Raw genomic sequence first — 51,888 nt, 5'->3', positions numbered from 1 at the left:
ATGGCACATAAGTTAAGGACCAAGGCAGGACGAGCGATCTATGCCTTACGTAAACAAACGGTTGAGCCGGTCTTCGGTATTATCAAATCGGTCTTGGGCTTCCGTCAGTTCTCGCTACGAGGACTGAAGGGAGTGACAGGAGAATGGAGCTTGGTGTGTATGGCCTGGAATCTAAAACGAATAGCCAAGTTGCGCCTAAAATAAGGTATTGAACAGGGATATTCTCAAAAAATAGGAATATCCCTGCATAAATCGCAATTTTTTCTGATTTTTAAGCCTATTGACAGCTTAAGTCCGACAGGCTGCTAGGATCAAAAAAGTCTCTGATTACGAGCAATGCCGTTGTTAAACGGCTGAGTGCATACCCTTCAGGTTTTGTTCAATCAATTACTTATGATAATGGCCCTGAGAATGCCAGGCATTTAAAAATCAACGAGAAGCTAGGATGCCTCTCTTACTTCTGCCTGCCTTACCATAGCTGGGAGAAAGGGGCTGTAGAGCAAGTGAATGGTCTCATTCGCCGCTATCTACCGAAAGGCACTGACTTTTCGATGGTGACTGAGAAGCAGATCCAGGATATCGAACGAGACTTAAACACTCGTCCGAAAAAATGTCTGGGGTACCGAACACCAATTGAAATCTATAATGAACTTTATGGTGCACTTCCAGATTGAACCTGCCAGGATTCTGAGGCTGTCTAATTTTATGGGTGTCCTATTATTCTTTGTGTGCAGTACTGATGAAAAGAATGGTTTAGCGTTGCTGGAACCTGAGTTAGGACATAGGCCTTAGAGGCCAGGTGGGTGCCAAGGTCAAGCAATGCGTCTTAGGTCTCATCAAGGCTCGGACAGGTATGTTTATGAAAGAAGCCGGATATATGTACAAGTGCCATCTATTCTTCAGGAAGCCAGATCAGATAGACTGAGTGTAATTAATGATGTCAAACGGCTGGACATTGGCGAGGTGTCCATATATGTCCTTTTATTTATCCTATTTATTTTATTTATTACGCAGATCGGGCAGAGGCATTGAGCTGCTTCAGGGCATGTTTAATTAGTTTTATATGCTAAGCTTGGTGCTATCTGGATTTTCGTTAAAAGTAGTTCGGGGAATTATGTCTATATTTATAAGCTATTCTCACCAAGATGAAGGGTTTGTTAGCAAACTAGCCGGTAACTTAGTAAATAGCAATGCTCATGTTTGGGTTGATAAATGGAATCTTAATGTTGGAGACTCCATTCTTGATAAAGTACAGAATGCGATTGAAGAGTCTAGTGCTCTAATTGTTATTTTGTCTGAATCATCTGTCAGCTCTGAGTGGTGTAAGAAAGAGTTAAACTCTGCTCTGATGAGAGAATTAGACGAAAAAAGAGTGATTATTCTCCCTGTAGTGATAGATGATTGCAAAATCCCTGTCTTTCTACGTGAAAAGATGTACGCTGATTTTCGAGGCTCATTTGACCAAGGTTTTAGCTCTGTAATGGATGCGATAGCTAAGGTCACAAACCCTAATCAAAGCAGAATGGTACATGATAATTATCATGTAGATTGGGGGATGGACTGGGGGGAGTACGACGGCAGGTTTACGATGGAGTTTACTCTGGTTGAACAAGCGAAAGAGGCTCCATACACCGTACTTACTCAAGTCACTGTATTCTGTAATGAAGAAGCTTCTCAGCGTTATGAGGAATATTGTGATTTAGGATTAGATTGGTATGGGCGATTCATAATTACAAGCTTTATGTCAGAAAATATTATTACTGAAAACATAAAGCTCTTATTGAAAGACTCTACTAAAGAAATACGGAATATGAGTATGGTAGATAAAAAATCATTAAAGAGGCTTGATGTTGTTGTTACAAGCAGGCGTCTAGGGGAGGACACAGGCAAGGATATCCTTATAAATGTTTCTAGTTATATTGGTGATATTCATCGATATGTGAAAAGCATCACAAGAGATTTAAATAACTATGAAAAAGAGAAGCTTTTAACACTACCTACTGCCACCCAAAAATGACAACTCCGTGACATCCGAACCCGGTAAAATCCATTTTTACCGGGTTTTCTCTTTCTAGCCCCTCTGCAATCCCCCGAACCCCCCTGTGCATAGCCTTTCTAACTCTGTCTTTAGAATTTCTAGGGTATTCGCAAAATTATTCTCCATTTTTTCTATGCCTTAACGCGGTAAAAATAGCGGTCATTGATTAGCTAAACACCGAAAAGGTAGAACCATGACGATGTCAGAACAGCAGAGCAAAAGTGCCCGTCAGCACTGGATCTCTGTGTTGGCTAAGGCAGACAGCAAAGCGCTGCAGGATCAGTGGCAGGCTTTGGCGATTGAGCCGGAATATCAGTTTATCCGTAAGCCGGAGATCGGCTTAACCATGATGCGTGGCCGTGTGGGCGGTAGCGGTCAGCCATTTAATCTGGGGGAGATGACGTTAACCCGCTGTGCGGTGCGTCTGGCCAGTGGCAGCCTGGGTGTGAGTTATGTAGCGGGGCGTAATAAAGCCCATGCGTTAACGGCGGCTTTGGCGGATGCGTTGCTGCAGGATCGTGATTATCAGGTAGCGCTGCAAGAGCAGTTAATTGCGCCGCTGGAAGCTCAGTTGGTTGCGGCGAAGGCCGAGCGCGAAGCTAAGGCGTCGGCCACTAAGGTGGATTTCTTCACGCTGGTTCGGGGAGAAGACTAATGTCTGTGCAGGTAAATAGTATGAACCGTGGTGCAGTACGCAGTGATCTGCTGATGGCGGGTTTTGATGATGCGGTACAGGACGCGCAGAAGGTATTCCGTAAGGTGCTGAAGGCGATGAGTGAGCCGGGCACCATTCTGACTGCGGATCTGACCGATAAGACACCGGGAGCTTTGAATAAAAGCAGCTGGGAGATCGCACTGACGCTGTTTGATGCGGATACCAAAATCTGGTTAAGCCCGACACTGGCTGGCGATGATGTGGTAGTAAGCAATCTCAGATTCCACTGTCAGTGCCCTATGGTATCTGAGCCTGCTGAGGCGGATTTCGCTCTGGCTTTAGCGGATGAACTGCCTGAACTGAAGACGCTGAACTGGGGTAACTCTGAATACCCGGATCAATCCACCACTTTGATTGTGCAGGTGGAAGCGATCACCAACCAGGTACAGGATAGCGACGAAGGTTGGTGTCTGACTGGTCCGGGTATCGAGACCGAGCGAGGCCTGAGTGCGAAGGGTTTGCCATACAGTTTCCGTCTGGATCTGGTGAATAGCCGTAAGCGTTTCCCGCTGGGTGTGGACTGTGTGTTCTGTGCGGATGATCAATTGGTGGCGTTACCGCGTTCAACCGAGATTAAGCCGAGCGATAACGAAGACGGTATTCGTAATACCACTCAGCAGGAGGCCAACTAAATGTATGTTGCAGTAAAAGGCGGCGAGAAGGCGATTGATAACGCACACGCCTTAATGCGCGAGCAGCGTCGTGGTGATACGGCCATTGCTGAACTCAGCGTTGAGCAGATCAAACAGCAGCTGCCGTTGGCAGTGGATCGTGTGATGAATGAGGGTTCGGTGTATGACCCTGAACTGGCGGCGCTGGCACTGAAACAAGCCAGTGGTGACAGTGTTGAGGCGATCTTCCTGCTGCGGGCTTACCGTACCACGCTGCCACGTTTTGGTTATAGCGAGCCGGTGGATACTGAGCAGATGCAGATTGAGCGTCGTATCTCCGGCACTTTTAAGGATCTGCCGGGCGGTCAGGTGTTAGGTAGTACTTACGACTATACCCATCGTCTGCTGGATTTTGCCCTGTTAGCGGAAGGTGATAGCGCTCTGTCTGAGCCTGAACAGGCTTCTAATAATATGGGTGTCCTGCAATCTGATCTATCTGCTAACAATGTGGGTGTCCCACAATTTCCATCTGAAGCTAGGACCGAAACCAAAACCAGTGACAAGCTGGAAGCCTGCCCACGAGTGTTGGAGCTGCTGAATCAGGAAGGCCTGATCGAGCAAAGCCGTGCGGATGGTGAAGAAGACATTACACCTCGCGACCTGACCCGTCAGCCGGTGAACTATCCAGCGGAGCGTGCAGTACGTCTGCAGAATCTGATCAGGGGGGATGAGGGTTTTCTGCTGTCGCTAAGTTACGCCTCCATGCGTGGTTACGGTGATAGCCACCCGTTTGCCGGTGAGATGCGCTCTGGTCTGGTGAGTGTTGAGCTGGTGCCGGAAGAGTTGGGTTTCCCCATTGAGATCGGCGAAGTGATGCTGACCGAGTGTGAAATGGTCAACCAGTTCCACGGCAGTAAAGATCAGCCGCCACAGTTTACCCGTGGTTACGGTATCGCCATGGGCCGTGCGGAGCGTAAAGCGATGTCGGTTGCGCTGGTTGAGCGTGCCCTGCGTGCGGAAGAGCTGGGTGAAGCAGTGAACTATCCAACTCAAGATCAGGAATTTGTGTTGTCCCACACCGATTGTGTCTCGGCCAACGGTTTTGTCTCGCACCTGAAACTGCCGCACTACGTGGATTTCCAGTCTGAGCTGGAGATGATCCGTCGTTTACGTAAAGCCGCCAGTGAAGCATCTGCTCAGCCGTCTGAAGACAAGGCTGATACTGCAGGGGAGAAGATCTAATGTCGTCTCAATTGTCATCTCAATTGAATAAGCCTGCCACTCAAACCGCAGGTGCTGAAGGTTATAACTTTGCTTATCTGGATGAGCAATCCAAACGCATGCTTCGTCGTGCCATGCTAAAAGCGGTGGCGATTCCGGGTTATCAGGTGCCGTTTGGTGGTCGCGAGATGCCACTGCCTCATGGTTGGGGTACCGGTGGTATGCAGCTGACTGCGACCGTCATTGGTGAAGCCGATACGCTGAAAGTGATCGACCAGGGCGCGGATGATACTACGAATGCGGTCAGTATCCGTCGATTCTTTGCTAAAACAGCGGGCGTTGAAACCACCGAACATACGGCGGATGCCAGTCTGATTCAGACCCGTCACCGTATCCCTGAGCGTCAGCTGCGTAATGATCAGATTCTGATCTATCAGGTGCCGATTCCTGAGCCGCTGCGTTTTATCGAACCCCGTGAAACCGAGACTCGGAAGATGCACGCCCTGCGTGAATACGGCGCGATGCAGGTAAAACTGTATGAAGACGTGGCCCGTTTTGGCCATATTGCCACCAGTTACGACTACCCGGTGATGGTGAATGATCGCTATATGATGGACCCGTCGCCGATCCCTAAATTCGATAACCCGAAAATGAACCAGATGCCTGCGCTGCAGCTGTTTGGTGCCGGTTTCGAGAAACGTATCTACGCTGTGCCGCCGTACACCAAAGTGATGAGTCTGGACTTTGATGATTACCCATTTGAGGTACAGAGCTGGGAAGAGAGCTGTTCCATCTGTGGTTCCGATCACAGCTTCCTGGATGAGGTGATTATGGATGATGCAGGCAACAAGATGTTTGTCTGTTCGGATACGGATTACTGTCGCGAACGTGTTGAGCAGGGTTTTACCGCTGAGAACCCTGAAGGTCAGCAAGGGCTAACACCTGAGCCCAATCAATCCCAGCAAGAACGCAAAACCCAGGACGATACAAAAGCAGAGGAGATGGCCCCGTGAATGCTATCCAGAATGTAAATGGTCAGCCTTTGACGGGTGGCAAAGATGCGAGCGCGGAAAGGCAAGCAGGCAAGCGGCAGGATGACGCGCCTCTGTTAAGTGTGCGGGATATCTGCAAGTTCTACGCCCCAGGCAAGGGCTGTGGTGATGTTAGCTTTGATCTGTATCCGGGTGAAGTATTGGGCATTGTGGGTGAGTCCGGTTCCGGTAAATCCACGCTGTTAAGCACGCTGCCAGCTCGCTTGCAGCCCGATTCAGGTCAGGTGATCTATAACAGCGCTCAGTTTGGTGAGTTGGATCTGTATGCCTGTGATGAAGCGGAGCGTCGTGTGCTAATGCGTTCCGAGTGGGGCATTGTGCATCAACATGCTCGTGACGGTCTGCGGATGAATGTCAGTGCCGGTGCCAATATCGGTGAGCGTTTGATGGCGGTAGGTGAGCGTCACTACGGCAGCATCCGTGAGAAGGCTGAGGAGTGGCTGACAGCGGTAGAGATCGATACCGGTCGTATTGATGATCGTCCGAGTCAGTTCTCCGGCGGTATGCAACAGCGTCTGCAGATTGCCCGTAATCTGGTGACTCATCCGAAGCTGATCTTTATGGATGAGCCGACGGGCGGTCTGGATGTATCGGTACAGGCCCGTTTGTTGGATCTGCTGCGTAATCTGGTTTCTCAGTTGGGACTGTCGGTGATTATCGTGACCCACGATCTGGCGGTGGCGCGTTTGCTGGCCCACCGTCTGATGGTGATGCGACGTGGTGAAGTGGTGGAAACCGGCCTGACCGATCAGGTGCTGGATGACCCGCAACACCCTTATACCCAGTTATTGGTTTCATCCATTTTGCAGAACTGATTGAAGCACTATTTGAAGAGCCAGGCGAACGATGAATATGACAAGTGAGATGACTGTGAATGCAGGTGGCGCTGGAGAAACAGTGCTAGACCCTGCGGCGATGATTCAGGTCAGTGGATTTCAAAAATCCTTCACCCTGCACAACCAGGGCGGTGTGAGCTTTGAGGTGCTGAAAGGCATCGATCTGCAAGTAGATTCCGGCGAGTGTGTGGTACTGCACGGTCAGTCCGGTGCCGGTAAGAGTACTTTTCTGAAAGCCCTGTACGCGAACTACTCGGTTAATGAAGGCCAGATTGTACTGCGTGATGGTGATGAGCTGGTGGATATCACCTCTGCCCAACCCCGTCGCATTATCGCCCTGCGTGAGCAGACGCTGGGTTATGTCTCCCAGTTTCTGCGTGTGATCCCACGGGTCAGCACGGTAGATGTGGTGATGCAACCGCTGCTGGATCTGGGCGTCGATAAAGCGATATGCGAAGAGAAAGCTAAGACACTTTTAAGCCGTTTGAATGTACCTGAGCGCCTGTGGCAGCTAGCACCGAGCACCTTCTCTGGTGGTGAGCAGCAGCGTGTGAATATCGCCCGAGGCTTTATCGTCGATTACCCCATTATGCTGCTGGATGAGCCAACCGCATCCCTGGATGCAAAAAACCGCAAGGTAGTGGTTGAGCTGATCCATGAAGCTAAAGCCCGAGGCGCAGCCATTGTCGGCATCTTCCACGACGAAGATGTACGTGAAGCGGTCGCGGATCGTTTGGTTGATATACGGGCTGTGTAAAACGCAGACGGTTTAACAAGACCAGAGATTGAAGGCTCTTACGGATTTATAGCATTTTTTGCAGAACGGGAAACCTGAGTAGGTTGGATAAGTGAAGCGCCATCCGACATTAACCCCAACGGATAGTCATTGCTTTATCGGTCAACAATAGTCGGAAGGCGCCTTGCGGCTTTTCCGACCTACATGAAGCCCCGATCAGCGTTTGATATTTCGGAATATAACGCGATGAACGAACAAATTTTAACCAACGCGCAGCTGATTCTGCGTGATGAAGTGGTACAAGGCACGCTGGTGGTGCGTGATGGCAAGATTGCCGAGATCAGCCAGGGTAAAAGTCAGCTTGCACAAGCCGATGATTTGAGTGGTGATTTTCTGCTGCCGGGTCTGGTAGAGCTGCACACCGACAATCAGGAAAAATATTTCTCACCCCGTCCTAAAGTGGATTGGCCGGGGCACCTGGCGATGTCTACCCATGATGCTCAGCTTGTGGCGGCAGGTATTACCACCTCATTTGATTCCGTAGCGTTAGGTGATGTCGCCGGTGATAGCATCCGGGTGGAAAAACTGGATGCTATGATTAAAGCGATAGTGGACTCCGAAAAAGCCGGGATTAACCGTGCGGATCACCTGCTACACCTGCGTTGCGAGGTGAGCTATCCCGGTCTGATGGCGTTCTTTGAGCGTTATATCGATGAAGATCTGGTCAAACTGGTGTCTTTAATGGATCATGCGCCGGGTCAGCGCCAGTTTCCACCAGAGAATATTCCTAAGTACCGTGAGTATTACCAGGGCAAATACGGCTTCTCTGATACCGAGATTGATGCCTTTATTGTTGAGCAGCAAGCTAATAGCGCCAAATACTCGGACCGTTATCGTCGTACCATCTGTGCCGTGTGTAACGAAAGAGGTATTGCCACGGCTAGCCATGATGATGCGACAATTGAACATGCTAAAGAGTCCGCTGAGTTGGGGATGCAGGTGGCAGAATTCACAACGACTATGGAAGCGGCGAAAGCCTCTCATGATCTGGGCCTTAAGGTTTTGATGGGCGCGCCGAATGTTGTACGGGGTGGTTCGCACTCGGGCAATATCGCGGCTAAAGATCTGGCTAAGGCCGGTGTGCTGGATATTCTGAGTTCCGATTACTATCCATCGGCACTGCTACAAGCGGCCTTTATGGTCGCGGGTCAGGACAATGATTATTCGCCGGCGGATGCGGTGGCACTGGTTACTGCCAACCCTGCCACAGCATCAAACCTGTTTGACCGGGGTGAGCTGAAAGCAGGTCTACGAGCGGATCTTGTGCAAGTAAAACAGCATGAAGTGATGTCTTTAATTCAACGGGTTTGGAATCAGGGTAAGAGGGTTTTCTAACATGAGCGGCACCCTGTTTTATCTGATAGGTGCATCGGGCTCTGGCAAAGACAGTTTGCTGGCGGGTTGCCGTCAGCAGCTGACACCGGAGCAGCGGTGTTGTGTGGCCCACCGTTATATCACCCGGGCACCGGGTGTCGGTGGTGAGAACCATGTGCACCTGTCGGAACAAGAGTTTGCCATGCGTGAGCGTATGGGTATGTTTGCTATGAACTGGTATTCCCACGGTTATCACTACGGCATCGGCTCAGAGATTAACGGCTGGCTGGACGCGGGGGCTAATGTGATTATCAACGGTTCCCGCGAGTATCTGTCTCAGGCGATTGAGCAGTATGAAGAGCTGGTGCCTGTACTGGTTGAAGTAGATGCGGAGCTGCTGCGTGATCGTTTGACCAACCGTGGTCGCGAAACCACAGAAGAGATTGAGCGTCGCCTGCAACGTCACCAGCAGTTGGTCGATAGCCTGCCTGATTCGGTTTGTCGGGTGAATAATAGCGCTGATCTGCAACAGGGCATTGATAGCCTGCTTCAGCTGATACAACAACACGGTTGGCAGAACGGTATCGAATTGGAGCTGCCGGTTATGCCTAAAGCAGATATTGATGGCTCTGAACAGAACCGGTTTAAGAGCCTGACAAAATGATCAAACTGAGCTTGCTGGGCACCGGTGATGTACGCCAGGTGCCGGTTTTTGGTTGTCAGTGTAAGGTGTGCTATCGGGCCCGGGTTGATGTCAGTGCCCGTCGCAGACCTTGCAGTGCTCTGCTGGAGACGGATCAAGCGACATTGTTGTTGGATGGCGGGTTAACGGATTTGGCCGAGCGCTTTGATCAAAAGCCATTAGATGGCATCCTGCTGACTCATTATCATGTAGATCATGTGCAGGGCTTGTTTCATCTGCGTTGGGGCTTAGGGGAACCGGTTCCTGTTTATGGCCCGGATGATCAGGAGGGTTGTGCGGATCTTTTTAAGCACCCCGGTATTCTGGATTTTCAGCGCCCGTTGGTACCGTTTGAGCGTTATAACCTACATGGTGTAGGCGTTACACCGGTTCCTCTCCAGCATTCCAAGCCTACCTTTGGTTATCTGCTGGACTACCAGAACGTGCGTATTGCTTATCTGACCGATACCGTCGGCTTACCTGATGAGAGTATGAAGTTCTTGAATCAATTTTGGCTGGATATGATGGTGATCGACTGCAGCCATCCCCCTCAGGATACGCCGCCAAGAAACCATAATGATCTCAATCTGGCACTGGAGATTCATGGCAAGCTGAACCCTGCTAAAACCGTATTGACTCACCTGAGCCATCATATGGATCTGTGGTTGATGGATAATGCTGCGACATTGCCGGAGAGTGTTGTGGTCGCCAGCGATGGTGATAGCTTTATCCTTTAAGGGTGCGTTGGCCCATTCATTGGGAATGGGCCGGAGCCTGATTTCTGGATAGATGCGGCTCTATGACGAAATAAGCACTCACACAAAAGTTAATCTTCAGTAGATCATTTCACTCTTTAGTCATTGACCAAATAATCAACACACTCCTGTGTAAGTGTGCATCAGGCTAAACCGATGAGCTATTAATGGACATACTGCTGCGCATATTCGGCGTTGTTATACAGGCTGGCACCAAAGGATTGTTGACCAAACTCGGTAATTATCTTTTGCCCCTTGTCAGAGGCCACAAACTCGATAAACGCCTGAGACAGACGCCCTGCAGGTTGAGAAAGGTCTGAGGTGCGTAGCGCGTGATAAGTGTTAATCAGCATAGGATCACCTTTAAACAGGATGCTGAGATTATCCAGTTTAGCTTGCTCGGCGACCCAGGTAGAGCTATCGGTCATAAAGTAGCCCGGCTTCTGATTAGCCTGACGTAAGGTAGCGCGCATAAACTCTTTGGTCACATGATACCAGGAACCCTGTGGGGTGATTTCAGCATTTTGCCAAATGCGTTGCTCTTTTTTATGTGTACCTGAGTTATCCCCCCGGGAGAAAAAATCAGCTTTTTTCTGTGCAACTTTCTGATAGGCGTGAGCGACGCTTTTTGCTGTACTGACCTGAGCCGGGTCGTGCTTGGGGCCAACCAGATAAAACTCATTGCTGCCAATCAGTGTCCGTTGTGCTGCCCAGCCAGCCCGAACGGCTTCTTTTTCCGGGCCTGGTGCATGCACCATAACCATATCTACGGCACCGGATTTCAGCAGTTTGAGCGACTTGCCTGAGCCAGCCTTAACCCAGCACATACGGCTGTCATGTTGTTGGTTAAATTCATCAGCGAGAACCTTTAACAGACCTAATTCCCCCGGACTGCCGGTGGCCAGACGAAAAGTTGTTTGACCTTCGCCATAGCTGGCCTTGCATTCGGCAGCATGAGCCGGAGCAGTCAATGCCAGGGTTGCGGCTGTCATGGCGGTAGCGGTTAGCACAGTGGTAAGCAATGGACGTTTCAGTGTTTGTTTCATCTTGTACCCTAAGGGCCATATTGTCTTATTACTTGAATCCAAGAGAGACATAATGGCTCAAGTCTCAGAAAAATTATTAAGGATGCGTTAATAGCGTCTGTTGGTAAGCAAGCGGGATACCAGAAAAAATCGTGGGTAGCTCCGTCAAAATGGGTCGCAACATCTTCAATAAGAGCATCAAGGGTCTAAGCGGACTTTAGGTAATTAGAGGGTATTTCATCGGTGTTTATTATCTGAATTTAAATTAATCAAATGAACTTTTTTCCGTGGATGCTGGCACCGACGTAACTGATCAAAACCCAGATTAAGCTGAGGTTGAAGAAGAATCTCGATTGAGAATAATCGTACGGTATTGCTTCGGCGTGATGCGATTAAAAGCCTTAAACTCGCGACTGAGATGGGCCTGATCGGAGTAGCCCATATGGTGAGCAATATCGGTTAATGGCATAGCGTTAGGCTCATGGCGCAGTTGATCCATTACGCGATTAACCCGTGCCAGTTGTTGGTAGCGCTTAGGTGAAATACCGATATATTGCTTAAACTGGCGCTCGATCGTTCTGGGATTGAAAAAACTATCCAACTGGCCCAACTTCTCATCGCCGGACGAGTTGGCAATATTTTGCAGTAGGGTAGCAAAGGGTTCGGGTAGATATTCCTGATCCAGTTTGTGCTGTTTTAACCAACGGTAGACAGCCAGAGCTTGTCGCCATAGATTAGGTTGCAGCAGCAGCGTATTTTCAAGTTGTGCCCAATCAAGCGGTGATTCCAGTTCCTTGAGTGGAATAGCGGCTTCTGGTCGCTGGCCAAACAGGGCAGTGGCAACACCGGGCTGCAGGCAGATCCCCACCAATTGACTGTCAGGAAGCAGTGTAATTGAGGCCGCTTCCGTATAGTCGGGCATCAATAATGGCTCTGTGGACTGTAAAACGCCATTAAGCGCAAATTGACCTTTTAGAGTGAAAACAAGAGCGCTAAAAGCTTTCCCCCTGAGCCAGCGCTCTGCGGGCTCAGGGGCCTGGCTATCGGTGGAAGCGAACCAGATTGCCTGCACCGTTTGCGCTGTCAAAGCCGCAGGAAACAACAGGGTGAGATCCACCCCGTTGATTCGGCTACGCTGAGTTTTGCGCTGAATGAGCGTTTCAGTATTGCGTTTGATAGCTGCCCACCTCGGGTTTAAAGGTTCTGGCCACACGGTTCCAGCTGTTAATGGCGTTGATGGCCAGTGTCAGATTGACGATTTCGGCATCACTCCATACGGCTTGCATCTCTTCCAGTTGTGGATCGTCTATCTCCTGATTTAACATCAAGGCTTCCGCCCAGGCAAGTGCTAAACGTTCACGACCACTGAAAAACGGCGCATCTTTCCAGGCCGACAACGCATAGATGCGCTGGGGAGTCTCGCCCAGGGCGGTGGCATCTTTACTGTGCATATCGATACAGTAGGCGCACCGGTTGATCTGGGAGACTCTGAGCTTAATCAGCTCAAGCAGCCCCAGGCCCAGTTTATCAGAGGCGATAAAGCGCTCTTTCAGATATTTCTCCTGATTCATCAGGATGCCCATCGCGTCAGTAGCCAGGTTGAAATAATCGATTTGAATGGTCATTTTTCTTCTCCTTTCAATGTGGTATCCATGCTAAAGGCCTGGCTACCGGAAAAATTGAAAAAAAACGACAAACAGACTGATCTATGATCGACACAGGGAAAGCGTCATAGCTGTATTTCAAATATAAAGAGGTCTGGCGCTTCAATAGGATGCTGTTCAACCACTGTTTAAGCGCAGGTACCAAGGCTTTTACGGTATTTCCCCGGGCTGATACCGACAAAATGATCAAAGTGGTTTCTTAATGAGAGTGACGTTGAAAAACCACTGAGTGAGGCGATGGTTTCTATCGGTGTTGCTGTGGTTTCCAACAGGTATTTTGCGTGCTCAACACGGGCATTAAGCAGCCACTGTTTGACGCTCATACCGTAGTTCTGACGAAAACGACGGTCAAAGGTGCGCCGGGTTAGGCAGGCCCGCTCGGCCAGCTCGTCGGTAGTGATCTTCTTATCGAGGTTTTCTAACGCCCAGTCCAGTACCTGCCCTAGTTCAGAGCGGGGTTTGGGCACGGGGAGTTGAATAAATTGTTGTTGCCCTCCGGCTCTATGGCCTGATACTACCAGTCTTTTGGCAACGGTATTGGCGGTTTCTATACCAAAATCCTGTCGGATCAGATCCAGTGACAGATCGATACAGGCTGCACTCCCGGCGGAGGTGTGCAGGTTATCTTCATGCACGTATAAGCGATTGACATCCAGTGCGACTAAGGGAAAACGTTGATTAAACGCTTCGGCATAACGCCAGTGAGTCGTTGCACTTCTGCCATTCAATAAGCCTGTTTGCGCCAGGATAAAAGCCCCGGAGCAGAACGAAACCAAACGAGCACCATTGCTATGAGCCTGCTGAAGGGCGTGAATCAGTTCGTTATCCGCTTCCCGTTGCAGACTGGTCCAGCCGGGAATCACAACGGTATCCACCTGGCTTAGCACGGAAAGGTCCGTGTTGGCCGATAGCCCTGTGCCTTCCGCAATCGGCAGATAATCCTCATCGACAGAGACAATTTGAGCCTGATACCAGGGCTGAAAGTGTTTGCCATAAGAAGCGAAGATCTCCACCGCTGCGCCAAACTCCAGCATAGATAAGCCCTTATAAGCACAAATCGCGACTTTATGTGTGTTCATGGTGGGTTCCTTATTATGTGCCTATAGCTGTATTCAGGCATAGGGCGTTACTTTCAGGCCATTGTGGCGGCTGATTTTCCGCTTTAACAGAGCCAACAAGCACCTTGTCCGAAAAGCAATGTTTAATGTCTCTTTTGCCATTTTATGACTTTTAGTGCTGGGATTTAATAGGTCTTGAACGAAAGCAAGCCACTTGGCTTAAATCACTACTTTTTAAATCTCACTTATTTTTTAGATCTCACTTAAAGATCATCAGGAGAAGAGTTATGGAACAGCAAGTCAACGTTTCTGCAGTAGTTGAGCCATCCGCGGTAAAAGAGCCATCAGCGGTAGCAGAGGTTCCGGCAGCCAGCTCAGAGCAGGCTAGCGCACACTTTGCGGCCAAACTGGCATATGAAACCGATTGTGCCGATGTTCATCAGGCAATGGCTAAGAAGCAGATGGATTTTCATCTGTTGGATGTGCGGGGTGCCATGTCATTTGAGCGTAGCCATGTACCCGGCGCAATCAATATGCCGAAGGATAAAATCAGTCATGAAACCTTGTCCGCCTTGCCGGAAAGACGCTGCTTTGTCGTTTACTGTGCCGGCCCTCACTGTAATGGCGCGGATAAAGCCGCGTTAAAAATTGCTCAGTTGGGTTTCCCGGTAAAAATCATGATTGGCGGTATGACTGGCTGGGCTGATGAGAAGTTTCGTTTTGAAGGGATCAAGGCCTGAGAAAATTAGGTGCGGTAGAGGTTTTGTCTCTCTCCAGTACTTTCTACTGTGCAACCCTCTTTATTCCCTCTTGTAGAGCTGGATTGCTGTACAAGAGGGTATAAAAGCACCATCAAAATAATCAGGAGGATAGCTTTGAAATCAATTGATCAGTCAGAAATCACGGTCGGTTTATGGCAACAGAACGATATCCCGGAAGTTTTGGCGTTAATGCAGCAGCTGGCTCGGTTTGAAGGGTATGACAACCAGTTTAACGTCACCGAACAGGAACTGCTGGAACGAGGTTTTGGTGAAAATATTCAGTTTGATTGCATCGTTGCCAGATTGAGCAGGGCGGGAGTCAGTACAAAACAGGGGGCCATTGTTGGTTATGCCGTGTTGGTCTACACCCCTTTTACCTATGATCTCAAGCCTGCCGCAACGCTAAAAGAGTTCCTGGTGGCGGATGGGATGAGAGGGCTTGGCATTGGTCGGCAGCTATTTACAGCGCTGCAGACCCATTGCCGGGCTCAAGGGGTTGAGCGCCTATCCTGGTTGGTCTTGCAAGGCAATAAAGCCGCAGAATGCTTTTATCAGGATCAGGGGGGAGGGCTAAGTGCGCAGTGGTTACTGTACGAAAAGACGTTAGCTCACTGCTGATAATATCAGTGAAATCTTTTTGTCATCGTCCAAATGGAGGTTATTCTTCACTTATTACGCTAATGTTGTAAACAGCACCTTTGTAAACAGTGTCTTTGTAAATAACGCTTTTGTAAATAACACCCGATTAATCAACCCGCTGCCGGAATAATCTATGGCTTATCTTGCGACCTTTCTGATCAGTCTGCTGTGTGCTGTGATAGCCTGGGCTGACAAAGAAATAGTCGATACTTCACCTGAACAGGCGTTGCCGGTATTGGAGGTTGAGGTAATTGCTATGCAGTATCCACCTTATACCGGCAGTCAATTGACGGATTACGGTCTGGCATTCAGAGCATTACAGGCCAAGCTTGATCAGACGGATGGTGCCAGAGTTGTATTGACCCCACATTTTCTGCCGCCCGCCCGGGCAGGCTTGGCCGTACAGGAGGGGCATTGGCAAGCCAGTTTTTTCCCTCCAGTATCAGGCTTGAAAGAGAGCTACAGAAATGTGTTGCCATCCCATGAGCCGATAAAAATCGGCTTGTTCCGTTTACACAAAATGCAGCCATTTCTCTGGGATTATTATCATGAGCTGGAAGGACGGGTGGCTTTTACCCGTCTAAAGGGGAACAGCCCGATACGTGATCAGATGGTAGCGGCGGGGTTAAATATTGTTGAGGTTGATAGTCTGGAACAGAGCTTTCGCTTGCTGCGGTTGGGCCGGGTGGATTATGTGTTTTCCGAACGTTTGGCGGGCTTTTATATCGGCTTAAATCAAGGCATGACTCACGATGATTTGCAGTTCAGTGATAAGAACGTGCTGATACAGTTGTCGATGAATGTCTGGTTAAATACAGATACACCGGAAGGGCTTGAACTCTTCCGGCGTTTGTCACCTGAATAAAGCAGCAGAGCCGTAAGTCATGGGTAACCATAACAAAGGGTGTGAGAACAGGCGATATGGATGTTAGCCTACCTTATAAAAGTCACTGTGCTGTTTTAACTCTTCTTTTATCCAGTCACTGAAAGCAGTGACTTTGGGCGCAGGCGGTTTATTGGGTAGAACGAGATAATGGGCGCCCGTTGAAGGCAGTGTGTAATCATGAGCCTGAATCAGCTCACCACTTTCCAGCAGAGTGGAGGCATGGAAGCTGCGGGTCAGCAGTAAGCCCACATTATTACAGGCGGCTTCCATCGCCATGGTGCTGGTATCACTTTCCAGAATAGGCATCGGCATTATGCCGCCGTAACCTTGTTTACGGAACCATTGCTGCCAGTTCTCCCGATCGCCAATGGTGCTGATCAGTGGTAACTGGATTATCTTCAGCGGATCATTATCCACCGGATACTTTTCTAAAAAGCCCGGACTGGCCACGACTACCCAGTGTTCCTGGGTCAGTCTTTCCACCTTCATCCCGGTCCAATCGCCAAAACCGTTGGAGACCTCCAGATCGGCTTCTTCCACCTCATTTTGTGATGGCCAAACCGACGACATCAAGCGGATACGAATACCTGGGTTCTGTTGGTAGAAGTGTGCCAGACGAGACACTAACCAGCGATGAATAAAACTGGTGCCACACTTAATGGTAAGTAATGCCCTGTGATCAGTGCCAAACAGCTCATTGGTGCTGGCTTGAAGATTATTAAATGCCTCGGTGAGTACGGGGAGATAGGCTCGTGCCGCATCGGTCAGTTCCAACTTTCGGGGTTTGCGGATAAACAGCTGGGTATTCAGATACTCTTCCAGCAATTTTACCTGTTGACTGACAGCACCCTGAGTCACATGTAGCTCTTCTGCCGCTCGGGTCAGGCTGCGTAAGCGTGCGGCGGCCTCAAAGGCTTTCATCGCATTTAACGGGGGCAGGGGTTTACGGTTGTGTTTCATTATTATGTCATTTGTAAGACTTGATTGGCTGATTTTTAACAGTTTTGTATGACGAAATAATGTCATCGGGTTTGGCTGCACGATTTCGGATAATAAGCGGATAATCAGTGCCAGCCGCTACCAGCCACTATTTATCAGAGCTATAAAGACAGTTCACAGAATAATCCAGGTGAGTTAAGCCCGGAAACAGAACCTCAATATAATCAGTGTTGCCCGACAAAAACAAAACCTTAAAGCAGACAAGATTCTGAAGATCACCAAGGCATACTCGAAGAATAGCCAGAATATTATTCTCCCCTCTGTATTCCTGACTGTTTTTCTGGGACAATGCCCGTTTTTAAGGGACAGGCTATAATTCACACCAGTTCCTTCCTGCCGATTAGCTGATAGATACCGATACCTGATGAGCGCAATAACCAGTAAACATAAAACAGCCCCGAACCTGTTCTCCTACCCTTTATATTGGGCGGAGTGTTTTGGTACAGCCCCTTTCCTGCCGACCACTCGCGAGGAGATGGATCAGCTGGGCTGGGATAGCTGCGATGTGATTATTGTCACCGGTGATGCTTATGTGGATCACCCGAGCTTTGGTATGGCGGTGATGGGCCGTCTGCTGGAGGCTCAGGGCTTCCGGGTTGGTATTATCGATCAGCCGGACTGGCGTAACCCTGACGACTTTATGCGTCTGGGTAAGCCGAATTTCTATTTCGGTGTTACGGCAGGCAATATGGATTCCCTGATCAACCGTTATACGGCGGATCTGAAGGTCCGTAACGACGATGCCTATACCCCACACGGTGAAGGCGGTAAGCGTCCGGACCGTGCGGTGATTGTTTACTCTCAGCGCTGTAAACAGGCCTACTCCGATGTACCTGTGGTAATCGGTGGTATTGAAGCCAGTCTGCGTCGCATTGCTCAGTACGATTACTGGAGCAATGAGGTTCGCCGCTCGGTGCTAATTGACTCCACTGCGGATATTCTGCTCTATGGTAACGCCGAGCGCGCCATTATCGAGCTGACGCAAAAACTGGCAGCCGGTGAGAAGCTGGAAGATCTGCTTGATATTCGTGGTACTACCGTTGTGCGTGATGTCGCGCCTGGCGGTTATACCGAGATCGACTCCAGTCGTGTGGACTGGCCAGGTAAGATCGATCAGATCCCAAGCCCTTACGAGTATATTCCAGAAGGCAAATGTCAGGATGGTGAAGAGGAAGATCCTGATGTAATGCCGATCCGTGTGATTCCGGCACCATTAAAAGGCAAATACGGCAAGCTGGAGCAGGAAAAAACCTATATCCGTCTGCCGTCCTTCGACAAGGTGCATAAAGACCCAGTGCTGTATGCCCATGCCTCTCGTGTACTGCACCTGGAGTCAAACCCTCATAATGCCCGTGCACTGATTCAGAAGCATGGCAAAAAAGAGATCTGGGTTAATCCACCGCCAATTCCACTGGAAACCGACGAGATGGACGGTGTATTTGGTTTCGCTTATCAGCGTGTCCCGCACCCGAAATATGGCGACGCCAAGATCCCTGCCTACGAGATGATCCGCTTCTCGATCAATATTATGCGCGGTTGTTTTGGTGGCTGTACCTTCTGTTCCATTACCGAACACGAAGGTCGTATTATTCAGAGCCGCTCCCATGAGTCGGTACTCAATGAGATCGAAGATATTAAGCAGAAGCTACCAGCCTTTACCGGTCATATCTCCGATCTGGGTGGTCCAACCTCCAATATGTACCACCTGAACTGTAAAGATCCAGAGATTCAGGCGTCCTGTCGTAAGCTGTCCTGTGTTTACCCGGATATCTGCGTCAACCTGAATACCGATCATAGCCCGACGACCGAGCTATACCGTAAAACCCGTGCCATTGACGGTGTGCATACGGTATCTATTGCCTCTGGTCTACGTTATGACCTGGCGGTGGAAGACCCCGAGTACGTAAAAGAGCTGGTGACCTACCATGTGGGAGGTTATCTAAAGATTGCCCCAGAGCACTCTGAAATGGGCACTCTGAGCAAGATGATGAAACCGGGCATGGGTACATACGATAACTTTAAGCGTATGTTCGATAAGTACTCAAAAGAAGCCGGTAAGAAACAGTATCTGATTCCATACTTTATCGCCGCCCACCCTGGTTGCGAAGATGAAGATATGATGAATCTGGCGCTGTGGCTGAAGCAGAACGACTTCCGTCCGGATCAGGTACAAACTTTCTACCCATCACCGATGTCGCTGGCGACTGCTATGTATCACTCGGATAAAAACCCGCTCAAGCAGGTAACCTATAAGAGTGAAAAGCTGTATACCGCCAAGGATTATAATCAACGCCGTACCCAGAAGGGATTCCTGCGTTATCACGATCCGAAGAACTGGCCAGCACTGCGCCAAACGCTGCGTGATATGGGCCGTGCCGATCTGATTGGTGACGGTAAAAATAAGCTGGTACCCGGTGAAGACAAAGATCCGGTTAACCCACGCAGCCCACGCAAGGCCCGTCCGGGTCAGCAAACCGGTGCATCTCATACCACCAACCGCCCTAAACTGAATAAGTCAGGCGGCTCTGGTAGCAGTAACAAACCAGTCGGTAAAAAGCCTGCTGGCAAGAAAAGCACTAAGCCATCAGCGAAAAAAGCGGCATCAGCCAATAGCAATAACAACACTAATCGCAAACCGGCAGGCAAAAAAGCCAGACCGGTAAGTAAAAAACGCGGTTAAGAAAATTCTGGCAATCAGGGTTTGATATGAAAAGGCAGCCTCTAAATAAGCTGCCTTTTCTTTTTCTAAATGAGCAAATAAGCCTTCAACTTATCTATCTTGCCAGCACCTTCTTCAATGCTAACTGCAGTCGAACCTCTTGATCACCCTGGCACCAGTTATTATCCAGTTGCACCCATAACGGATCATCAGCATCCAGGCCCAGTGCTTCAAGGTAAGCCTTTTGCACAACCACAAATTGCTTTTTGTAGGGCAGTAGATAACCACCTTGCTCCGCCAATACCTGCTGGGCTTCCTGATAATTCCGGCACCAGTGACTCAACAACATAGTGCATTTCGGATGATACCAGAACTCGCCATATCCTAACGGGTGCAAGTCCGTATCACAGCTTAGTACTTGGCGGGCATGCTCCCAGTCGGTAAAGCCATACTGACGGGCGATATAGCGCTGGCAATGTTTCAGTTGTAATATTTGAGGAGAAGTCTGTTTGCCCTGACAGAGTTTTTGCAAATCTTCAGGAACAGGAGAAACTTTCAGGAGTTTTTTCGCGCGGATTTTCAGCTCTTCAATTGGCGCTATCATCATTTAATCCTAAGTCACTTTTGTCCCCGCAAACAAAGATTCAGAATCAAATAAGTCAGCCATTAAAAGCGAACATCATGAACAGAAGGGTGAGATCCTCTTGGCGGGCAGGCATCCCTCAACACCTGTGGCGCAGGATTATGCCTGTTCTGAGGGAGTGCTGCAATCTATAACCGCTAAAATACAGATTGTGAAAATACCATTGCACAACGAAAAAAGCCCGCAACAAACGTTGCGGGCTTTTATAGATGGTGCCCGGAGACAGAATCGAACTGCCGACACGGGGATTTTCAATCCCCTGCTCTACCGACTGAGCTATCCGGGCGTTTAGGTATAAACCTAAAACTTTTTATAACACTGGACTTAACACTTGAGCCCATTGCTATCAAAGCAAAACACTTTTTGTCCTGCTTTAGAATTCAATGGTGCCCGGAGACAGAATCGAACTGCCGACACGGGGATTTTCAATCCCCTGCTCTACCGACTGAGCTATCCGGGCAACGGGGCACATTAAACACCAGTTAAAAAAAAACTGCAACAGAATTAACTAGTTAAAGTTAATTTTTTTCTATTTTTATCTCAGAATCGATTCTTTGGCCTTTGTGTAGCGCTAACCAGAACATCAACAGCTTTGTCTTAAAAAGCAGTCGCTTGTATCAATACGGCGCGGAGCATCAGATTGAAGCGGAATTTATCGTTGACAATCAATGACCAGCATGAATATTCAGACAATAACACCTCGTCAATAGAAAGCAGGATTGTCTGGCCACAAACTGAAGGATATTGAAATACTTTTTTTTAGATGAGTACAACTCTGTACCAACGTCGCAGCAACGAATACAATTAAGCCTATTATTTCAAGAACCCAAAGTTTTTTGCCAGGGACAGTTCCTATGCGAGCCAGTCAAATTCTAATTTCCACTTTAAAAGAAACACCTTCTGATGCAGAGGTGATCAGCCATCAGCTGATGTTACGTGCGGGTATGATCCGTAAACTGGCATCGGGTCTTTACACTTGGTTACCCCTGGGCCTGCGTACCCTGCGCAAGGTTGAACGCATTGTGCGTGAAGAGATGGACAAAGTCTCTCAGGAAGTGCTGATGCCAGCGGCACAGCCCTCTGAACTATGGCAGGAGTCCGGCCGTTGGGAACAATACGGTCCTGAACTGCTGCGTTTTAAAGACCGTCACGATCGTGATTTCTGTGTGGGCCCAACCCACGAAGAAGTGATCACCGAGATGGCGCGCAAAGAGCTGATGAGCTATAAGCAGCTGCCGGTTAACTTCTACCAGATCCAAACTAAATTCCGTGATGAGATCCGCCCACGCTTTGGTGTGATGCGTTCCCGTGAATTTATTATGAAGGATGCTTACTCCTTCCACTCTACTCAGGAATCTTTGCAGCAGACCTACGACGCCATGTTTGAGGCCTACTGTAAAGTGTTCGACCGACTGGGTCTGAATTACCGCCCGGTACTGGCCGATAACGGCTCGATCGGTGGTAGCGGTTCCCACGAATTCCATGTACTGGCGGACTCCGGCGAAGACGATATCGTATTCAACGATGAAGGCACCTACGCCGCTAATATGGAAAAAGCGGAAGCACTGGCACCAAAAGATGCGCCCGATGCTCCGACTGAAGAGATGCGCCTGGTAGACACGCCTAATACCAAAACCATCGATGCACTGGTAAATGGTTTTGGTCTGGATATCGAAAAAACCATCAAAACCCTGATCGTTCGCGCCTCCGATGAGATTGAAGCTAACTTTATTGCACTGATCGTGCGTGGTGATCACTCTCTGAACGAGATCAAAGCAGAAAATCTACCGGAAGTTGCTGCACCGCTAACCTTCGCTACCGAAGATGAAGTACGTGAAGCCGTTGGTGCTGGTCCAGGCTCTCTGGGTCCAATCAATCTGGCGATTCCATGTATCGTTGACCGAGCAGTTGCCGTATCTTCTGACTTTGGTGCCGGAGCGAATATTGATGATAAACACTACTTCGGCGTGAACTGGGGTCGTGATCTGGAACTGCCTCCTGTAGCGGATATCCGTAATGTGGTAGAAGGCGATCCTAGCCCGGACGGCAAAGGTACCCTATCTATCAAACGCGGTATCGAAGTGGGCCATATCTTCCAGCTGGGCACTAAGTACAGTGAAGCGATGAATGCCACTGTTCTGGGAGAAAATGGCAAGCCAATCCCTATGATTATGGGTTGTTACGGTATTGGGGTTACCCGTGTAGTGGCGTCAGCTATCGAGCAGGGTCACGACGAGAACGGTATTATCTGGCCGGAATCTCTGGCACCGTTTGAAGTGGCTATTGTGCCGATGAATGCCCATAAGTCTGAACTGGTACGTGAAACCAGTGAAAAACTGTATCAGGATCTGAAAGCCGCGGGCTTTGATGTCCTGCTGGAAGACCGTGACGAACGTCCTGGCTTTAAGTTTGCTGACCTTGAGCTCATGGGCATCCCGCACCGCATCGTTGTCGGTGAGCGCGGCCTGAAAGAGGGCGAGCTGGAGTACAAAGGCCGTCGTGACGAAAGCAACACCATGATCGCTCAGGAAACCGTTCTGGACTTCCTGAAGGAAAAGTTCCAACGCTAATCATGATGTAACCCCTATGGCCAAGCTGTTTGTATCTGGGAAGTTGTTTGTTATTAATCAACGCTCTAGCACAAACCCGTCAGACGCCATTCAAAAGCAACAGCCTGCCCTCAAGAGGCAGCTGTTGCTTTTGTCCACCATCGCACTCTTTTTCTCTCTGATACTGTCTCCACGATCTGTTTTAGCCGCTTCTTCCCATCCGGCAGAATTATTACAGGCGCTGCAAGCCGCCGCGTCCACTCAAAGCTTTAGCGACAAATTTACCGCTCAGGTTTGGTTAGTAGACATGAGCAACCGCCTGAAACGTTTCATACCCAACGCCCATGCGCGCTTACGTTTACTGAAACAGGTACATATTGAAGCCAGCAAGCATCAGCTGATGCCGGAGCTGGTATTAGCAGTGATTGAGGTAGAAAGCCATTTTAAAGCTGATGCAGTATCCGTAGCCGGTGCCCAGGGTTTAATGCAAGTGATGCCATTCTGGAAAAAAGAGATTGGCCGTTCTGAAGATAACCTGTTTGATATGCATACCAATCTTAGCTACGGCTGTACCATTCTCGCCTACTATTTAAAAAAAGAAGCTAACAACCTCACCCGGGCTCTTGCTCGCTACAATGGCAGTATTGGTCACACAAAATACCCGGAGCGAGTCATGCGCGCCTGGGTCAAACATTGGCAACCAGGATAGTCCTGCTCTTCCCGATGAGCAGGTGTCTTGGCAAAATCATAACCCATCTCCGAGTCTGTCTTTTACATCTCTGCCTTTTAGCATATTAGTTTTGCATCTTTTAATAAGCAGGGTATGATAACTCTATAAAAAATATAACATTTTCAGGTAGCCCCGAAATATGCCTCGGTTTCTGACTGCCCGTTAGTGCTCCTGATAAACAGGGGACTAATGAATCAACAGGTGTAAAGGCAACACTGCCAACAATTTTCACAGCGCCTGTTTTCCCTCTGATAGCAGTTTTCAGGCATATCCGGGAACCTCCACCAGCCCATTCAGGAGGCCCTATGACAGAGTCAGAAATGAAGGTGCTGTATGATATTGCGCTCTTAATCGGTTCTGAAACCAAGGAAAAACCGCTCATACAAAAGCTACTGCAGCGTCTGTTGTATCATTCAGGTATGTGCAGTGGTCTCTATCTGCAGGGTTGTTCAACCGCGAATGGACACAGTAGCTTTACTATTCAACAGGCAATTACACCCAGTAGCTTTTTGCTCAATCAGACACACCTTTATCTGGTGCAAGAACCTCTGCCGGAAGCCTATACTTTAAGTCACCTGCAACAACTATCGGGCCAGATCGACCCGGCATTGGCGCACTATCACTATGTATTATTTTTGCCAATTAACAGCCATGAAGGTTTCCTGCTTCTTGCAGAGCAGGAACAGGCATTGGCACTGCCTGCGCCATTACTTGAACCTCTTTTAACCAATCTGGCGAATACCCTGACCTTATGCCGTGAAGCTATCAAGCCAGACATTGCATCTGCTGACATATCTGCAGCCCGCTTTGCACATGGCACTGTAGAAACAGTCAGCCCGGAAGTTAAAAGCCAGATTCTGGCTCAGGCCAATCAAGCTAAATGTGAATTTCTCCGTGGCATGAGCCATGAACTGCGCACCCCTTTGAATGCTATTCAAGGCTATGCTCAATTATTGGAAATGGATCAGGAGCATCTTTCTGATGAACATAATGACCAGGTTCAGGAGATACGCTCTGCCAGTCACTATCTGGCCCATCTGATTGACGAAATTACAGATCTGGCCAAAATAGAATCAGGCCAGGTGGACCTTGATATTGAAGTCCTGCACTGCAAAGACTTACTTGATGAAGTTAAAAGTCTGACAATTTCGTTACAACAACAGTGGCACATCCCTCTGGAAATAAAGCTACCGGAACTATCCTGCCCACCTTTGCGCGCGGATAAAAAGCGGACTCGTCAGATCCTGTTAAACTTACTCAGTAATGGCATCAAATATAACAGGCCTGGCGGACAGGTCTTTATTGACGTGGAGTTCTCAGATCAAGCCGCACACATTCATATCAAGGATACGGGAACAGGCCTGACAGAAGCACAGCAGGCACAACTGTTTGAACCTTTTAAACGTTTTGGTGGGGAATCAAGTCAACAACAGGGAAAAGGGATCGGTCTCACCATTTGCAAGAAGTTGGCCGAAGCAATGGCAGGTCATATAACTGTTAATAGTATTGTAGGTGAAGGTAGTCAGTTCACATTGACCTTACCCATCTGCCAAGGAGTACAACCCGTGAACTCAATAGAAGGCCAGAAGTTAGACAACACCAGAGACTCTAATAGCCTGAAGCAAACCACAACGCTGTATGTCGAAGACAATATGACGAATCGCCTTCTGGTAGAAAAAATTTTCAGTAAACGTCAGGGAGACCGCCTGCTAACGGCCAGTACTCCTGAAGAGGGCCTTAGTTTATTGCGCACAGAGTCCATGGATCTGGTGATTTTGGATATAAACCTGCCCGAAATGTCTGGCTTCGAGTTACTGCAACTGATACGTGCTGAGGCACTGCATCGGGGAAAAGCCGTTATAGCACTGAGCGCAAATGCCATGCAGTCAGATATCGACTTGGGTTTATCGGCTGGCTTTGATGCTTACCTGACCAAGCCTCTGAATATTCCTGAATTTACTCAAAAGCTGGATCACTGGCTAAACAAGGGTTAAAGCACACACTTTTTTGCTAACCAAAAACAAGCCGCAAGTCTTTACCAAAAGCCGGAGTTTCAGACTCCGGCTTTTTACTTCGGTATGACAGATCAATTATCTCGCCGCTGAGCCAAAACGCTTGATTAAACTTGCCAGATCCTTAGCCTCATCCAGTAATTCATCGCTATCAGCAACCATCTCCTGATTCGCCCGAGCAACAGATTCTGCCGCTGAGTGCACCTGTTCCAAACGCTGGTTCATCTCACCGGCCGCAGTACTTTGCTGTATGGTAGCGGTCGCGATCTGCTGATTCATATTCCCCAACTGGGTAATCGTTTCTCCCAGATCAAGCAGCACCTGCTCAGCCTCTTTAATTTCAGCTACGGTAGAATCCGCCTGCTGTTCACAAGTAGACATAATGGAGGCCACCTGTTGCGTCTGCTGCTGGAAGGTCTGTAACAACACCTGAATCTCACCCGTTGATTTTTGTGAGCTTTGCGCCAGATTACGCACCTCATCCGCTACAACTGCAAAACCACGACCTTGCTCACCTGCCCGGGCCGCTTCAATGGCAGCATTCAATGCCAGTAGGTTAGTTTTCTCGGCAATACCGTTGATCACATCCAGAATAGACTCAATATTCTGACTGCTCTTCTCCAGCGCATGAATTACCTGCATGGACTCGCGCACATCTGTAGCCATACGCTGAATAGAACGCTCGCTACGTTCAACGATACCCCGGCCTTTTTGGCTAACCACATCCGTCTCTTTCGCTAAAAGGGCCGCATCTTCGCAGTTGGCCGCTACTTGCTCAGTTGCCACAGACATCTGCTGCATGGTGCTGGCTGCATGGGCTATATCACTGAGCTGGTTATCCGTTTGCTCGCTGACACTGCGTGCCTGATTAGCCACATCTGATGTATGACCGTGGATCTGACCTGAAGCATTTTCCAGTCGATTGACTACTGTTTTCATCGTCAGGTTCAAGAACTTCTGCGTGAGTTCCAGCTGCCCAAGCTCATCATAACGCCCGGTGAACACCATCTGCGCAACAGGATTTGAGAAGGTTTCCGCGCTTTTCTTAGCCAGGCGGGAAATAGGAGCTGCCAGCCACCAAGCCGCAATACCGCTAACACCGACTGCACCTGCAAATAACGCCAGAATTTTCGGCCAGGTAGCATCATCAAATAGGAAACCGACCAAAGCCAGCATAGGCAACATAATTAGAAGGATGGTCGCCCAGGTTCTACGAAAATAGCTGGTAGAAAAGAAGCCTTTGGCCCTGGCCCATATACTGGTGTGCTTATTGGCATTAATTGCAGCATATAGCGCATCTGCACGTTTGACGACATCACGATCAGGCGCATGACGCACTGACTGATAGCCAACAATCTGACCATTCTCAAAAATAGGCGTCGCATAGGCATCCACCCAGTAATGACCGCCGTCTTTTGAACGATTCTTCACTACACCAATCCAGGGCTTGCCCTGTTTGATCACATCCCATAGGTCCTGAAAAGCTGCGGGAGGCATGTCCGGGTGACGAATCAGGTTATGAGGCGCTCCCATTAACTCTTCTTTGTTGAAACCGCTCATCTCAACGAAGTAATCGTTGCAGTTAGTAATCTTCCCTTTTTTATCCGTGGTAGAAATAATACAGCGATCAGGATCCATCAATCGCTCTTGACCGGTCACGGGAAGATTCCGCCGCATAGTACACCCCTGTCATCAAGCCTTCATGTTTTGAGCCTAAGATACCTGCTGAAAAAGATAATTTGTTCAAGCAATTGGCCCAGACGCACCCTTACTAAACAGTATAGCGTCAGGGTGACTCAAAATAGCGCGCAAATCATAATTCAAACAAAGCAGTATAAAAACACTATTTTATATGCTTTTTTGTGATCAGCTATTAGTTTGACACCGGTTAACATAGACCATCAAAGAGTGACACTATAAAAAATGTGGAAAATCATAGAGTTATAAATAAACACGGTCACTACAAAGCAAAAGCTCTATTTACAAAAAGATACATAATGCAATAAAAAACCCAACATGTTGAATAACACTGTTGGGTTATGGTTGCGTCAAAGCACGGTTTAACTGCACTATTAAATGAGCACTTACTTAATAATACAGCGCATTATTTCCAGATATCTCTAATACTTCAAACAGTCTGACATGACCGTACGATACAGTATAGTGATTCTATTTTTCCACCTTAGCCTATTTTTTCCGCCACCTTAGCTAATACACCAGACTGGTAATCATCAAAGGCCTGCTGGATTTCCTGCTCACTATTCATGACAAAAGGACCGTATTGTACAATCGGTTCCTGCAAAGGTTGACCTGTAACCAACAAGACACCGGCCCCCTCTGAGGATTGCAGAGACAGCAAATCTCCGGTAAATACCAATAATTCTCCCTGCTTTAACACTAGATCAGCCGCTGGTAGAAAAGTCTCTCCCCCGTAGACATAAACAAAACCTTGATGCCCCTTGGAGATCGGATGCTCTATCTCACTACTGGCCGGTAAAACAATATCAACCATCAGTGGTTGAGTCGCAGTTCGCTGGATTGGCCCATCAATGCCCAGAGAATGACCTGCCACAACTTTGCGTTTAACCCCATTATCATCTACTACCACCGGAATCTGCTCCGCAGAAAGATCCTGATAGTGAGGTTCCGTCATTTTGTCTTTAGCCGGTAAGTTTAACCAGAACTGAAATCCCCACAGCAAGCCTTTTTCCTGCATCGGCATTTCGGAATGAATAATGCCTGCGCCAGCAGTCATCCATTGTACTCCGCCGGATTTTAACAAACCGACATTGCCCATATGGTCTTCGTGTCTTAGAGAACCCTGCAAGAGATAGGTAATGGTTTCAAAACCCCGATAAGGATGTGGCGGGAAGCCTGCAATATAGTCATCCGGTTGATCAGATTTGAATTCATCTAACATCAGAAAAGGATCTATATGGCGTAGATGGGTAGTCCCTATTAAACGATTCAGGCGTACTCCTGCACCATCTGAGGTTGGTATCCCTCGAACTTTTTGCAGTACTTTGAAATCAGGCATGAAAAACCTCCAATACTCATGGCTTGTGTTTCAATACACTATAAACCTGAAAAATCTGGATAAAAACCACATAAAAATGGCATTAACTTTCTAATTTTTCGAAAAAACATCAATGAGAAGCGCAAGATCACTTCTATAGATACCATTAAAGCAGGCCAGAAAGCCTATTCAGGTAGCCTATACCTGATAGAAGAACGGCTGGATTACACTGAAGACTTGAATTAAATATCAGATCGGGTTACGAAGGTCACCCGATCACTATTCCTTGGACAGAACGACAGGTATCATAGGGTCTGCGCTCAATCAAAATAGAAGCAACAAATAGAGATACAGGAAAAGAACGAAAAGGAAAGGAGCGAAACGATGAATTATCAGGATGCCGTTAATTACTGCCTGTCCCGCCCGGAAACAACGCAAGATTATCCTTTCGGACCGGATGCGGCGGTATTTAAAGTCAGAGGAAAGATGTTTGCCTTACTGGGAACATGTGGCCCGTCGGGTAAAGAACTGGGTATCGAGTTTGCCGACTGTGACTTTCTGAATCTGAAATGTGATCCTGATGAAGCCTTTATGCTCAGAGATATTTTTCCCGAAGTCCTGCCCGCTTATCATATGTCCAAAAAACACTGGATCAGTGTGGTACTAAAAGAATCTATGCCAACTAACGAGACGGAACGATTAATAGATCGTTCTTATAGTCTGGTCGTAAAAGGTCTGAAGAAAGCAGAGCGTGCTCAGCTGGAACTGCACTACTCTGCCGAAGAACTTTATCGTTAAGCCATACTCAGATTACTGTTTATTGACCCAATACACGCCCCAGACAGTAACGGCCATGCCCAGCAAAGCAATTGGCGTGAACTGCTCATCAAACAGAATCCAGGCCTCCAGGGCAGTAAAAGGTGGTACCAGATAGAAGTAACTTGCCGTTTTAGTGGCTTCACCGGCCTGAATCATCAACATCAGTAGTAACAACGCGCCAACTGACAATACCAGCACCGACCAGGTTAGTGCTCCGACAAACTCAATATGCCACTCGACACTGCCTTCTTCCCACAACAGCACGCCGGTCAGGGTAATTGCCAATGTCGCCAGATACTGAATAAAACTGGCCGACAATAATGGCTGCGGCTGACAATAGTTTTTCTGATATAAAGTGCCTAGTGTAATTCCCACTAACGCCAGAACAATCCAACCCAGCTCAGAAGGCGCCAATAAGTCACCTTCCAACAGATCGGCCTGCCCGCCCACTAACACCAGCACAACCCCGGTAATACCCAGAGCTAAACCTGTCCACTGACGGATGCTGGGTTTATTCTGATAGATAAAAGCCATCATAATCGCGACCAGAATAGGCTGAAGACTAACCAATAGGGCTGTCAGACCGGCCGAAGCCCCCGTTTCAATCGCTGAGAAAACACCGCCCAAATAAGCACCATGAATCAAAGCACCCGCTATCGCCTGCTGTTTCCAGAGCATAAGATCTCTGGGCAACGTCACTTTAAATACCTGCATCAACAGCCAGAAAACCGCTATATTGGCGGCCATGCGCCAACTCAGGAAAGTAAAAGGTTCACTGTAAGGCAGGCCATACTTGGCACCGATAAAGCCAGTACTCCACAACACCACAAATATCCAGGGTACCAACTTAATAAACCCAGGTGATGAAAATCGGCTAACCAGTGTTGCCTGCATAAAATCTCCTTTCGCTAATGGGTATTTAGCGACTGCAAAGATGATGGGTATGGGATGAAGAGTCAGATCGAAGCCAACGGATTAAATCACTTGCAACATCAGGTTGGATAAAACGACTCTGGCTGTACCCTTGGCTTATCTGTACTATAAAACTGTTGAAAAAATGAAAAAATAGACAGTTTTTACTGTTTTACAGGGGTACAGATGCCAAACTTTCGTTATCAGGTATTAGCCGACCAGATTATCCAGCGCATTCAATCCGGCATTTATTCACCCGAGCAAAAACTGCCTTCTGTTCGCCAGCTCAGCCAGGAGCTGAATATTAGCAAGGGTACGGCCATACACTGTTACGAGTACCTGGAAGATCAGGGCTGGATTGCGGCTAAAGAGAAATCGGGCTTTTTCCCTCACCCTTCAGCGATGGCTTCTGTTGGTATTGGTGTTGGTGTCGGTGCTGCTTCTGGCTCTGTAACGGCCCACCGACTCGATAAACCTATCTTAAGCCCCCAACAGAAAGAGGACCTGCAACCGAGGCTTATCGATAACAAGAGCCTGGGTATTCATATCGTACGCTCAGCCAGCCATAGTGATCAGATTCCCTTAGGGTCAGCAAACCCCTGTGTCTCTTTTCCGGCCGTGCGCCAACTCTACCAAGCGCTAAAAAAACAGGTACAGATTGAACAACAAGAGTTAGATAGTGGAGTACTGGCCCATTACCAGGCCCCACCTGGCGATCCTGTCTTAGGCCAACAGCTCAGCAAAATACTGTCTGGCAAAGGTATTCAATGTTCACCAGATGAAATTTTGGTCACCAATGGCACTCAATCTGCAATCACTTTAGCGCTACAGGTCACAACCGAATCAGAAGATATCGTTTTAATCGAATCACCTTGTTTTTACGGCATACTGCAATGCTTGCAGGCACTTAATCGCAAAGTGGTGGAGATTCCACAATGCCCGGAAGGCGGGCCTGATATTAATCTGTTGGAAGCTGCTTTGATCGAAGGGAGAAAGTCTCACTGGCCGGTAAAAGCCCTACTATTACAACCCACAGTGAATAACCCGACAGGGCGTACCATGCCTTATGAAAATCGGGTAAAACTGATTGAATTGGCGAATCAATACGATATTGCAGTGATTGAAGACGACGTCTTTGCAGAGTTGCATTTCCATCGTAACCGCCCACAGATTAACAGCGTTTCACAATTCCAGGGAATTATGCCACCACCAATTAAAACTCTGGATACCGAAAACAGGGTGCTGTACTGCAGCTCTATCTCCAAAACCTTAACACCAAAACTGCGTATTGGCTGGCTACAAGCGGGGCGTTGGCAGCAAGCCTGCGAACATCTGCTGTTTGTCAGTAAAATGGGCTTACCCAGCCATACCCAAAAAGCATTAGGCAATTGGCTGGCGACAGGGCGTTTAAGTCGCCATCTGCGTTTAGTTCGCCGCAGCTACTATGAACGCCTAGGGTATATGGAACAGGCTTTGGCCCAATATTGGCCCGAAGAGATTGAATTTGAACCACCGACGGGTGGTTATCTAGCTTGGGTTAAATTACCGAGGCACGTTAAAGCTCTGGACCTTTATCAGCAGGCTCTTGAGCATAATATCAACACTACACCAGGGCCTTTGTTCAGCTCTCAGGGCCACTATGAACACTATATTCGTCTAAACTTCGCCCTGTTCCAGAATCAACCAGACTATCTGGCCGCGATACAATACTTAGGTGACGCCATCAGGACTTTATCCACACAGGAATGACGGCCTTGTGCTGAACGATCCACGAACTCTTTTACTGTTGTACTCTTTTACTGTTGTACTCATTTTTCCTGCCTTGGCAGTAGCTCAGAGCGTAAAGGCTTAACATCAACGCCTCCGGGGTGGTATTGGTGACAACTGATACACTGATCTAAGCCCGTTTGCTCATTGTGGCAACTTTCACATTGCGCAATAACCATAGGTTCGAAGTTTGATGTAAATACAGACACTTTGGTTTGCGTAAAGGCTTGCTGATACGCTTTACTATAATCCCCTAACACATGACAGGTCTGGCAACCTTCAACAGCTTGTGTGGCAAAGTGCGGAGCATGGCGGAACCGGGTCAGTTGCTGAGCGGGCATAGTATTGACCATCTGCTTCCACTCCAGCATCAAACTCCCCTGTTTTGTCTCAGTCCGGGCATGACATTTCGCACACTGTCCCTGAGCTTTCTCATGGGTCAGTTGAAAAAACGCTTGTTGAGACATCAAACCGCTTAATGAGATTAACGATGTCATAACCTGATCGCTATGGCCTGTTGGGCGATAAAGCAAAGCAAACTCTGATCGATACCAACCTCCCAGCTTATTCCACTGTTCAACACTGATTTGTGGTGTAACAGGTTCAGAGGCAGATACCGGAGTCACCGACGCCATTTTATGCTCATTATTTTGTTGAGCCGTTTTTTCATCACTGCTCTCAGCAAAAATATCATCGCCATCTGCCAGGATATCGCTCTCTGCAAGAATGCCATCATCTTCATCGGACAAAATCCCTTCGTCATCACCGAGGATACTATCGCCCTCATCAGCTAGAATCCCTTCATCATCACCGAGGATACTATCGCCCTCATCGTCCAGAATCCCTTCGTCATCACCGAGAATACTATCGCCCTCATCAGACAAAATCCCTTCGTCATCACCGAGGATACTATCGCCCTCATCAGCTAGAATCCCTTCATCATCACCGAGAATACTATCGCTCTCATCGGCCAGAACTCCATCATCAGCCCCCTGATCAGATACCTCACCTGAAATATAGGAGAAGGTAAAATAACCCTGCCGATACGCTTTGACCTCATTGGCCAAGTCAGGGAACCACTCATTAACCGCATTTTGTACAACATCTAAAGGCAAAGTTGCGGATAGAGCTGAGACCTCTTGTGGCGTCGCCGGACGCTGCAACTGCTGCTCAAGCCGTTGCTTTAAAGTGGCCTCAGGGCCTTGTGTAATAAGATCATAGAGAAACAGCTTCACGGCCCATGCCAACTGATGCGCTTGCCGCAGTACGTCTTGTTCTGCCGTACTAAGATCCAATAGATCCACTGTCTCTAACAGCGAAAATGTCTCCCCAAACAGCAGGTCCTGCATTAAGGGCGTTACTCTACCTTCAGCAAATGCAGGCCAATAACCAATTTGAGCCCCCTTTTCAAACAAGGTTTCACTGTCTATACCGGGTACAACAAAGAAAGGAATCCCCTTTGGCCCTACAGCCCTCTCTTCTCCCGTGATTTGAACATCATGGCAGGCAGCGCACGTTTGCGAGTAAGGCTTCACTTCCATACGACGACCTTCAGAATCTGCAGTATGGCAATCCAGGCAAAGCTTAGGCGCCTGTTGCTGCTCTTTATCGAAATGGCGAGTAAAGTGGCTACTATGATCAAAGATCAGCGCCGTACGTTGTTGATAGGGAAACGACTGAAACTCAGGATGGGTATCAGGAAAACGATTATGCTGATCAATATGGCAAGCGTTACAGGAAGCCACCTGTATGGTTTGGTCAATCTGATGTTCTTTATGGCAACTGGCACAGGCAACTTCACTATTAGTAAATAAAGGCAGGCTTTGCGACCCAGAAAGTGTTTGCCCTTGAGTTAACAGTGCTTGCGACTGAGCCAAAAGCCCTCGCTGCTCTGTTAGTACTGCCTGCTGTCGTAACTCTGTTTTTTGAGCCAATATATCTAATGGATAACTATGAGCGGTGTGAGGAGAACGCCCCATCTCGTGACAACGAACACAGCCCTGATTTTCCATGCCAATATCGACTGGATCAAACAACGCTGTCGCCCAATGGGCAAAACCCTGATTCATTGTCTGAGAGTGACAGACATCACACTGTTCAATCGTGACATGATGACCGGCCACCCGACCCGGATCAATAAAACGATAGGTCCATGCACCGCCCACTCCAAGAGTTACCGCGCCCAGTATCAACAGCAGTGCCCAGCCAATGACACGGCGTTTAACTGAAGCAGCAGAAAGCTCTGGCACGCAAGGCGTTTCACGGCAGGCACACTGTCCATCTGGTAAAGGACCGCTTTGGCAAGGGCCGCCATTATTTTCTGATCGGGTACAATACCAGCGCCCCTGTTTTTTTATGGGCTCACAAGCCTGTGTCGCACCACATCTTCCCTGACCGTCTGGCCCACGCATACAGGGTTTACCATTTTCGCCACCTGCACACTGCCACTTTCTAAAGGGTCGTTCATAACGACTGGATGCGGGGTCTCTTTTCTGCAGTAAATCATCCATATTACACCGCACCTTTAGAAAAAGCGTAAACCACCACCACGTGAATAACAGGTAAAACCAGCATCATGAAAGCCAAAGGAATATGCAGAAGAGGCCAGCTTTTCAACAATTTCTGCAGAGCATACTGGAAGTCCAGATTGTCTTTTTTCTCGATCAGTCTTCGAATATGTTCAAGATCCTGATAGTTCTCTTCATCAAGGTAGAGATTAAGCAGCTCCAGCTTTTTGTAGTACCGTTGAATGGGATAACGAATATTAAAAATGTGGCACCAAAAGTTTCGAGTCGATGAAAAATAGGGAATAAGATCCGCCTGATAAAGGTCCAGATAGGCCCGTGAAGCCACGTTGTTGATCAGCTTAATACTCGCATCATGAAACTCTTTTTCCAGCTCTGCGCGCAGAAATCTTATGCGTTCAAAAAGCAAACGTTCGGCGGATTGATTCTTCCCCACCCGCAGACGTTTGGGGAAATAGCGGGATAAAAATAGTCCTGCTATTCCACTGATGGTTGTAAAAATAAAACCACACCAGATCAGAGTATCCAGCATGCCTGTCGGTAACCGCCACTGAGTATGGAAACCAAAAACCCCTATCGACAGCAGACCTATATAGATATGCGCCTGCATCCAGAGGGAGCGCTTCATTAGGGGCAAAACCGACAGTTTTTTACGTACACTTAATAACGTCAGCAGCCCTATTGTGCTGACCAAAAACCAACCACTCAACAGCTGCTCAGAGATCAAAGCCTCACTCAAAGACGCCTCTATCTGGCTATAAACCATCAGTATAAAAATAACCAGTGATGACAAAGTAATGCGTCGGGTCCAGCGCTTACGACTCTCTCCCTCATCCAGGGATGGAATCGTACTCCGGTGCTTCATATTGACCCGCTTTAAAGCATCATGGGGGCAAGCCTGTTCACAAGCCGGGCCCGCCGGAGAGCCAATGCACATATCGCACTTGGTCGCCTTGCTCACGGGTTTATGGCTTTGCGCATGGCGCATCAGCTCACCCTCTGGTGTGCGGACTTCCACCATGCGGATATTGCCGTAGGGACAGGAAGCGGCACAGGTGCCGCAACCGATACACAGAGTGTCTTCAATGATGATATGACCGGACTGAGCATTGCGGTTAATCGCCCCGGTAGGACAACCGATCAAGCACACCGGATCAACACAATGCATGCAGGCATTAGCTATAGACCAGTGATCATGGGACAAACCATGACGGATAAAACGTGGATTACCATTATGATTAGTGGCACAGGCACTGACGCATTCATCACAATTCACACAGCGATCCGTATTGATAAACATCGCGGCGGTGCCATTGATAATGCGATTGTCCACCAGGAAGTTCATTTGCGCCTGATGCTCTGCCCAGTTAGGGCTATTTTGATGAACGCTGTCCTGGTGACTATGATTGCTCTCTTGAATAGAACTGCTCTCTTGAATAGAACGGCTCTGCTGGATAGAACTGCTCTTTTGAATTGAGCTAGTCTGCGGACTAAAAACAGAGACTCCCTTTCTAAGCTTACCTTCTGTTAAAAAAGGCACAATATGAGTCAATGCCAACTCAAGAGGGATGTGCAATACGTCGACATAGCCGATCGCGCGCAAGGTATTTTTGGCAATCGCTGGCTGACCTGTACGATATTGTTCCTGTAGCTCCTCCAGACCAAAAACTTCATCTGCGGTTAAGTAATCAACTGTCAAATGCCCCGCATCCAATGCTTTACTGATGCGAGCAAACCCCTGACGTACAATAATCAACCCGGTAATCGGACACCCTTCCTTTACAATCTCAGGTTCAGCTTCAATCAGCTCCTTTCTTTTGGCCGGACTGACCTGATAAGAGCGCCCCTGGATCTTTCTGAAGATCCCATTCCACTCAAAGCTCCCATAGGTTTCAAAACGGGTTTCCAGAGTGATCTGTTGCAGAACACTGTCGTCAAGGTGATCAAAATAGGGGGATCGCTGCAAATAATTTAACAGAGACCTCTCCCGGTATAACTGATCCAGATTATCCCTAAACTGACGATTGCGCAGACGTAACTCACGCAACCCTTGCCAGCGCATCTCGACCAGCAGAAGAGTCGTTTCAGCCACAATAGTAGCCGTCCTGGGGGTACGCGCCAGAGCGGATATCTCGCCAAACATCTGGTTTTCACCCAGGGGAACGGTTTTAGCCTTATTTAGCGTTTCTTCTATATCTGTCAGATAGGCCCGGGTAGCCTCTCCAGAGTGGCGATGGTGGACCTGAAGTGCGCTTTGATTGCGCTCATCCTGTACTGGATGACGTACTTCAGGCTCTTTGTCATTACGCCAAAGCTGAGCCAGAGCACTATAGAGGGATTGCTTAGGGTGAGGTCGGCGCAGTTTCTCAGCAGGGTCCGTGTCCTTATCGATAAAAACACGTACGGAACCCGCCAGAATAAAGAAAGCGGAACTGCCGTAATCGCCAAGTAAGGTGACGATATCTCCCTTCTGATACGTTTCAATACGCGCATCATAACGGATAATATCCCGTAATGAGATCAGATCGGGAAAGGCATTGCCATCAATATGAGCAAACTGAGGCAACATCAAAATGCGGTCAATCTGCTCATCACTTAATGGTTCTTGTCCGTAAGGATGAAGCCAGCGCTCTGGCTGTCCTGCCTTTAACTCAAACATTATCTGATCTCATCACATCAAAACGCTGACTTCGCCCTTAATTCAAAGGCTCTGGGGTTCCCTTATATTTATCCTGGCCAGGAATCAGGCTATCCACCGCTGCAAAGCCAGAACCATCATAGGATGCAGAGAAACGCTGTGCTGCACCGGCCACTTCAGCTGCCGCCTTTTCCAATGGCTCCTTATTATTGAGTTTCAGCTTGACCGTTTTTAACACTGCCATAATCTGTTGGGTCTCATCCGTCTGAACCATCTGACCAATTTTTGCCATACGTTTTGCCGCTATTTTCGCTCGTTTCGCCATAGTAATCGCATATTCCGCTTTTTGCGTAGCATTGGCTACGGCCCGCAGAGACTCTTCCAACTCCACCATTGCACCGACGATAAACATCATACGTTGACGCTCAGGTGAAGCAATCGGGTTCTCTTTGCCATCAGAGTGCCAAACGTTATGGCGTACTTCCCCTTGGGACCAGGAAACCAGCTCGAACGGGCTACCTGCTGAGTGACCACCTGTATTAACAAGCTTCTCATTAGGGGTGATATGGCAGGAGTAGCAGTTTTTCGCCAGAGCATAGAGTTGATGAGGACGAATCATGCCTGCGGCTTCCGAATCCTGCCAACGTACCACCGCTTCCTGTTCACTCTCCTGCTCTTTCTTTTTACCACTGAATTCTGAATGCCGCTCCAACCAATCCGCAGCCGGTGCGTGACAGGACTCACAAGAGATACCCGCTACCACCTGCTTCACACCCGCTTTTTCTTGTGTCGTAAAATGACAATCCAGACAAACGCTGTCCGCTTTTATCCGCTTGATGCCCATCTTCTGGGCGATATCACGGGCTTCCTGAGAGCGTGGCATCTCCGTAAACGTCGAGAAGTGATGTGTACCTTGCCAGATTTTATTGGTTGCTTTATGACATTCAGCACACTCGTCCGGACCCACCACTTTATGATGCGCAACAGGCTGAGCAGCATACAGAGAAGTCGCACTTCCCAGTAGCCAAAGGGTTAAGCCCGTCCAGAGTATTTTTTTAAATTCTGACAGTTTCATCTTTTTATCCACCATAGCATTCGGCTCAAATAGGATTTATCACAATATTATCGTTCAGGATTTAGTTCGGCTGTTTAATCTCAAAGGTCGAATATAACGTGCTTCAGTTCAGGTTAAGCGTCCAGCACGATATCACCCTTGGGTTTACACACACACACCAGGCAGCTGCCTTGTTCAGGGCGGGCACCGGCTACAGTGATATAGTCCACATTGCCCTCTTTAACCGCAACAACACAGGTGCCGCAATTCCCCGCCCGGCAACCCGCATTGAGGGTTAAGCCTTCAGCTTCAGCCAGCTCCAGTAGTGAATCCTGCTGACCCGACCACTGTGCCGTAATACCGCTTCGGGCAAAAGTCACCTTATGTTGCTGATGGGCCTGATCTGATGCAGATGTACTTTTTTTAACACTGGTTCTAACACTGGAAGGGCCAAAAGCTTCAAAGAACACATCGGTTTCAGGAACCTGCCAATTTGACAGCTGTTCGGTCAGGCCTGACATCATGGTATCAGGCCCACAAATATAGAACTGGTAGTTGCTTGAGGGCAGCGTCTGTTGCAACACCGCTAAAGAGATACGCCCGGCAATATCAAAATCCTCACCTTCTACACCCCCTTGCAAGGGCTGGCTATGGCAAATAATGACCCTTAGATTCTTATGCTGCGCCTCCTGCTTGCGCAAAGTCTGTATCGCTATCTGCTCATCTTTATTCTTGATGCCATAAAACAACCAGGTTTCACGCTCTGGTTCCGAAGTACAGATTGAGTTCAGCATGGACAGTACCGGCGTTAAGCCAATACCGCCGCCAATCAATACTACAGGGCGCTGCGGATCTCTTTGCAGATAAAACTGACCTGATGGGGGTTTAACATCGAGAATATCCCCTTCAGATAAGCATTCATGAAAATAGGAAGAGGCCAGGCCTGCAGGCTTATCTTCGCTGGCAGGAATCTGTTTGATGGTGACCCGATAGTAATCCTTTACCTCAGGGGCATCCGACAGGGAATAGCAGCGAATAATACTTTGCCCACTCGGCAGATTAAGCCTGAAAGTCAGAAACTGCCCCGGTAGGAACGTCGGTATCTCTTTACCATCATGAGGCTTTAAGTAAAACGACTTGATCCCCTGTGCTTCTGTCACAATGCGATCAATTTCAAACTTGCGCCAATCCTGCCAAACGGATTGTTGGCGCTCTATCTCCTGCTGAGCTTGCCGATAAGCCTGGCTTGCGCTTTCCTGCAGGTAGGATTCTCTCAGCCTTAATAAGCTTATCTCCTCCCGACGCTTACGCCAGAATGACGTACATACCATCAAGCCCTGCAGAATAGCGAGTGTCAGCGCGGTTATTCCTAGGATTTCTATTACCTGGACCATGATCCCTCCACTGAGCGCCTCGTCGTACCTGACTTCCAGGTGAAAGCCTTAATCACTGCAGTTCTGCCTATTGCTCCAGCTATGCCTCTCAAAAGTGCTCCTGCCATAGGTTGCAAAACCGCTTCTGCTATACGGTTCAGAACTTCACTTCCAGCTCAGAGCGCAGGCCATAACCGGTTCCACTGCTATTCTCGTTTTCAACCACATAGCCACCTAAGTTGAGAATAAAGTGGCGGGAGAGCTTTCGGGAATAACGGGTTGCAAAACCAAAACCACCGGTTTTGTTATTACCTGTGTCTGCCACGCCGCCAATCTCAAAAGTAAGCCGTTTCTTTAAACCAAAAAACATCTGGTAACCGATAGCAGTACCAATAGCATCCTGGCCACGATTGTTTAACGGCGCGCCATAGGCCCCTAAATTTGCGGAAGAAAACAGCAGCCCCGTGCGCCCCATAGGACCACCGGCAGTGCTGGCTCTGGAAGCAGAGGTAAACTGGCCCTCACCAACAAAACCATTGGCATAAAAGATATGAGGAGCCCCAGGGAAAGAGGTCGAAGTTTCCAGATACAACACTACACCATCATTAGCTGCAGCGTTGTCGGTGTCTAAGCCCTGAGAAGCCAGCAAGCGTAGTTCGGTATTCCATAAACCGATACGCTGTGCCGCAGATATGCCCATATGGATACTGTCACCATAATGCTTCGCAGCGATATCATCGCTACTGTCGACATAGATCACGTCCGCATCAATGGAGGTATCCGCCAGATCGTAGCTGGTGAATAAGCCATAAAGTTTGGCGTGATCATCCTCCACATTGTTTCCTCTGTGGATCTCATCCCACGCGTACAAGAAGGTAATACGCGCATTACTCATACCGGATAACAGCAGGTTATTTTTAACGATACCAATGGAATCCATGGTGTCATTAACCAGAAAAGTATCCTGAAACTCGATCTTCTGGCGGCCCAGTGCAAAGCCGATATCTAACGGATACTGATCTTTTCTATCGATACCGGGAAAGAGTTCGGCGATTTCAAACTCTGCAAAGAACGTCGATACATGAGCCCCTGTCGCTGAGTGTCCACCCTCCTGATCAGCAGCCCCCTCAAAGACATAACGGCTAAAATCACCACCGTCATGTAACGGCGTTACCCCTAAAACAATACGTTCGGTACCACTGAGCTGAAGGTTAGCCGTCAGATCTAATCGGTGTACCGCTTCCACATGACTTTCCCTGGCCTCATGATCCACCGTTTGTAAAGCCGCCCGATAGCTGCCAAAAATCCATAATGAAGGACTCCAAACCGCCCCAGTGGGTAAAACCAGAGGGTCATGCAGCCGCCCGGTACCCAGAAAAGGATCGCCCCATTCGATCAAGGGTCCATTACGGGGCCCAATGGCCGATTCAGGTAACATGGGCTTGGGTTGATCACTTAAAGCCGCTTTTGATTTTTTAGCTGGCTTTTCCTGTGCCGGGTTCTGAGCCATGTTCTGAGCCATAGCCTGTTTCGAATCCTGAGCTAATAGCGGCCCAGAAACCCACGCACCAGCTACCAGGGCCAGAACACCCGCCTGGATCATCTTCAGAGAACGCTTACTTACTATCATGGTGTCGCTCCCTAGAGATCCAACTCAATCGAACGTTCACGAATTACCATAGAGCCTTTGACTAACTCATCGGCAACCTGTTTTGGAGACATGTTGTAATCAAAACCCGCCACCTGAACGGTTGTCACCAGATTGACGGGCAGAGCCTGACTGATAAATTTGATATCCAACTGATAAGGGCCTGTACCTGTTAACTGCTCTGCAGGCACTTCATAGCGCGCGGTACGATGGCCAAAGGGCTCAATGCCTTTACGGTGTTTACGGGCCGATTTTGCCCGACCATAAAGACTGGAAGGTCGGCTTTCAGGGCGAATATAAGGTGCCACAGACACAGAAACCGGCGATGGCAACACCTGCTCACGCTCAGCACCGTGCTGCAAGCGCACCATAAACTTAGACTGCAGATTAAACAGCTGCTCATCCAGCGCCACCTCACCGGCCTGAACATATTTCGAATGACGATCCCTCAGATCCCCATTTGGGTCTCTGTCGCCAGAGATAAACACCAGATCACCCTTGGCATCTCTTAATTCAACTAACAGGAAGAAAATACGTTCAGCGTCAAAGCCGTTAGGCATTAAGTGACCGTCTGAAATACTTTTAACGTCCACCTCAAAGCTCAAACCCTGTTGATCGGATTGCGTGATACGGATATCCGACAGATCAAACGCGTTTGTCAGCACCTCTCTGCGTTTTGTTTCAGCCCACTTCAGCTTTTCCTGCTGCTTCTCAATAATCGCACGGGCATCGTAACGATCATCAATGGACACCCAGGCATCAGGGAACGGATAATCATCGGCTACCGCATCCTCAAACGCATCGGTACCCCAGCCAGCCTGCCAGTCAAACTCCAGCCACTCACGCATGGTTTTAAAACGGGCCGCTTTAACGTTATGAGGGAAAATACCTGGATGAATAATGGAGTAATCCGGTCCGGCAAAGAAATGATTGGTCAGTTTACGCGGTGTAGTCTCTTCATCACCGACAATCGCCGCAGGGCCATGATCAAAACCAGCGGCCACACCCTGCACCTTGCTCATATGGCAGTCCTGACAGGTACGCCCGTCTTTTGCCGCCGGTGTATTTTTAAACTCACTGAACGCTTCTTCGATGCGCAGTCCATTCGGAGCAAATACATCATGGCACGTAGCACAGAAACCTGGAGTGGTTAATTCAAAGAAGCGTTCCGCCTTAGCGTGTATGCCCCGACCGGGTTCATCAGGTTGAGTGGTAACACGGAATTTTTCAGGTTGAGCCAGTGTTTTCTCCAGCTCTTCATTACCTTTCGGGCCATAAACCGGCTGAAAGATATCACCGGGTTCCAGGGAGATACGGCCAGTGACCTTACCGAAGTTCTTATTGATGCGGTGACATGCCACGCAGGTAATCCCCTCCCGGGATGCCGGGTGGCGATCAAGATTAGATAACCCCAAAGGTTCATTTAACTCAGAGCCAACCGGGGCATGACAACGCAGACAAAAATCACCATTGGCAGTAGAGGTCACCACATTAATAGTATTTTGCATCGCAAGCATTAGCGGGCTTAATTGCGCATAGGCATGCTGTGAAACCGACCACTCATCGTAGTGCCTTGGATGACAAGTCGCACAGGTTGATGCTGAAGGATAGGCTACCTCTTCAAATAAGCGCTGGTGCTCTTTATTGGCCTCACTGATTCGGGCTGTCTCTTGTTCAACATCGGGTTTATCAAACAGGCTTTCCGTACTTAAGGAATCAGAATCATCGCCTGATAGATCATCACCAGACAAAAGATCATCGTCATCACCGAGCAGACTGCCGCCTTCTTCTAGTAATCCCTCTCCATCTAGTCCTTCATCATCGCTCAGCAGATCACTGCTGTCGGATAATAGCGTTTCATCGCTGCTGTTAACATTCTCAGCATAAGATGCGTCAGACGTAAATAAAGCAACAAAAAAAACAATCCATAAAGAACAAAGCGTTACAGCAGCCTTTTTTGTAAAATGACTAAACATGTCTTGGTTCCACCTTCGAGTATCCGAGACCACGGATCATTAGATCTCCATATTGTGAGACCTGTTCAGGCTTGAGCTGTAAAACACCTAAACAAGAGCACCTCCACAAATAATAGCCATATTTTTAAATTATGAAAGCTATAAGGGAACTTTTTTATTTTGATGTAACATATTGATTTTATATATTATAAATACAGAATAATGTTAATAGATTTCCGCCATATACCGTCCTGTCGTAGTAAGCCGCTCTTAAATTCTGCTTTTTACCAAACTTTCCTATACTAAAGTTTAAGCCCGAATACAGCTTTTGCATGCTAAGAGCGATCTTTGCTTATTCACTTATTAGCTTATTAGCTCAGTAGAAAGCTCAATTCAGCTTCCCCAGCTGAGCAGCCCTTGAGCTGTCTCAGGGAGACCTTAAGACCTGATAAAGGACATAACCATGCCTGATGATTATGAAAAACTTCATCCTATTCTGAACGCCATGACCGAAACGCTAACCGGTCTGTACGAACATAAGAAAGATGAAGAGATACGGCAAAAGCTGATCAAACTGGAAGGTCTGCTACATGATAATCTGGAAAAAATTCAAGACGCCAAAAAAGAGTAACCGTTCATTTAAGGGCGTTATTGACTCGCCAGATCTGAGCGCAGTGGATTTTCAGCGAACTTCTCTTTCCATAACCGAGGTGTCAGTTCTTCGACCTGACTCGCAGGGTGCTGGTTTATACGCAGCAGTACGTCCGTAAGATAAGTGTACGGATTGATCTTATGCTGCTTACAGGTGCAGACCAGGCTCTGGATAATGCCCACATGTTCCGCGCCCACCTCTGTCCAGCAGAACAGCCAGTTTTTACGTCCCATTGGGATTGGGCGTAATGCTCTTTCCAGATGATTGGTATCCAGAGGCACATTGGGCTCTTCAAGAAAGACCCTCAACTCAGTTTCACGACTGATAACATAGTTCAGCGCCTTTCGTAACGGACTCGAAGGCAGTAGGTCACCGAGATTGAGTTGCTGTTGGCACCATTCAAAGAACCGATCCACCACGGGCTTGCTCTTTTCGAGCCGCCGTTCCCGTTTGCTGGTCTCATCTAAACCTTGTGCTTCGATCCTCTCTTCTTCCTTATACAAGGTCGCGATCATCGCCAAGGCTTCTTTGACCCGATCCGGGTACTCTGTTTCCGCTTCTATAAACTTCCGACGGCTATGGACCCAGCACTGGGCATGGGTGATCTCTTTGTTCTTCTCGATATAGCTGGTGTAAGCCGCATAACCGTCACTGATCAACGTGCCTTTAAAGTCCTGCTTTAAGGTGTTTTCGATCTGTTGGCGGCCACGGCTTTTCGAGAAGGTGAACACGATCTCATCCTGATCACCATACAGCGGCCAGAACCAGCCTTTACTCATCTTACCTTTGCCTGCTTTTCCCGCCTTGATTGGGGTTTCATCCATGGCCAGCACTTGGCTGTTCAGGACGCTGATCAGTTGGGCCGCAACAATAGGGCGCAGTAGATCAATGCTCCGTTTCACAAGATGGGTCAGGGTCGCACGGCTGACTGTGACGCCCGCAGCCACCATCCGCTGGTGTTGGCGGTAAAGCGGCAGATGGAACTGGAACTTATCGACCAGCATACCGGCCAGAAGGCTGACATCAGATAAACTTCTGTCCAGTACGTTATCCGGTGCCGGACTGGATTCCGGCTGAGGCTTATCTTTACGGCGCACAATGGGACGTTCATAACGCAGCACCACATAACTGGCGGGACGTTGAGCCAGCCGGAAGGTAGTTTTAGTGCCGATCACCACATATTGATCCGCATCTGCTCCTTGTAGCTCTGGTGCATTCAGTTCAATGACTTCAACGGGTACCTGATCGTTAAAGCGTAGCCCGCTATCGTTCACGCAATCTTCAGGGCGCTGCTTCGGTGCTTTACCCCGGGTATAAGTGACCTCAGTCTGTTCGCCTTCAGGCTCAGTGGGCACCGGCAGATCGCCCAACAAGCTATGCTGTAAAGGGTGATCCACAGGGCGTTTTTCAGACTTTTGTCCGAAAAACTGGCGTTCGAACCACTCCACCCGACGCCTGAGGGCGGCGTTTTCTTCCAGAAGCACTTTCATGTTCTGAAGGTTGGGTTCTGCTGAAGGCGTTGAAGTCTCTTTCATACGCATCATTATGCCCATGTTAAGTCGAAGTACCATGCCGATAACGTTTAAATTGTCGGGCTTTTTGGATTTCAATGCCTTCGAGCAAGAGTTGAAGATCAACCGCCCGAATACGGCGCTGTCCGTCAGGTGAAGGCGTGAGCCTGAACTGGCCTTGTTCGAGACGCTTAGCCCATAGACAAAAACCGGTAACATCAAAGTAGAGTATCTTCATCTGCGTTTTTCGCCGGTTCACGAAGATAAAGTAATCACCGGTCACGGGATTGCACTTCATCTGATTTCTGACCAGAGCACTCAGGCCGTCAAAGGATTTACGCATATCCACGGGGTGTGTACAGAGCCATATCCGGCTCTGACTGGCAGGGGTAAACATCAGTTCTGAGACAGACGCAGTTCAACCCCATTGCCCAGGCTGAGCACAATGTTCCAGCCTTTGGAATCATCGGCTGAGGTTGCAGTGAGCGACTGTAAATCGATGAACTGAGCTTCTGAAGAGGACTCTTCAGCAGGACTGTCCTGAGTATTGAATCGTTTACGCCAGTTACAGAAGCTGGCGTAGCCGACCTCATGCTGTTCACAAAACTGAGGGGCTGATAATCCACTTTCTTGCCACTGCTGAATCAGAGCTTGCCATTGTTCAGATGAGCGTCGTGTATATTGAGTCATGGTATAAGGTCTCGTCTTGTTTAAAGGATAAGACCAGATTAATTAGGAAGAGAGTGCTCCGGTAGAACGCCTCAGAATGAGCGCTTACTTTGCAAAAGCAGAAAAACAGCTGGATACCGGACCTTTCTTTAAAGGCGAGACACTGAGCAATATCGATATTGCCTGGTTACCCTTACTGCACAGAGCCCATGTGATTGAAAAATATGCTAAGTATGACTTTCTGGCACCATACCCCAGAGTCAAAGCCTGGCAGGCTGCGATAATGGCAACGGGTCTGGCAGAAAAATCGGTCGCAGAGGATTTTGATGAGGCCTTTACAGCGTTCTATCTGTCAGAGAGCACGTACCTGGGAACAGGTAAATGCTGTACGGCCTCGGCGGATCAGGCTTGTGATTCTGGCCAGTGCTGCTGAGCCTTCTGATCATTGAAATGATAATACCCGCTTATAAGCGGATACCTTCGAAAACTATAGCTCCGAATGCCGGAGCTATAGTTATTTGTGTGTTGTGTATTAGTGACGTGATGAATCCGGACATAAGCACATACAAACGTTTCTCTTTGACCGGTAGCTTCATTCTTCAGCCATTGGTCGAAAATTTGTGTCAGTGTGTAGCGACAACAGGTAAACGCTATGAATATTGAAACCGTCTGGTCAGAGTACCGTTCTGGCCTGAAAGCATTTTTACACTCAAAAGTATCTGATCCTGATGAAGTGGATGATTTGTTGCAGGATATTCTGATTAAAACCTATAACAACCTGCACACGGTGCGTTCACAAAAAAGCGTGAAATCCTGGCTATTTCAGATTGCCAATCACGCCATTATTGATTTTTATCGTAAACGTGGACGAGAGCCCCTGCCAGAAGGCGAAACCTTATGGTATGAAGAGTCTCAAGGCGCACATCAGGAACCTGGGATACAGCAGGAATTATCGGGATGTTTGCAGCCCTTTATCCAGGCGTTACCCGAAGAAAGCGCTCACTTACTTTCAGAAATCGATCTGATGGAAAAGCCACAGAAAGCCTATGCTCAGGAGCATAATATTCATTATTCCACGCTGAAATCCAGAGTACAGAAAGCCAGAGGAGAGTTAAAAGGGCTGTTTGAATCCTGTTGCCATCTTACTCTGGATAAAGATGGCAACGTAGCGGATTGTGTATTGAAAGATCACTGTACAGCCTGCTGAAAGCCTGAGCCGTTTTACTCTGCAGGTTTCATAAACGCCAGCTTAGCCCCAAAGCCGATAAATACAGCACCCGTCACTGATTTCAGCCAACGGGAAAAAGCGGAATTTCTGGATGCCTGCTTTATACGGGCCAGCAGAATGACCATGGTGGAGAACCAGGCCAGATTAATGATTGCATGCAGGACGACCAGCATAAATGCAGTTGCTACACTGCCGTCGACAGGAATGAACTGTGGAAAAGCAGCCAGATAGAACATGGACACCTTAGGATTCAGGGCATTGGTCAGAAAACCTTCCGCAAAAGCCCCTTCCAGTGATGTTGGCTTGCTGGTTCCCTCAGCGTTATTCTGAACAGGCTTGTTTTGCCATGCCTGCATCAATGATTTGATACCGATCCAGCAAAGATAAGCGGCTCCCAGCAGTTTGAACAGGGTGAACGCCTGAGCAGATTGCACCAGAAGCACTGATAGCCCGAATACAGACAAGCTGCCATGAACAAAGAATGCTGCAATAAAGCCCCCGATGTTGGCAAACCCAGCCGCTTTACCAGAAACAGGGACTGTTTTCGCAATTAAGACACCGTTTGGTCCGGGCGAAATAACCAGCAGTGCCGCCACCAGCATAAAACTGAATATTTGTATGATATCCACGTTCTGAAACCCTCCGTTAATCAGTGCAGGTAATTGTGCTATACAGAATACCCGCTCATCAGGGAATGAAGCTAATAGAACTTAAGGTTTGTTCAACCGGTGTTTTCCAACCGCTGTCTTCCAGCCAGACCATCAGCGAATCATGCCTACTTTTAAATCGGTCGCTTTGTAAATCACTTCGCCATTAAGCAGGACAAAGCCATCAGCAATTCCCATAGCTAACGGCTTTCTGATAATTCTCTTAACATGAATATGGTATTCAATGGCCTTGGTATCCGGATAGATTTGTCCCGTAAAACGCACATTACCTACACCCAGTGCTCGACCTCTTCCCGGAAGACCTGAATAGCCCAGAAAAACACCCAGTAGTTGCCATAATGCATCCAGTCCCAGACATCCGGGCATAACGGGGTCTCCCTTAAAATGACAAGCAAAAAACCAGTGATCGGGTTTGATCATGAACTGAGCTTGCAAAAAACCTTTCTGATACTGGCCACCCGATGTATCCAGATGAGTAATTTCATCCAGCATTAGCATCTGATCACTGGGTAATTGAGCGTTACCATCACCAAAAAATGAACCTTCGGACATGGCTAAAATATCGGAGTGAGAAAACTGCATACTGACCTCATAAACTCTTAAAAGCAGGCTTAGCAGTATGATTTTCAGACTCTATTTTGAATTGTAAAAATCGGACATAAATTCTTGTACGAAAGGCGACAGTGACTGAAGGCCCTGCTTTTTAAAGGAGCGGATCAGATGAGATTGATCAAAAAATCCAGAATCACACTGTCCAGGCAGAGCAGGGAAGCTGGAGCAGGTTCCATAACGATACTTGTTATTCAAAAAAGAGTTCATTCGAACCATTTGAGAGAACGCTTTGATTGAAGCGCCAATATGTAATTGAAAAATGCGGTTCAGATGCCTGGAGCTGCAACCCACCCTATCAGCTAGCTTCTCAACAGAGATATTCCCACCAGATTGATAAATCTGACTCAGGGCATGATCCAGATAAGCGATAAAACCAGCGTTGCTTTGCGTCTTAGTCAGCAGGCGTTCACATAAACTGATCCGGTTTTCAAAGCTGACCTCATCATAAATACGCTCGTGTAAGTTCCGAAGCACAGGAGCTTCCAGAAAATCCAGCTCAAAAATCGTATCACTTGCTTCTGACAGGTCGATATTAAAAAAGCGGCGCATCGCTCCCGGATAAAACCAGATACCGAAATACTCGCTATCAGGAATAGTCAGCGGTATTTCTAAAATTTTTGACTGAGTACCACCAAAGGATTCACGACATGATGAGAAAAACAGAATATTAGTACCGTCTGGCACAATGGGGTATATCGCTGATTTGTCCGTTCTGACCTGAACAAAGGCATAAACGGTGCTTTCCAGAGCTTTACAAGGTCTGGCCAGTTTCACCTCAATGCCAAAGTGTGTTTGACCTGGCTGGGTCAGAGTCGGTTGAAACGGATGATAGATAAGACTTACTCAGGTCGAATACAGATATAAGTTGCACGATTGTAGCACGGGCATAGAGGAATAAAATGAACCTCACAAGTGGCCTGATCGTTCAGGAAAGCACCCATAAAACTCTGGCGGTATCTTCGCCAGAAGCCAGAAAGTTATGCCCCATATTACAGTCGTAATAGGTGCTGTCACCTTTATGTAGGGTGATAGGTTCATAAAATTCTGAGTAAAGGATAATACTGCCCTGTAACACGTATAAAAAGCCTTCGCCGTCGTCTTTGATCCAGCCGTTTAATTCCTGGGTTGAGCGGGCTTTAATGGTCAGTACTCTGGGGCTGAGCTTTTTGTTGGCAATCTGGTCAGAGTGTTGCTGATAGTCATAGCTTTGGGTGCTGTACAGCTTTTGTTTATCACCCCGGGTAATATCCAGCCTGCCATAGGGTTTTGGTTTATCTTCAACGCGTTCAAATAGCTGAGGCAGGTGAATATTCAACCCCTGAGTAATCTGCTGCAGGGTCTCAAAGCTGGGTGAGGTCTGGTTGTTTTCTATTTTAGAGATCGTCGACTTAGCGATACCGGTCAGTTGCGAAACAATCGGGGACATCCACTTTCTACTCATTGATTTATATAGGTTATTTTGTGAGTGTCTCGTATCGCCTCTTCACTTATCCTACTTACTCTGACGGCACAAACGGGGGCAGCCATCATTTGAAATGAGCTAAAACATCCGGCAGGTTCAACTCGGATAACCAACGATTAAGATATTTCGAGAGAATAAAACGATACCGAAGCACTACTTCCATGCTTCAGAGAGAAGAAAAACCACAGATTAATAATGGAAGGCGCAGCTCACCTCTTTGAGCAGCCTTATACAAACAAAGCTTTAAACTGATTTCCCGATGAGATCCAAGCCAACCCTTTATCCTGTGCAAATTGTTTAAGGCGTTTGATATGCCCTATCGCTCGGCTGGTTTGCAGGCCTTCTGGCCTCATTGCTTTGAGCCAGGCATTTTGATCGATATTGAGTCTTTGCAGTATTGGCGGTAGATGACCCGGAATATATCCCCGTTTATCTTCCCGACAACATCGGCCCGTCCAGTCGATCAGTTCCAGGTAGTCGGCATAATCGAACGCAATAGAGTTGCCACTATCCTTTTGTTTGGCAGAGAACGGCTTTAAGCATGGTGAATCTGCGCTATTTTTCTGTTCAGCATATTCTTTGATACGTTGCTGGATAGAGGTAAACTCTGAGTTTTCCGGACAATCGGCCATTGCTGCTCGTACAGGGTTGAGATCGACATAGGCCATGCAGGTTAATAGGCCTTGCTCATCTAGCAGAGCCTGACTTTTAAAGCGCCCTTCCCAGAATCGACCGGTACAGCGGTCTTCTTCATTGGCTTTGCGGGCGATATATTCATTCAGGCAACGCATAAACCAGCTGATATCAGCCAGTCTTTCCCGCCATTTTTCGACAATCTCGTAGACCTTTTCCAACTCAGCGGTAGAGCTACACAACCCTTTTTGATAACGCTGCACCAGCATTGGGGCTTTGAATAGCAACAGCCAGCGCTCAATCACGTCATTAATTGACCACTGAGCTGCTTCATCCTGACTGATATAAAGCACCAGGTGATAATGATTGGACATAATAGCGTAAGCGCAAACATCAATGGCAAACATCTGATCCAGTGCGTTTAGCCGCTCTATGATCCATTGACGACGATGTTCAAAAGATTGGCCTGAGAATTGATCTTCACCACATAAGAATGCCCGACGTACGCAGCGAGCAATGCAGTGATAATAAGGGGTATCCGATGGGCTGATCTGTTCCTGGCGGGCACGAGTCACAACGCTTTCCTCCTTGAATCGCTTTACTTTCCCTGATTGGAATTAAGCGTAGGCAGGAATCATCAATCCGTCCAAAATATGATGACTGTCCTTTCTCCTGTATCTTGCCTCCTACCATCGATACAAGGGATAATCATCAGCGTCCGTAGCACGATCCCAAGGCAGAGCCGTGAAAGAAAAATACATCAACCTATTTACAGATTTCGGCTTTAAAAAAGCCTTTGGTGAGGAAGCTAGCAAAATTCACTTGATTAGCTTTTTGAATACGCTGCTACCTGAACACCACCAGATTCAAGCGCTTCATTTCAGCAATAACGAACATCAAGGCGCTACTGCATTAGACCGAAAGGCCATCTTTGATCTGAACTGTGTCAGTGCCAGTGGCGAGTTTTTTATTGTTGAGTTGCAAAAAGCGAAACAGAACTTCTTTAAAGATCGTAGCCTGTTTTATGCGACCTTCCCTATTCAACAGCAGGCTCAACGCGGCGACTGGAACTTTAAACTCTCTGCGGTATATACCATAGGT

General features: G+C 48.1%; 48 protein-coding genes and 2 tRNA genes. 25 read left to right on the top strand and 25 right to left on the bottom strand.

The features are described 5' to 3' along the window. The 12 genes from H579_RS0114340 to phnP form a co-directional block, all read left to right on the top strand. Nucleotides 1–204, top strand: a 204-nt coding sequence (locus H579_RS0114340) for a transposase (protein WP_028301261.1), incomplete at its 5' end; no start/stop codon positions are given. Nucleotides 205–302: 98 nt separating this feature from the next. Then, complete coding sequence (locus H579_RS29160; protein WP_157834625.1) at nucleotides 303–674, top strand: IS30 family transposase; 372 nt, start codon at nucleotides 303–305, stop codon at nucleotides 672–674. A 440-nt stretch (nucleotides 675–1,114) separates the two neighbouring features. Continuing rightward, nucleotides 1,115–2,017, top strand: coding sequence for a toll/interleukin-1 receptor domain-containing protein (locus H579_RS0114335; protein WP_028301260.1), 903 nt, complete (start codon nucleotides 1,115–1,117; stop codon nucleotides 2,015–2,017). Nucleotides 2,018–2,231: 214 nt separating this feature from the next. Beyond that, nucleotides 2,232–2,693, top strand: a complete 462-nt coding sequence (gene phnG / locus H579_RS0114330) for a phosphonate C-P lyase system protein PhnG (protein WP_084624149.1) — start codon at nucleotides 2,232–2,234, stop codon at nucleotides 2,691–2,693. Continuing rightward, nucleotides 2,693–3,385, top strand: coding sequence for a phosphonate C-P lyase system protein PhnH (gene phnH, locus H579_RS25765; protein ID WP_051227659.1), 693 nt, complete (start codon nucleotides 2,693–2,695; stop codon nucleotides 3,383–3,385). The genes phnG and phnH overlap by 1 nt, the downstream gene beginning before the upstream one ends. After that, nucleotides 3,386–4,606 (top strand): carbon-phosphorus lyase complex subunit, encoded by a 1,221-nt coding sequence (locus H579_RS0114320; RefSeq protein ID WP_028301258.1) that lies wholly within the window; start codon nucleotides 3,386–3,388, stop codon nucleotides 4,604–4,606. Beyond that, nucleotides 4,606–5,598, top strand: coding sequence for an alpha-D-ribose 1-methylphosphonate 5-phosphate C-P-lyase PhnJ (locus tag H579_RS25760; RefSeq protein WP_084624148.1), 993 nt, complete (start codon nucleotides 4,606–4,608; stop codon nucleotides 5,596–5,598). The genes H579_RS0114320 and H579_RS25760 overlap by 1 nt, the downstream gene beginning before the upstream one ends. Further along, nucleotides 5,595–6,452, top strand: a complete 858-nt coding sequence (gene phnK / locus H579_RS0114310; RefSeq protein WP_342662791.1) for a phosphonate C-P lyase system protein PhnK — start codon at nucleotides 5,595–5,597, stop codon at nucleotides 6,450–6,452. Before H579_RS25760 ends, phnK begins: the two co-directional genes overlap by 4 nt. 31 nt (nucleotides 6,453–6,483) lie before the next feature. After that, on the top strand, nucleotides 6,484–7,230 hold the full coding sequence (phnL, locus tag H579_RS0114305; protein WP_245583281.1) for a phosphonate C-P lyase system protein PhnL: 747 nt from the start codon (nucleotides 6,484–6,486) through the stop codon (nucleotides 7,228–7,230). 225 nt (nucleotides 7,231–7,455) lie between these two features. After that, complete coding sequence (locus tag H579_RS0114300; RefSeq protein WP_028301255.1) at nucleotides 7,456–8,604, top strand: alpha-D-ribose 1-methylphosphonate 5-triphosphate diphosphatase; 1,149 nt, start codon at nucleotides 7,456–7,458, stop codon at nucleotides 8,602–8,604. A gap of 1 nt (nucleotide 8,605) precedes the next feature. Further along, the gene (phnN, locus tag H579_RS25755; protein WP_051227658.1) at nucleotides 8,606–9,247 is read left to right on the top strand and encodes a phosphonate metabolism protein/1,5-bisphosphokinase (PRPP-forming) PhnN; all 642 of its coding nucleotides are present in this window, start codon (nucleotides 8,606–8,608) and stop codon (nucleotides 9,245–9,247) included. Continuing rightward, nucleotides 9,244–10,002: a phosphonate metabolism protein PhnP gene (gene phnP / locus H579_RS0114290; protein ID WP_245583280.1), complete on the top strand. Its 759-nt coding sequence runs from the start codon at nucleotides 9,244–9,246 to the stop codon at nucleotides 10,000–10,002. The genes phnN and phnP overlap by 4 nt, the downstream gene beginning before the upstream one ends. Nucleotides 10,003–10,184: 182 nt before the next feature. Here phnP and H579_RS0114285 read toward each other — a convergent pair whose 3' ends face one another. The 4 genes from H579_RS0114285 to H579_RS0114270 all read right to left on the bottom strand — a co-directional run bounded on the left by H579_RS0114285 (nucleotide 10,185) and on the right by H579_RS0114270 (nucleotide 13,788). Next, complete coding sequence (locus H579_RS0114285; protein ID WP_028301253.1) at nucleotides 10,185–11,066, bottom strand: ABC transporter substrate-binding protein; 882 nt, start codon at nucleotides 11,064–11,066, stop codon at nucleotides 10,185–10,187. Between the two features lie 304 nt (nucleotides 11,067–11,370). Continuing rightward, on the bottom strand, nucleotides 11,371–12,162 hold the full coding sequence (locus tag H579_RS0114280) for a helix-turn-helix domain-containing protein (protein ID WP_028301252.1): 792 nt from the start codon (nucleotides 12,160–12,162) through the stop codon (nucleotides 11,371–11,373). A gap of 43 nt (nucleotides 12,163–12,205) precedes the next feature. Continuing rightward, the gene (locus H579_RS0114275; RefSeq protein ID WP_028301251.1) at nucleotides 12,206–12,670 is read right to left on the bottom strand and encodes a carboxymuconolactone decarboxylase family protein; all 465 of its coding nucleotides are present in this window, start codon (nucleotides 12,668–12,670) and stop codon (nucleotides 12,206–12,208) included. Between the two features lie 167 nt (nucleotides 12,671–12,837). Further along, nucleotides 12,838–13,788, bottom strand: a complete 951-nt coding sequence (locus H579_RS0114270) for a helix-turn-helix domain-containing protein (protein WP_028301250.1) — start codon at nucleotides 13,786–13,788, stop codon at nucleotides 12,838–12,840. A 266-nt stretch (nucleotides 13,789–14,054) separates the two neighbouring features. Between H579_RS0114270 and H579_RS25750 the strand changes: the two genes are divergently transcribed. From H579_RS25750 to H579_RS0114255, 3 genes are all read left to right on the top strand, one after another. Then, a complete protein-coding gene (locus H579_RS25750) occupies nucleotides 14,055–14,507 on the top strand; it encodes a rhodanese-like domain-containing protein (protein ID WP_051227657.1) in 453 nt (150 codons plus the stop codon). Nucleotides 14,508–14,642: 135 nt separating this feature from the next. Continuing rightward, a complete protein-coding gene (locus H579_RS0114260) occupies nucleotides 14,643–15,146 on the top strand; it encodes a GNAT family N-acetyltransferase (RefSeq protein ID WP_051227656.1) in 504 nt (167 codons plus the stop codon). A 154-nt stretch (nucleotides 15,147–15,300) separates the two neighbouring features. Then, nucleotides 15,301–16,032, top strand: coding sequence for a hypothetical protein (locus tag H579_RS0114255; protein ID WP_028301248.1), 732 nt, complete (start codon nucleotides 15,301–15,303; stop codon nucleotides 16,030–16,032). Between the two features lie 63 nt (nucleotides 16,033–16,095). Here the strand turns inward: H579_RS0114255 and H579_RS0114250 are convergent, their stop codons facing one another. After that, nucleotides 16,096–17,013, bottom strand: coding sequence for a LysR substrate-binding domain-containing protein (locus H579_RS0114250; RefSeq protein ID WP_028301247.1), 918 nt, complete (start codon nucleotides 17,011–17,013; stop codon nucleotides 16,096–16,098). Between the two features lie 403 nt (nucleotides 17,014–17,416). Between H579_RS0114250 and H579_RS0114245 the strand changes: the two genes are divergently transcribed. Beyond that, nucleotides 17,417–19,732, top strand: coding sequence for a YgiQ family radical SAM protein (locus H579_RS0114245; protein ID WP_036566338.1), 2,316 nt, complete (start codon nucleotides 17,417–17,419; stop codon nucleotides 19,730–19,732). Nucleotides 19,733–19,826: 94 nt separating this feature from the next. Here the strand turns inward: H579_RS0114245 and H579_RS25745 are convergent, their stop codons facing one another. The 3 genes from H579_RS25745 to H579_RS0114230 form a co-directional block, all read right to left on the bottom strand. Beyond that, nucleotides 19,827–20,315: a hypothetical protein gene (locus H579_RS25745; protein ID WP_051227655.1), complete on the bottom strand. Its 489-nt coding sequence runs from the start codon at nucleotides 20,313–20,315 to the stop codon at nucleotides 19,827–19,829. A 249-nt stretch (nucleotides 20,316–20,564) separates the two neighbouring features. Continuing rightward, nucleotides 20,565–20,640 (bottom strand) — tRNA-Phe (locus tag H579_RS0114235). Between the two features lie 98 nt (nucleotides 20,641–20,738). Then, a tRNA-Phe gene (locus tag H579_RS0114230) sits at nucleotides 20,739–20,814 on the bottom strand. Between the two features lie 394 nt (nucleotides 20,815–21,208). On the opposite strand from H579_RS0114230, the gene H579_RS0114225 reads away from it, so the two are divergent. From H579_RS0114225 to H579_RS25740, 3 genes are all read left to right on the top strand, one after another. Further along, on the top strand, nucleotides 21,209–22,924 hold the full coding sequence (locus H579_RS0114225) for a proline--tRNA ligase (RefSeq protein ID WP_028301245.1): 1,716 nt from the start codon (nucleotides 21,209–21,211) through the stop codon (nucleotides 22,922–22,924). 124 nt (nucleotides 22,925–23,048) lie between these two features. Next, nucleotides 23,049–23,612, top strand: a complete 564-nt coding sequence (locus H579_RS0114220) for a transglycosylase SLT domain-containing protein (RefSeq protein ID WP_245583279.1) — start codon at nucleotides 23,049–23,051, stop codon at nucleotides 23,610–23,612. Between the two features lie 326 nt (nucleotides 23,613–23,938). Next, nucleotides 23,939–25,627, top strand: coding sequence for an ATP-binding response regulator (locus H579_RS25740; RefSeq protein WP_051227654.1), 1,689 nt, complete (start codon nucleotides 23,939–23,941; stop codon nucleotides 25,625–25,627). Nucleotides 25,628–25,723: 96 nt separating this feature from the next. Here the strand turns inward: H579_RS25740 and H579_RS0114210 are convergent, their stop codons facing one another. Continuing rightward, nucleotides 25,724–27,322: a methyl-accepting chemotaxis protein gene (locus H579_RS0114210; protein WP_028301243.1), complete on the bottom strand. Its 1,599-nt coding sequence runs from the start codon at nucleotides 27,320–27,322 to the stop codon at nucleotides 25,724–25,726. Nucleotides 27,323–27,827: 505 nt separating this feature from the next. Beyond that, nucleotides 27,828–28,682 carry a pirin family protein gene (locus tag H579_RS0114205; protein ID WP_028301242.1) on the bottom strand — a complete coding sequence of 285 codons (855 nt, stop codon included), beginning with the start codon at nucleotides 28,680–28,682 and terminating at the stop codon, nucleotides 27,828–27,830. 363 nt (nucleotides 28,683–29,045) lie between these two features. Here H579_RS0114205 and H579_RS0114200 point away from each other — a divergent pair, with 363 nt between their 5' ends. After that, nucleotides 29,046–29,459: an MmcQ/YjbR family DNA-binding protein gene (locus H579_RS0114200; RefSeq protein ID WP_028301241.1), complete on the top strand. Its 414-nt coding sequence runs from the start codon at nucleotides 29,046–29,048 to the stop codon at nucleotides 29,457–29,459. 12 nt (nucleotides 29,460–29,471) lie between these two features. Here H579_RS0114200 and H579_RS0114195 read toward each other — a convergent pair whose 3' ends face one another. Next, complete coding sequence (locus tag H579_RS0114195) at nucleotides 29,472–30,374, bottom strand: DMT family transporter (RefSeq protein WP_028301240.1); 903 nt, start codon at nucleotides 30,372–30,374, stop codon at nucleotides 29,472–29,474. 204 nt (nucleotides 30,375–30,578) lie between these two features. Here H579_RS0114195 and H579_RS0114190 point away from each other — a divergent pair, with 204 nt between their 5' ends. Beyond that, entirely contained in the window at nucleotides 30,579–32,141 is a 1,563-nt protein-coding gene (locus H579_RS0114190; protein WP_028301239.1) for an aminotransferase-like domain-containing protein, read from the top strand. A 59-nt stretch (nucleotides 32,142–32,200) separates the two neighbouring features. Here H579_RS0114190 and H579_RS0114185 read toward each other — a convergent pair whose 3' ends face one another. From H579_RS0114185 to H579_RS0114160, 6 genes are all read right to left on the bottom strand, one after another. After that, a complete protein-coding gene (locus tag H579_RS0114185; RefSeq protein WP_028301238.1) occupies nucleotides 32,201–34,669 on the bottom strand; it encodes a hypothetical protein in 2,469 nt (822 codons plus the stop codon). A 1-nt stretch (nucleotide 34,670) separates the two neighbouring features. Then, on the bottom strand, nucleotides 34,671–37,343 hold the full coding sequence (locus tag H579_RS25735) for a 4Fe-4S dicluster domain-containing protein (protein ID WP_051227653.1): 2,673 nt from the start codon (nucleotides 37,341–37,343) through the stop codon (nucleotides 34,671–34,673). 37 nt (nucleotides 37,344–37,380) lie between these two features. Then, complete coding sequence (locus H579_RS0114175) at nucleotides 37,381–38,397, bottom strand: multiheme c-type cytochrome (RefSeq protein ID WP_036566342.1); 1,017 nt, start codon at nucleotides 38,395–38,397, stop codon at nucleotides 37,381–37,383. A 113-nt stretch (nucleotides 38,398–38,510) separates the two neighbouring features. After that, nucleotides 38,511–39,770, bottom strand: a complete 1,260-nt coding sequence (locus H579_RS25730) for a 2Fe-2S iron-sulfur cluster-binding protein (RefSeq protein WP_051227652.1) — start codon at nucleotides 39,768–39,770, stop codon at nucleotides 38,511–38,513. A gap of 136 nt (nucleotides 39,771–39,906) precedes the next feature. Beyond that, nucleotides 39,907–41,379 (bottom strand): hypothetical protein, encoded by a 1,473-nt coding sequence (locus H579_RS0114165; RefSeq protein WP_028301236.1) that lies wholly within the window; start codon nucleotides 41,377–41,379, stop codon nucleotides 39,907–39,909. Between the two features lie 11 nt (nucleotides 41,380–41,390). Then, a complete protein-coding gene (locus tag H579_RS0114160) occupies nucleotides 41,391–43,373 on the bottom strand; it encodes a multiheme c-type cytochrome (RefSeq protein WP_028301235.1) in 1,983 nt (660 codons plus the stop codon). Nucleotides 43,374–43,815: 442 nt separating this feature from the next. Here H579_RS0114160 and H579_RS29325 point away from each other — a divergent pair, with 442 nt between their 5' ends. Next, nucleotides 43,816–43,983 (top strand): hypothetical protein, encoded by a 168-nt coding sequence (locus H579_RS29325; RefSeq protein ID WP_169449713.1) that lies wholly within the window; start codon nucleotides 43,816–43,818, stop codon nucleotides 43,981–43,983. 17 nt (nucleotides 43,984–44,000) lie between these two features. On the opposite strand, the gene tnpC is transcribed toward H579_RS29325, so the two are convergent. Genes tnpC through tnpA form a run of 3 tightly spaced genes read right to left on the bottom strand, consistent with a single transcriptional unit; the run spans nucleotide 44,001 to nucleotide 46,205 of the window. Beyond that, on the bottom strand, nucleotides 44,001–45,545 hold the full coding sequence (gene tnpC / locus H579_RS0114150) for an IS66 family transposase (RefSeq protein WP_028301234.1): 1,545 nt from the start codon (nucleotides 45,543–45,545) through the stop codon (nucleotides 44,001–44,003). Between the two features lie 13 nt (nucleotides 45,546–45,558). Next, nucleotides 45,559–45,912, bottom strand: coding sequence for an IS66 family insertion sequence element accessory protein TnpB (gene tnpB, locus H579_RS0114145; RefSeq protein WP_028301233.1), 354 nt, complete (start codon nucleotides 45,910–45,912; stop codon nucleotides 45,559–45,561). Continuing rightward, nucleotides 45,912–46,205: an IS66 family insertion sequence element accessory protein TnpA gene (tnpA, locus tag H579_RS0114140; protein ID WP_028301232.1), complete on the bottom strand. Its 294-nt coding sequence runs from the start codon at nucleotides 46,203–46,205 to the stop codon at nucleotides 45,912–45,914. Before tnpA ends, tnpB begins: the two co-directional genes overlap by 1 nt. Nucleotides 46,206–46,281: 76 nt before the next feature. Between tnpA and H579_RS25725 the strand changes: the two genes are divergently transcribed. Then, nucleotides 46,282–46,617: a glutathione S-transferase family protein gene (locus H579_RS25725; protein WP_051227651.1), complete on the top strand. Its 336-nt coding sequence runs from the start codon at nucleotides 46,282–46,284 to the stop codon at nucleotides 46,615–46,617. 219 nt (nucleotides 46,618–46,836) lie between these two features. Further along, nucleotides 46,837–47,391 (top strand): RNA polymerase sigma factor SigZ, encoded by a 555-nt coding sequence (gene sigZ / locus H579_RS0114130; protein WP_028301231.1) that lies wholly within the window; start codon nucleotides 46,837–46,839, stop codon nucleotides 47,389–47,391. 14 nt (nucleotides 47,392–47,405) lie between these two features. Here the strand turns inward: sigZ and H579_RS0114125 are convergent, their stop codons facing one another. From H579_RS0114125 to H579_RS0114105, 5 genes are all read right to left on the bottom strand, one after another. Then, nucleotides 47,406–48,041: a LysE family translocator gene (locus H579_RS0114125; protein WP_028301230.1), complete on the bottom strand. Its 636-nt coding sequence runs from the start codon at nucleotides 48,039–48,041 to the stop codon at nucleotides 47,406–47,408. Nucleotides 48,042–48,173: 132 nt separating this feature from the next. Then, the gene (gene fabA, locus H579_RS0114120; protein ID WP_028301229.1) at nucleotides 48,174–48,662 is read right to left on the bottom strand and encodes a bifunctional 3-hydroxydecanoyl-ACP dehydratase/trans-2-decenoyl-ACP isomerase; all 489 of its coding nucleotides are present in this window, start codon (nucleotides 48,660–48,662) and stop codon (nucleotides 48,174–48,176) included. A gap of 51 nt (nucleotides 48,663–48,713) precedes the next feature. Beyond that, nucleotides 48,714–49,466 carry a helix-turn-helix domain-containing protein gene (locus H579_RS0114115; RefSeq protein ID WP_028301228.1) on the bottom strand — a complete coding sequence of 251 codons (753 nt, stop codon included), beginning with the start codon at nucleotides 49,464–49,466 and terminating at the stop codon, nucleotides 48,714–48,716. A 151-nt stretch (nucleotides 49,467–49,617) separates the two neighbouring features. Further along, complete coding sequence (locus H579_RS25720; protein WP_051227650.1) at nucleotides 49,618–50,118, bottom strand: helix-turn-helix domain-containing protein; 501 nt, start codon at nucleotides 50,116–50,118, stop codon at nucleotides 49,618–49,620. A 263-nt stretch (nucleotides 50,119–50,381) separates the two neighbouring features. Beyond that, complete coding sequence (locus tag H579_RS0114105; RefSeq protein ID WP_028301227.1) at nucleotides 50,382–51,362, bottom strand: hypothetical protein; 981 nt, start codon at nucleotides 51,360–51,362, stop codon at nucleotides 50,382–50,384. 169 nt (nucleotides 51,363–51,531) lie between these two features. On the opposite strand from H579_RS0114105, the gene H579_RS0114100 reads away from it, so the two are divergent. Then, the coding region (locus tag H579_RS0114100; protein ID WP_028301226.1) for a PD-(D/E)XK nuclease family transposase at nucleotides 51,532–51,888 on the top strand (357 nt) is incomplete at its 3' end.

It is taken from the genome of Oceanospirillum beijerinckii DSM 7166 (genome assembly GCF_000422425.1).
Taxonomy (GTDB): domain Bacteria; phylum Pseudomonadota; class Gammaproteobacteria; order Pseudomonadales; family Halomonadaceae; genus Oceanospirillum; species Oceanospirillum beijerinckii.
This window is presented reverse-complemented; position numbering and strand designations above follow the sequence as displayed.

Excerpts from the sequence above, each read along its gene's own strand:
- H579_RS0114335 (WP_028301260.1), top strand. The coding sequence starts at position 1,115 with ATGTCTATATTTATAAGCTATTCTCACCAAGATGAAGGGTTTGTTAGC.
- phnG (WP_084624149.1), top strand. The coding sequence starts at position 2,232 with ATGACGATGTCAGAACAGCAGAGCAAAAGTGCCCGTCAGCACTGGATC.
- phnH (WP_051227659.1), top strand. The coding sequence starts at position 2,693 with ATGTCTGTGCAGGTAAATAGTATGAACCGTGGTGCAGTACGCAGTGAT.
- H579_RS0114320 (WP_028301258.1), top strand. The coding sequence starts at position 3,386 with ATGTATGTTGCAGTAAAAGGCGGCGAGAAGGCGATTGATAACGCACAC.
- H579_RS25760 (WP_084624148.1), top strand. The coding sequence starts at position 4,606 with ATGTCGTCTCAATTGTCATCTCAATTGAATAAGCCTGCCACTCAAACC.
- phnL (WP_245583281.1), top strand. The coding sequence starts at position 6,484 with ATGAATATGACAAGTGAGATGACTGTGAATGCAGGTGGCGCTGGAGAA.
- H579_RS0114300 (WP_028301255.1), top strand. The coding sequence starts at position 7,456 with ATGAACGAACAAATTTTAACCAACGCGCAGCTGATTCTGCGTGATGAA.
- phnN (WP_051227658.1), top strand. The coding sequence starts at position 8,606 with ATGAGCGGCACCCTGTTTTATCTGATAGGTGCATCGGGCTCTGGCAAA.
- phnP (WP_245583280.1), top strand. The coding sequence starts at position 9,244 with ATGATCAAACTGAGCTTGCTGGGCACCGGTGATGTACGCCAGGTGCCG.
- H579_RS0114285 (WP_028301253.1), bottom strand. The coding sequence starts at position 11,066 with ATGAAACAAACACTGAAACGTCCATTGCTTACCACTGTGCTAACCGCT.
- H579_RS0114275 (WP_028301251.1), bottom strand. The coding sequence starts at position 12,670 with ATGACCATTCAAATCGATTATTTCAACCTGGCTACTGACGCGATGGGC.
- H579_RS0114270 (WP_028301250.1), bottom strand. The coding sequence starts at position 13,788 with ATGAACACACATAAAGTCGCGATTTGTGCTTATAAGGGCTTATCTATG.
- H579_RS25750 (WP_051227657.1), top strand. The coding sequence starts at position 14,055 with ATGGAACAGCAAGTCAACGTTTCTGCAGTAGTTGAGCCATCCGCGGTA.
- H579_RS0114255 (WP_028301248.1), top strand. The coding sequence starts at position 15,301 with ATGGCTTATCTTGCGACCTTTCTGATCAGTCTGCTGTGTGCTGTGATA.
- H579_RS0114250 (WP_028301247.1), bottom strand. The coding sequence starts at position 17,013 with ATGAAACACAACCGTAAACCCCTGCCCCCGTTAAATGCGATGAAAGCC.
- H579_RS0114245 (WP_036566338.1), top strand. The coding sequence starts at position 17,417 with ATGAGCGCAATAACCAGTAAACATAAAACAGCCCCGAACCTGTTCTCC.
- H579_RS25745 (WP_051227655.1), bottom strand. The coding sequence starts at position 20,315 with ATGATAGCGCCAATTGAAGAGCTGAAAATCCGCGCGAAAAAACTCCTG.
- H579_RS0114225 (WP_028301245.1), top strand. The coding sequence starts at position 21,209 with ATGCGAGCCAGTCAAATTCTAATTTCCACTTTAAAAGAAACACCTTCT.
- H579_RS25740 (WP_051227654.1), top strand. The coding sequence starts at position 23,939 with ATGACAGAGTCAGAAATGAAGGTGCTGTATGATATTGCGCTCTTAATC.
- H579_RS0114210 (WP_028301243.1), bottom strand. The coding sequence starts at position 27,322 with ATGCGGCGGAATCTTCCCGTGACCGGTCAAGAGCGATTGATGGATCCT.
- H579_RS0114205 (WP_028301242.1), bottom strand. The coding sequence starts at position 28,682 with ATGCCTGATTTCAAAGTACTGCAAAAAGTTCGAGGGATACCAACCTCA.
- H579_RS0114200 (WP_028301241.1), top strand. The coding sequence starts at position 29,046 with ATGAATTATCAGGATGCCGTTAATTACTGCCTGTCCCGCCCGGAAACA.
- H579_RS0114195 (WP_028301240.1), bottom strand. The coding sequence starts at position 30,374 with ATGCAGGCAACACTGGTTAGCCGATTTTCATCACCTGGGTTTATTAAG.
- H579_RS0114190 (WP_028301239.1), top strand. The coding sequence starts at position 30,579 with ATGCCAAACTTTCGTTATCAGGTATTAGCCGACCAGATTATCCAGCGC.
- H579_RS0114185 (WP_028301238.1), bottom strand. The coding sequence starts at position 34,669 with ATGGATGATTTACTGCAGAAAAGAGACCCCGCATCCAGTCGTTATGAA.
- H579_RS25735 (WP_051227653.1), bottom strand. The coding sequence starts at position 37,343 with ATGTTTGAGTTAAAGGCAGGACAGCCAGAGCGCTGGCTTCATCCTTAC.
- H579_RS0114175 (WP_036566342.1), bottom strand. The coding sequence starts at position 38,397 with ATGAAACTGTCAGAATTTAAAAAAATACTCTGGACGGGCTTAACCCTT.
- H579_RS25730 (WP_051227652.1), bottom strand. The coding sequence starts at position 39,770 with ATGGTCCAGGTAATAGAAATCCTAGGAATAACCGCGCTGACACTCGCT.
- H579_RS0114165 (WP_028301236.1), bottom strand. The coding sequence starts at position 41,379 with ATGATAGTAAGTAAGCGTTCTCTGAAGATGATCCAGGCGGGTGTTCTG.
- H579_RS0114160 (WP_028301235.1), bottom strand. The coding sequence starts at position 43,373 with ATGTTTAGTCATTTTACAAAAAAGGCTGCTGTAACGCTTTGTTCTTTA.
- H579_RS29325 (WP_169449713.1), top strand. The coding sequence starts at position 43,816 with ATGCCTGATGATTATGAAAAACTTCATCCTATTCTGAACGCCATGACC.
- tnpC (WP_028301234.1), bottom strand. The coding sequence starts at position 45,545 with ATGCGTATGAAAGAGACTTCAACGCCTTCAGCAGAACCCAACCTTCAG.
- tnpB (WP_028301233.1), bottom strand. The coding sequence starts at position 45,912 with ATGTTTACCCCTGCCAGTCAGAGCCGGATATGGCTCTGTACACACCCC.
- tnpA (WP_028301232.1), bottom strand. The coding sequence starts at position 46,205 with ATGACTCAATATACACGACGCTCATCTGAACAATGGCAAGCTCTGATT.
- H579_RS25725 (WP_051227651.1), top strand. The coding sequence starts at position 46,282 with ATGAGCGCTTACTTTGCAAAAGCAGAAAAACAGCTGGATACCGGACCT.
- sigZ (WP_028301231.1), top strand. The coding sequence starts at position 46,837 with ATGAATATTGAAACCGTCTGGTCAGAGTACCGTTCTGGCCTGAAAGCA.
- fabA (WP_028301229.1), bottom strand. The coding sequence starts at position 48,662 with ATGCAGTTTTCTCACTCCGATATTTTAGCCATGTCCGAAGGTTCATTT.
- H579_RS25720 (WP_051227650.1), bottom strand. The coding sequence starts at position 50,118 with ATGTCCCCGATTGTTTCGCAACTGACCGGTATCGCTAAGTCGACGATC.